46 protein-coding genes (2 of these 46 cut by a window edge) are annotated in these 57,671 nt (G+C 62.1%); 30 read left to right on the top strand and 16 right to left on the bottom strand.

Annotation, left to right across the window (positions count from 1 at the left end; genetic code table 11):
• The 3 genes in view from modA to modC are tightly spaced (each overlapping or abutting the next) and all read left to right on the top strand, a layout consistent with a single transcriptional unit that may run on beyond the window.
• A protein-coding gene (gene modA, locus SR908_RS04065) for a molybdate ABC transporter substrate-binding protein (RefSeq protein WP_246920133.1) crosses the window boundary here: on the top strand, positions 1-460 show its 3' portion. It extends 341 nt beyond the left edge of the window; the window shows 460 of its 801 coding nt (coding positions 342-801); its start codon lies off the left edge, out of view; it ends in the stop codon at positions 458-460.
• A complete protein-coding gene (gene modB, locus SR908_RS04060) occupies positions 460-1,155 on the top strand; it encodes a molybdate ABC transporter permease subunit (RefSeq protein WP_175575829.1) in 696 nt (231 codons plus the stop codon). The genes modA and modB overlap by 1 nt, the downstream gene beginning before the upstream one ends.
• A complete protein-coding gene (modC, locus tag SR908_RS04055; protein ID WP_246920135.1) occupies positions 1,148-2,242 on the top strand; it encodes a molybdenum ABC transporter ATP-binding protein in 1,095 nt (364 codons plus the stop codon). Before modB ends, modC begins: the two co-directional genes overlap by 8 nt.
• A 6-nt stretch (positions 2,243-2,248) precedes the next feature.
• Here modC and SR908_RS04050 read toward each other — a convergent pair whose 3' ends face one another.
• Positions 2,249-3,112 carry a DMT family transporter gene (locus SR908_RS04050; RefSeq protein ID WP_075368085.1) on the bottom strand — a complete coding sequence of 288 codons (864 nt, stop codon included), beginning with the start codon at positions 3,110-3,112 and terminating at the stop codon, positions 2,249-2,251.
• Positions 3,113-3,183: 71 nt separating this feature from the next.
• On the opposite strand from SR908_RS04050, the gene SR908_RS04045 reads away from it, so the two are divergent.
• The 10 genes from SR908_RS04045 (at position 3,184) to lon (ending at position 16,175) form a co-directional block, all read left to right on the top strand.
• Positions 3,184-3,669: a DUF192 domain-containing protein gene (locus SR908_RS04045; protein WP_246920138.1), complete on the top strand. Its 486-nt coding sequence runs from the start codon at positions 3,184-3,186 to the stop codon at positions 3,667-3,669.
• A 62-nt stretch (positions 3,670-3,731) separates the two neighbouring features.
• Positions 3,732-4,538: a sulfite exporter TauE/SafE family protein gene (locus tag SR908_RS04040; protein WP_246920140.1), complete on the top strand. Its 807-nt coding sequence runs from the start codon at positions 3,732-3,734 to the stop codon at positions 4,536-4,538.
• 232 nt (positions 4,539-4,770) lie between these two features.
• Positions 4,771-5,748 (top strand): TAXI family TRAP transporter solute-binding subunit, encoded by a 978-nt coding sequence (locus SR908_RS04035; RefSeq protein WP_075368082.1) that lies wholly within the window; start codon positions 4,771-4,773, stop codon positions 5,746-5,748.
• A gap of 161 nt (positions 5,749-5,909) precedes the next feature.
• Positions 5,910-8,507 carry a TRAP transporter permease gene (locus SR908_RS04030; RefSeq protein WP_246920142.1) on the top strand — a complete coding sequence of 866 codons (2,598 nt, stop codon included), beginning with the start codon at positions 5,910-5,912 and terminating at the stop codon, positions 8,505-8,507.
• Positions 8,508-8,560: 53 nt separating this feature from the next.
• Entirely contained in the window at positions 8,561-9,016 is a 456-nt protein-coding gene (locus tag SR908_RS16740; protein ID WP_378075421.1) for an MOSC N-terminal beta barrel domain-containing protein, read from the top strand.
• Positions 8,907-9,473, top strand: coding sequence for an MOSC domain-containing protein (locus SR908_RS04020; RefSeq protein WP_378075557.1), 567 nt, complete (start codon positions 8,907-8,909; stop codon positions 9,471-9,473). Before SR908_RS16740 ends, SR908_RS04020 begins: the two co-directional genes overlap by 110 nt.
• 251 nt (positions 9,474-9,724) lie before the next feature.
• The gene (locus SR908_RS04015; RefSeq protein ID WP_245798010.1) at positions 9,725-10,135 is read left to right on the top strand and encodes an oxidoreductase; all 411 of its coding nucleotides are present in this window, start codon (positions 9,725-9,727) and stop codon (positions 10,133-10,135) included.
• A 2-nt stretch (positions 10,136-10,137) separates the two neighbouring features.
• Complete coding sequence (locus tag SR908_RS04010) at positions 10,138-12,345, top strand: ATP-binding protein (RefSeq protein ID WP_246920144.1); 2,208 nt, start codon at positions 10,138-10,140, stop codon at positions 12,343-12,345.
• 40 nt (positions 12,346-12,385) lie between these two features.
• Positions 12,386-13,627, top strand: coding sequence for a DUF945 family protein (locus tag SR908_RS04005; RefSeq protein ID WP_246895524.1), 1,242 nt, complete (start codon positions 12,386-12,388; stop codon positions 13,625-13,627).
• A gap of 91 nt (positions 13,628-13,718) precedes the next feature.
• Positions 13,719-16,175, top strand: a complete 2,457-nt coding sequence (lon, locus tag SR908_RS04000) for an endopeptidase La (protein WP_075368077.1) — start codon at positions 13,719-13,721, stop codon at positions 16,173-16,175.
• Positions 16,176-16,495: 320 nt separating this feature from the next.
• Here lon and SR908_RS03995 read toward each other — a convergent pair whose 3' ends face one another.
• The 7 genes from SR908_RS03995 to SR908_RS03965 all read right to left on the bottom strand — a co-directional run bounded on the left by SR908_RS03995 (position 16,496) and on the right by SR908_RS03965 (position 23,467).
• Positions 16,496-17,860, bottom strand: coding sequence for an amidase (locus SR908_RS03995; RefSeq protein WP_246920146.1), 1,365 nt, complete (start codon positions 17,858-17,860; stop codon positions 16,496-16,498).
• Positions 17,857-18,540 carry a DUF2848 domain-containing protein gene (locus tag SR908_RS03990; protein ID WP_246920149.1) on the bottom strand — a complete coding sequence of 228 codons (684 nt, stop codon included), beginning with the start codon at positions 18,538-18,540 and terminating at the stop codon, positions 17,857-17,859. Before SR908_RS03990 ends, SR908_RS03995 begins: the two co-directional genes overlap by 4 nt.
• A 28-nt stretch (positions 18,541-18,568) precedes the next feature.
• On the bottom strand, positions 18,569-19,849 hold the full coding sequence (locus SR908_RS03985) for a TRAP transporter large permease (protein ID WP_246920153.1): 1,281 nt from the start codon (positions 19,847-19,849) through the stop codon (positions 18,569-18,571).
• The gene (locus tag SR908_RS03980; protein WP_246920156.1) at positions 19,849-20,439 is read right to left on the bottom strand and encodes a TRAP transporter small permease subunit; all 591 of its coding nucleotides are present in this window, start codon (positions 20,437-20,439) and stop codon (positions 19,849-19,851) included. The genes SR908_RS03985 and SR908_RS03980 overlap by 1 nt, the downstream gene beginning before the upstream one ends.
• 75 nt (positions 20,440-20,514) lie before the next feature.
• Positions 20,515-21,597, bottom strand: a complete 1,083-nt coding sequence (locus tag SR908_RS03975) for a TRAP transporter substrate-binding protein (RefSeq protein ID WP_246920159.1) — start codon at positions 21,595-21,597, stop codon at positions 20,515-20,517.
• A gap of 47 nt (positions 21,598-21,644) precedes the next feature.
• The gene (locus tag SR908_RS03970; RefSeq protein WP_246920161.1) at positions 21,645-22,445 is read right to left on the bottom strand and encodes a putative hydro-lyase; all 801 of its coding nucleotides are present in this window, start codon (positions 22,443-22,445) and stop codon (positions 21,645-21,647) included.
• Between the two features lie 119 nt (positions 22,446-22,564).
• Positions 22,565-23,467, bottom strand: coding sequence for a LysR family transcriptional regulator (locus SR908_RS03965; protein WP_246920164.1), 903 nt, complete (start codon positions 23,465-23,467; stop codon positions 22,565-22,567).
• Between the two features lie 335 nt (positions 23,468-23,802).
• Between SR908_RS03965 and ilvD the strand changes: the two genes are divergently transcribed.
• Both ilvD and ltrA read left to right on the top strand, forming a co-directional pair.
• Positions 23,803-25,515 (top strand): dihydroxy-acid dehydratase, encoded by a 1,713-nt coding sequence (gene ilvD, locus SR908_RS03960; RefSeq protein WP_075368076.1) that lies wholly within the window; start codon positions 23,803-23,805, stop codon positions 25,513-25,515.
• 515 nt (positions 25,516-26,030) lie between these two features.
• A complete protein-coding gene (gene ltrA, locus SR908_RS03955) occupies positions 26,031-27,419 on the top strand; it encodes a group II intron reverse transcriptase/maturase (protein WP_246920167.1) in 1,389 nt (462 codons plus the stop codon).
• Between the two features lie 81 nt (positions 27,420-27,500).
• Here ltrA and SR908_RS03950 read toward each other — a convergent pair whose 3' ends face one another.
• On the bottom strand, positions 27,501-29,444 hold the full coding sequence (locus tag SR908_RS03950) for an aconitate hydratase (protein ID WP_246920170.1): 1,944 nt from the start codon (positions 29,442-29,444) through the stop codon (positions 27,501-27,503).
• A 444-nt stretch (positions 29,445-29,888) separates the two neighbouring features.
• On the opposite strand from SR908_RS03950, the gene SR908_RS03945 reads away from it, so the two are divergent.
• Together SR908_RS03945 and SR908_RS03940 are read left to right on the top strand one after the other, a co-directional pair.
• Positions 29,889-30,947, top strand: coding sequence for an oxidoreductase (locus SR908_RS03945; RefSeq protein WP_246920173.1), 1,059 nt, complete (start codon positions 29,889-29,891; stop codon positions 30,945-30,947).
• Between the two features lie 151 nt (positions 30,948-31,098).
• Positions 31,099-31,485 carry a hypothetical protein gene (locus SR908_RS03940; RefSeq protein ID WP_075368073.1) on the top strand — a complete coding sequence of 129 codons (387 nt, stop codon included), beginning with the start codon at positions 31,099-31,101 and terminating at the stop codon, positions 31,483-31,485.
• 96 nt (positions 31,486-31,581) lie between these two features.
• Here SR908_RS03940 and nudE read toward each other — a convergent pair whose 3' ends face one another.
• The gene (gene nudE / locus SR908_RS03935; RefSeq protein WP_098060075.1) at positions 31,582-32,184 is read right to left on the bottom strand and encodes an ADP compounds hydrolase NudE; all 603 of its coding nucleotides are present in this window, start codon (positions 32,182-32,184) and stop codon (positions 31,582-31,584) included.
• Between the two features lie 111 nt (positions 32,185-32,295).
• Here nudE and yrfG point away from each other — a divergent pair, with 111 nt between their 5' ends.
• The 9 genes from yrfG (at position 32,296) to rsd (ending at position 42,284) form a co-directional block, all read left to right on the top strand.
• Positions 32,296-32,970, top strand: a complete 675-nt coding sequence (gene yrfG / locus SR908_RS03930) for a GMP/IMP nucleotidase (protein ID WP_075368071.1) — start codon at positions 32,296-32,298, stop codon at positions 32,968-32,970.
• A 102-nt stretch (positions 32,971-33,072) separates the two neighbouring features.
• Positions 33,073-33,465, top strand: a complete 393-nt coding sequence (locus SR908_RS03925) for an RNA-binding S4 domain-containing protein (protein WP_075368070.1) — start codon at positions 33,073-33,075, stop codon at positions 33,463-33,465.
• Positions 33,466-33,516: 51 nt separating this feature from the next.
• Positions 33,517-34,392 carry an Hsp33 family molecular chaperone HslO gene (gene hslO, locus SR908_RS03920; RefSeq protein ID WP_040242603.1) on the top strand — a complete coding sequence of 292 codons (876 nt, stop codon included), beginning with the start codon at positions 33,517-33,519 and terminating at the stop codon, positions 34,390-34,392.
• A gap of 197 nt (positions 34,393-34,589) precedes the next feature.
• Positions 34,590-36,173: a phosphoenolpyruvate carboxykinase gene (locus SR908_RS03915; RefSeq protein ID WP_246920175.1), complete on the top strand. Its 1,584-nt coding sequence runs from the start codon at positions 34,590-34,592 to the stop codon at positions 36,171-36,173.
• Between the two features lie 87 nt (positions 36,174-36,260).
• Positions 36,261-36,767 carry a peptide-methionine (R)-S-oxide reductase MsrB gene (gene msrB, locus SR908_RS03910; protein ID WP_040242599.1) on the top strand — a complete coding sequence of 169 codons (507 nt, stop codon included), beginning with the start codon at positions 36,261-36,263 and terminating at the stop codon, positions 36,765-36,767.
• A 160-nt stretch (positions 36,768-36,927) separates the two neighbouring features.
• On the top strand, positions 36,928-39,255 hold the full coding sequence (locus SR908_RS03905) for a Tex family protein (protein ID WP_246920528.1): 2,328 nt from the start codon (positions 36,928-36,930) through the stop codon (positions 39,253-39,255).
• Between the two features lie 250 nt (positions 39,256-39,505).
• The gene (gshA, locus tag SR908_RS03900; protein WP_075368383.1) at positions 39,506-41,068 is read left to right on the top strand and encodes a glutamate--cysteine ligase; all 1,563 of its coding nucleotides are present in this window, start codon (positions 39,506-39,508) and stop codon (positions 41,066-41,068) included.
• A 107-nt stretch (positions 41,069-41,175) separates the two neighbouring features.
• Entirely contained in the window at positions 41,176-41,694 is a 519-nt protein-coding gene (locus tag SR908_RS03895) for a disulfide bond formation protein B (RefSeq protein WP_075368068.1), read from the top strand.
• An 80-nt stretch (positions 41,695-41,774) separates the two neighbouring features.
• Positions 41,775-42,284 carry a sigma D regulator gene (rsd, locus tag SR908_RS03890; RefSeq protein ID WP_246920177.1) on the top strand — a complete coding sequence of 170 codons (510 nt, stop codon included), beginning with the start codon at positions 41,775-41,777 and terminating at the stop codon, positions 42,282-42,284.
• Between the two features lie 22 nt (positions 42,285-42,306).
• On the opposite strand, the gene SR908_RS03885 is transcribed toward rsd, so the two are convergent.
• Positions 42,307-42,969 (bottom strand): phosphoribosyltransferase, encoded by a 663-nt coding sequence (locus SR908_RS03885; RefSeq protein ID WP_246920180.1) that lies wholly within the window; start codon positions 42,967-42,969, stop codon positions 42,307-42,309.
• Between the two features lie 75 nt (positions 42,970-43,044).
• Positions 43,045-44,058, bottom strand: coding sequence for a catabolite repressor/activator (cra, locus tag SR908_RS03880; RefSeq protein WP_075368065.1), 1,014 nt, complete (start codon positions 44,056-44,058; stop codon positions 43,045-43,047).
• 315 nt (positions 44,059-44,373) lie between these two features.
• Between cra and ptsP the strand changes: the two genes are divergently transcribed.
• Genes ptsP through fruA form a run of 3 tightly spaced genes read left to right on the top strand, consistent with a single transcriptional unit; the run spans position 44,374 to position 49,996 of the window.
• Complete coding sequence (gene ptsP, locus SR908_RS03875; RefSeq protein WP_246920182.1) at positions 44,374-47,250, top strand: phosphoenolpyruvate--protein phosphotransferase; 2,877 nt, start codon at positions 44,374-44,376, stop codon at positions 47,248-47,250.
• Complete coding sequence (gene pfkB / locus SR908_RS03870) at positions 47,250-48,218, top strand: 1-phosphofructokinase (RefSeq protein ID WP_246920185.1); 969 nt, start codon at positions 47,250-47,252, stop codon at positions 48,216-48,218. The genes ptsP and pfkB overlap by 1 nt, the downstream gene beginning before the upstream one ends.
• Positions 48,215-49,996: a PTS fructose transporter subunit IIBC gene (gene fruA, locus SR908_RS03865; RefSeq protein WP_246920187.1), complete on the top strand. Its 1,782-nt coding sequence runs from the start codon at positions 48,215-48,217 to the stop codon at positions 49,994-49,996. Before pfkB ends, fruA begins: the two co-directional genes overlap by 4 nt.
• A 199-nt stretch (positions 49,997-50,195) precedes the next feature.
• On the opposite strand, the gene SR908_RS03860 is transcribed toward fruA, so the two are convergent.
• The 4 genes from SR908_RS03860 to otsB form a co-directional block, all read right to left on the bottom strand.
• Complete coding sequence (locus tag SR908_RS03860) at positions 50,196-52,250, bottom strand: choline transporter (protein ID WP_246920189.1); 2,055 nt, start codon at positions 52,248-52,250, stop codon at positions 50,196-50,198.
• Positions 52,251-52,578: 328 nt separating this feature from the next.
• Complete coding sequence (locus SR908_RS03855) at positions 52,579-53,955, bottom strand: alpha,alpha-trehalose-phosphate synthase (UDP-forming) (protein WP_246920192.1); 1,377 nt, start codon at positions 53,953-53,955, stop codon at positions 52,579-52,581.
• A complete protein-coding gene (locus SR908_RS03850; protein WP_246920195.1) occupies positions 53,952-55,769 on the bottom strand; it encodes a glycoside hydrolase family 15 protein in 1,818 nt (605 codons plus the stop codon). The genes SR908_RS03855 and SR908_RS03850 overlap by 4 nt, the downstream gene beginning before the upstream one ends.
• Positions 55,733-56,485: a trehalose-phosphatase gene (gene otsB, locus SR908_RS03845; protein WP_246920204.1), complete on the bottom strand. Its 753-nt coding sequence runs from the start codon at positions 56,483-56,485 to the stop codon at positions 55,733-55,735. The genes SR908_RS03850 and otsB overlap by 37 nt, the downstream gene beginning before the upstream one ends.
• Before the next feature lie 236 nt (positions 56,486-56,721).
• On the opposite strand from otsB, the gene SR908_RS03840 reads away from it, so the two are divergent.
• On the top strand, positions 56,722-57,671 hold the 5' portion of the coding sequence (locus SR908_RS03840; protein ID WP_246920207.1) for an acyl-CoA dehydrogenase. The gene runs 817 nt beyond the window's last position; 950 of the gene's 1,767 nt are visible here — the first part of the coding sequence; the start codon lies at positions 56,722-56,724; its stop codon lies beyond the right edge, outside the window.

Genomic DNA, 57,671 nt, shown 5'->3' with positions numbered 1-57,671 from the left:
GATTGCGCCTCGGGACAGCGATCTCGAGGACTTCACACCGGATGAGACCGCCTCGATCGCCGAACGGTTGGAAGAGGGGCGCCTGGCACTCGGCAACCCGGAGCATGTCCCCGCGGGGATCTATGCCAAACAGGCGCTGACATCGCTCGGTCAATGGACGTCGCTCGCGCCACGGCTAGCGCGTGCCGACAACGTGCGTAGTGCCTTGGCACTGGTCGAGCGTGGCGAGGCACCGTTGGGTGTCGTCTATGCCAGCGATGCCCAGGCCAGCGACAAGGTCAAGACGCTAGGCCTGTTCCCGGACGCGTCTCATGAGCCGATTATCTATCCGATGGCATTGATCGGCGACGCACCGAGTGATGCGGCCAAGTCTCTGGCGGATTGGCTCGATGGCCGTCAGGCGGCCGCGATCTTTCAACGCTTTGGCTTTGCGACCGTGGCGGCGGAAGACGCGTCATAATGCTGACACCGCTGGAATGGGAAGCGCTGTCCCTGAGTCTGCGGGTTTCCGGTGTCGCGGTGGCTGCGATCCTGCTGCCGGGGCTGGGCATGGCCTATGTGTTGGCGCGTTTCGACTTTCCGGGCAAGACACTTCTCGATGGCATCGTGCATTTGCCGTTGGTGCTGCCGCCGGTAGTAGTGGGGTATCTACTGCTGGTGTCGCTGGGGCGACAAGGCACGCTGGGCCAATGGCTGCACGAAACGCTGGGCGTGAGTCTTCCCTTTACCTGGCAAGGGGCGGCACTTGCTGGGGCGGTGATGGCGTTTCCATTGCTGGTACGTGCCGTGCGCCTGTCGCTGGAGTCGGTCGATCGCAAGCTGGAGGAAGCGGCGCGCACGCTCGGCGCGAGCCGTTGGAAGACCTTTCTGACGGTGACCCTGCCGCTGATATTGCCGGGCATTCTGACCGGCGGCGTGCTGGCGTTCGCACGCTCGCTATCCGAGTTTGGCGCGACGATTACCTTTGCCTCCAACATCCCCGGTGAGACGCGCACTTTGCCGCTGGCGCTTTACAGCCTGGTGCAAACGCCCGGAAAAGAGGCCGCGGCAGCGCGGCTGTGTGTGATCTCGGTGATCGTGGCGTTGATCGCGTTGGTGGCCTCGGAATGGTTGGCGCGGCGTGCGCGCCGGCGTCTGGAGGGACGCCATGCTTGAGGCGAAGGTCTCGCAACGGCTGGGCGATTTCACGCTCGATACCTCGCTGGCGGTGCCGGCGGAAGGCGTCACGGCCTTGTTCGGACGCTCGGGTAGCGGCAAGAGCAGCCTGATTCGGCTGATCGCCGGATTGGGTGTGCCGGATAGTGGCAGTATTCGGTTGGGCGATACATGGCTGGTGGATACCCAGCGTCGCCGTTGGGTGCCGCCCCATCGACGCCAGTTGGGCGTCGTGTTTCAGGAAGCACGGCTGTTTCCGCATTATTCTGTGCGTGGCAATTTGCGCTACGGCATGCCGCGCGCAGCGCGCGCGGATTTTGATGGCCTCGTCGAGCTTTTGGGTATCGGCCATTTGCTATCGCGTACGCCGGGGCTGCTGTCGGGAGGCGAGGCACGGCGCGTGGCTATCGGTCGGGCGTTGCTGTCGCGTCCGCGCATGCTGCTGATGGACGAGCCGCTTACCGGGTTGGATGGGACGCGCAAGCAGGAGCTCCTGCACTATATCCGGCGCTTGGCGCGCGACACTGGCGTGCCGATTCTCTTCGTTAGTCATGACACGCGTGAAATCGGCGCATTGGCCGATCGCGTGGCATTGATAGAAGAGGGCCGTGTCATGGCCAGCGGGCCGGTGGACGAGATGTTTTCACGCCTCGATCTGGGCCCGCGTACGGGGCGCTTCGAGGCGTCTTCGTTGCTCGAAGCGCGTATCGTCGCGCATGACGAGGCACTTTGCCTGACGCGTCTAGCGCTATCGGGCATGGCCGAGGGCGAGACGTTGAGCGTCGCGCGTCTCGAGGGTGCGGTCGGCGCTGTGGTGCGTTTGCGTCTTCGGGCACGCGATGTGGGCGTTGCCTCCACGCGGACGCCATCTCTGCCGGATGTCGCCTGCCTACCGGCGACGCTGCGGGAGATCGGTGACGAAGCCTACAGTCCTTTCGTCGAGGTGATGCTGGACGTCGGTGGACAGGCGCTGCGGGCGCGTCTCACCCGTGAAGCCATCGCTCAAATGGGGCTGCAGGTAGGACAAGCGCTGCAGGCGCGACTGCGTAGCGTGACGATCTCCCGCCATGATGTGATCGTGATGTGAGCGTACTCAAGGCGCGGTGCGGGCACGCCGTCGTCCCGGAAGGTTGATCACCGCCAGCCCGGCGATGACCAGCGCCCCACCGAGCAACTTGTGACTATCCAGGCCATCGCCGAGCAGCCAGACGCCGAGAAAAACGGCGATGACCGGCATCAGCAATGTCAGCGGCACGACCCGGTTGACTGGGTGGCGGCGCAGCAGCGCATACCACAAGCCGTAGGCGATGATCGACGACATCACCGCCGTGTAGAATACCGCGCCCCAGCCGATCCAGCCGGCACGGCGAAGCGCTTCCAGGTGCTGAGTCTCGAAAAGCCAGCTGCCCAATGCGACTTGGGGAATCGCGAACAGCGCGATCCATCCGGCCAGCGTCAGCGGCGAGATGGCCGGCGCACGCTTTATGATCAACGTCGACACCGCCCAGGCCAGGGCGCTGGTCAAGAGCGTCAATGTGGCCGTTACATTGGGCAGCGCCGGCCCTCCGGCGAGTACCACGGCGCCAGCGAAGGCCAGCAACAACCCAAGCAAGCGCCGAAGGTCGAGGCGTTCCTTGAGAAATACGGCGGCGAGCAAGGTGGCAAAGGGCGTCCCCATCTGCACCAGCAAAGCGCCGGTACCGGCCTCGGCCTGCCCCAGGCCCAGAAACAGCAACGGAAAATGCAGCCCCCCGAAGGTGACCGATAGCACCAGCAGCCACGGCAGTTGCCGTCGTGTCACGCGGGTGAAGGGGACGACCAGAACGGCGACCAGCATGAAACGCAGTGTCATCAGCATCAGTGGCGGCATGTCATCCACGCCGACCTTGATGACGATGATGTTGAAGGCCCAGATGACGATGACCAGAAGGCCAAGCAGGAGGTCGCGAAGCGGCACGGGGGCGTCCTTGTAGGCGAGTGACGTCAGGCATCATTCGCGTTGGGTGGTAGAACGCAAGAGGATAGCGCATGAAACGGACATTGTACGTGTCGGGCTGGATGGTGTTGGGCCTGTTGGCGCTGACATTCGTGCCGGCGTTTGGAGAGGAGCGCTCGACGCTCGAACGCGCCACGTTGGAAGTGGCCGGAGAGACGCTATCGGTGGAGGTAGCCAGGCAGGCCGACGAGCGTTCCCGGGGATTGATGGAGCGCGACGCACTGGCGCCGAATGCCGGTATGTTATTCGTCTACGCCAATTCGCAACCCCCCGAAGCGGCGTTCTGGATGTATCGCACGCGTATCCCGCTGGATATTGCCTTTCTAGGCGCGGACGGTGAGGTACGCGCCATCCGGCGCATGCTGCCGTGCCAGGCCGCTTCCAGCGCCGAGTGCCCCAGTTATGCGGCCAAGGTGCCGTTTCGCGCGGCACTGGAAGTCAATGCCGGATACTTCGACCGGCACGATATCGAAGTGGGGGATTGGCTTCCGATCGCGCCATTGCTATCGCCGCGCTAGGCTAGCGGGCCGACTGTCGACGCTGAAGTGGTACCGAATGTTCGATGACAAGGAGTGAGCACGTGGATCCGATATGGTGGTTGGCTTATCTGGCCTTGGGCGGTGTGGTGGGTATCTTCGCTGGCCTGTTGGGGGTCGGCGGTGGCGGCATCATGGTGCCGATACTGACATCGCTGTTCGCTCTGCAGGGGTTCCCGCATGACACCCTGGTACATGTGGCGCTCGGGACGTCGCTGGCCGCCATCGTGCCCACATCGCTGGCCAGCCTGCGAGCGCATCATCGTCGCGGCGGGGTGGTGTGGCCGGTGGTGCGCTCCATCACGCCGGGTATTCTCGTGGGGACGTTTCTGGGCACATTCCTGGCGTCCCACGTACCCACGTCGGGATTGGCCATCTTCTTTGCCTGTTTCATGGCCTTCGTCTCGTTACAGATGCTGATTAATCTCAAGCCCCAGCCGTCGCGCACCTTGCCGGGCGCCTGGGGCGTATCAGGCGTGGGACTGGGCATCGGCGGTATCTCCGCTTTGGTCGCCATCGGTGGCGGTTCGTTGACGGTGCCGTTTCTCACCTGGTGCAACGTCTCCATGCGGCGTGCGATCGGCACGTCCGCAGCGGTAGGCCTGCCGATCGCGCTGGCAGGGGCGGTCGGTTATCTAATCAACGGCTTGGGAGAACCTGGATTGCCCGTGGGGGCGCTGGGGTTCGTCTACTGGCCGGCGGTGATCCTGATGTCGAGCGTGAGCTTCTTCACCGCACCCCTGGGCGCTCGGCTCGCCCATCGTCTACCCGTGTCTGCGCTCAAGCGCATTTTCGCGTTCGTCTTGATGGCGCTATCGGTAAAGATGTTGTTCACCGTGCTGTCGGGTTAGACGTTAGTCGAATACAGGCTCGATATGGAAAACGTCTGTTCCGGTCGGCGCAACGGGCGGTTATCATGCCCGCCGGCTATCGGCTTTGGCACATATTGCCTAAGCTGGTTGCAAGGGAATTGAATGCGCTGGAGCGTACTGCCTTCGCAGTGCTTTTCGGTCGCTCCCGATTGCCGGTCGTGGCCTCGGCCTTGCGATCGGCTCGTCAAAATAATGTTAAAGAGGTGCATGCATGAAACGTTACGCCTTTACCGCTGCGCTATTCTCCGGGGCCCTGCTGGGTGCCGCCGCGCTTTCGACGCCGGCGATGGCTCAGGATCAGGAGCGCTTCGTCACCATCGGGACAGGTGGGCAGACAGGGGTTTACTACGTGGTGGGTCAGTCGATCTGTCGCCTGGTCAACCGTAACTCGGAAGACACCAACATTCGCTGTAACGCACCGTCTACCGGTGGCAGCGTGGCCAATATCAACGGCATCAAGTCCGATGAGCTGAGCATGGGCGTCGCGCAATCCGACGTGCAATATCGTGCTTACAATGGCGAGGGTGATTTCAAGCAGCCGATGGAAGACCTGCGTGCGGTATTTTCCGTGCACGGCGAGCCGTTGACCGTTCTGGCGCGCAAGGATGCTGATATCCACGGGGTCGAAGATCTCAAGGGTAAGCGCGTCAACATCGGCAACCCGGGGTCCGGCCAGCGCGCCACCATGGAAGTGCTGATGGATGCCGAAGGCTGGGACAAAGATGTGTTCTCGCTGGCCTCCGAGTTGGGCGCTTCCGAAATGGCCTCGGCGCTGGCGGATAACAACATCGATGCCATGGCGTATGTGGTCGGCCATCCCAATGGCGCGATTCAGGAAGCAACCACGACCGTAGATGCCAACCTCGTCCCGCTGAACGATGACGCGGTGGATGGCTTGGTCGAGGAATATCCCTACTACGCCAAATCGGTCATTCCCGGTGGCATGTACAAGGGCAACGATGAAGATGTCGAGACGTTCGGCGTCAAGGCGACTTTCGTGACTTCCTCCAAGGTGGATGACGATGTCGTCTACGAAGTGGTCAAGGCAGTGTTCGACAACTTCGATCGTTTCAAGCGTCTGCACCCGGCCTTCTCTAACCTGGAACCGGAAGAAATGATTTCCGACGGTCTCTCCGCGCCGCTGCACGAGGGCGCCAAACGCTATTATAAAGAGCGTGGTTGGTTGTAAGCGTTAGCTTGATGTCGTGCTAGACGATGCGCGGCCGCTTCGGCGCCGCGCATCTCTGGTTCTGGCCACGCGGTGGCGAACGAAACAAGCGACTGTGATGTGTTTTTTGGTCGGTCAGGGCACGCGAAGCACGCCCTGACCGACACCACCGGGACAACAGTATGCAAGACGATAAGTCGACGGCATCCACGCGAGAAGCCGAGCTTGAAGAACTGGCTGCCAACGAGACCGGGGCTCGCAAGCCCGCGGGGCCGGTTGGCAAACTGCTGCTTTGCGTGGCGGCGGTCTGGTCGTTGTTCCAACTCTGGATCGCGTCGCCCTTACCCTTCGTGTTTGGTTTTGGGGTGTTCAGTGCCACGGAGGCACGTTCCATCCATCTGGCTTTTGCCATCTTCCTGGCTTTCATGTCCTATCCGGCCTTTAAGCGCTCACCGCGCGGTAGAGTGCCGATGCTGGACTGGGGGTTGGCTTTGGTAGGCGCCTTTGCGGCGTCCTACATGTATTTCTTTTACGAGCAGCTTGCACAGCGCCCTGGCGCGCCGATCCTGCAGGACGTCATCATCGGTGTGATCGGTCTGTTGTTGCTGTTGGAAGCCACGCGGCGTGCGCTTGGGCCGCCGTTGATGATCGTGGCACTCGTGTTCATCGTCTATTCGCTGGCGGGCCCCTACATGCCAGGAATGCTGGCGCATCGCGGGGTGAGCCTTTATGGCCTGGTCAATCACCAATGGCTCACATCGCAAGGCGTGTTCGGCATCGCCTTGGGCGTGTCGACCAGCTTCGTGTTCCTGTTCGTATTGTTCGGCGCCTTGCTGGATAAGGCAGGGGCCGGCAACTATTTCATCAAGATGGCGTTTTCGATGCTGGGCCACTATCGCGGCGGCCCAGCCAAGGCGGCGGTCGTCGCCTCGGGCATGACCGGTCTTATTTCGGGCTCCTCGATTGCCAATACCGTGACCACCGGTACCTTTACCATTCCCATGATGAAACGTGTCGGCTTTAGTCCCACCAAGGCCGGTGCGGTCGAAGTCTCGTCGTCGGTCAATGGTCAGATCATGCCGCCGGTGATGGGGGCTGCGGCGTTCTTGATGGTCGAGTATGTGGGCATTTCCTATGTTGAAGTCATCAAGCATGCCTTCCTGCCGGCGTTGATCTCCTATATCGCACTGATTTACATCGTTCACCTCGAGGCACTCAAGGCCAATATGCGGGGGCTCGAGAGCAGCAACCCAGTACGCCCATGGCTGCAGAAAATCGTCGGTTTCCTGACCGGGCTGGTGGGTATCATGGCCCTGGCACTGATCGTGTATTACGGGCTGGGATGGCTCAAGCCGGTGTTGGGCGATGCCATGCCGTGGGTAGCCGCCGTTGGGCTGGCAGTGATCTATGTGGCGCTGCTCAAGCTAGGGTCGCGTTACCCCGAGCTCGATAAGGACGATGCCAGTACTGACATTACGGTGTTACCACAAACGCGGCCCACGGTAATGGTGGGGCTCTATTTCCTGCTGCCCGTCGTGGTGCTGGTGTGGTGCCTGATGGTGGAACGCTTGTCGCCAGGGCTCTCGGCATTCTGGGCGACCGTGCTCATGATCGTCATCATTCTGACCCAGCGTCCGCTGGAGGCATTCTTCCGTGGACGCGGCGGGCTAGGCAATGAAGTCAAGCGTGGCGTCGTCGACCTCTGGGAGGGCCTGATCGACGGTGCACGCAACATGATCGGCATCGGCATCGCCACGGCGGCGGCGGGGATTATCGTCGGCGCCGTATCCCAGACCGGGGTAGGGCTGGTACTGGCAGGTTTGGTCGAGACGCTGTCGATGGGCAATCTGTTGCTGATGCTCATGCTGACGGCGGTGTTGAGCCTTATTCTGGGGATGGGGCTGCCAACCACGGCTAACTATATCGTGGTCTCCGCGTTGCTGGCACCGGTCATCGTCCAGTTGGGCGAACAGAATGGCTTGATCGTACCGTTGATCGCGGTGCACTTGTTCGTCTTCTATTTCGGCATCATGGCCGATGTGACGCCTCCGGTGGGACTGGCCTCGTTCGCCGCCGCGGCGATTTCCGGGGGCGACCCCATTCGCACCGGTTTTCAGGCGTTTTATTACAGCTTGCGTACGGCGGCGCTACCTTTCCTGTTCATCTTCAATACCGATCTACTGTTGATCGATGTGAACTGGTGGCACGGCATACTGATCTTCGTGGTGGCGACAGGAGCGATGCTGATCTTTGCCGCCGCCACGCAGGGCTACATGGTGGTGAGAAACCGTTGGTACGAGAGTCTGCTGCTGTTGCTAGTGGCTTTCACGCTGTTTCGCCCCGGCTTCTGGATGGACATGATTCATGATCCTTATCGGGACATCCCTCCTGCGCAGTTCGAGCAAGCGTTGGGCGCCATCGATAACGATAGCAACCTGCGCGTTCGTGTCGACGGTCTCGATGCCTATGGGTCACCCACCAGCTTTGTGATACTGGTGCCGGCGCCGGATGGCGACAGCGGTAGCGAGCGTATGCAGAACCTGGGGCTGACCTTGATGCAGGAGGATGGCAAGACGCTGGTCGACATGACCGATTTCGATAGCCAGGCGGAGGAGCTGGGCTTCGATTTCGACCAAGAGATCGTGTCGATCCGTGCGCCTGTCGAGCGCTGGCCGAAGGAGTGGATGTGGATACCGGGACTGGCGGTATTCGCACTCGTCGTCTGGCTGCAACGTCGCCGGCGGCCGACACCGAGCCGCCACGTCGACGCCACGACGTAAACGGACGCATCGCGTCGACGCTGCGCCCGCCTCGAGAGAGGCGGGCGTTTTTGATGGTGGCTGTCGCCCGGCGCATGGAAGAGGCAATGGCGTGTCACTATCGAGGCGGCAGTCGGTATTTTTTGCGACAATACGCCAAGATACCTTCTCCCCATAAACCCAATGAGGCTGCCATGGCGACACTGTCCACGATTCACCTTTATCCCATCAAATCCACGGCGGGACGCATGCAAGAGTCGGCATGGGTCGGTGTGGAAGGGATCGTAGGCGATCGGCGTTTCATGGTCGCCAAGCCCGATGGCACCCTTTCTAACCGCCCGCACACACCCTCAGTTGCAGCGCGTGACCGCAACATTCGACGGTCAGACGCTGAGCCTGTCGCATCCGCAACTGCCCGCGTTGGAGCTCGCGCTGGAGACCTTCGATCTGGCGACCTTTGCCACCACGGTATGGGCCGACGACTTCGATGCCTGGACCACGCATGCACGCCTCGATGCCTGGTTCAGTGAGGTGGCGGGCGAACCCGCGCGGTTGTTGTGGCTGGGTGAGCAATCCGCCCGTTATCGGCGCTCCATCGAACAGCGCGTCAGCTTTGCCGACGGCTACCCGCTGTTATTGATCTCCGAGGCCTCGTTGGCCGATCTCAACACGCGTACTGCTGAGCCTCATCGCATGGCGCAGTTTCGCCCCAATCTGGTGATCGCGGGTACCTCGGCGTATGCCGAGGACGAGTGGCGACGCATCCGTCTGGGCGAGGTCGTGTTCCGCGTCGACAAGCCGTGCGCACGCTGCGCCATGGTCAGCGTCGATCCCGCCACGGGGACATTCAAGGAGGGGCGCGAACCCTTGCGCACGTTGGCCGGTTACCGGCGCGGCGAGGGCGGCAAGGTGTATTTCGGGCAGAACCTGATTGCCGAAAACGAAGGCTGCATCACGCGTCATGATCGCCTCGAGGTTCTGGAGTGAGGATAGACCGGCCACGACATTCGGCAACCGAGTCTGGCATGCAAGCACCATGTTGCGGTGGTAGGGTCATTGGTAGCGGTATGACGTTTTTGCTCGCACTCGGATGGGAACGGCTAATCATGAGTATCTTGATGACGCTGAGGCAATGCCTGGGACGTCGAGGCATGACGGCCGGATTTGGCCTCTTTTTGCTCATGTCCAACGCCTCGGTGGTACATGCTCACCCATTGCCGGTGCCTGAAGGAAAGGTCATGTTGACCGTGGAGGGAGATGTCTCGCGTACTAACGGTGATGGCGTGGCACGGTTCGATCGCGCGATGCTTCAGGCGTTGCCGCAAGGCACCATCGTCACGCACACCCCCTGGACCGAAGGTGCGTCGCGCTTCGAAGGTCCTTTACTGGGTGCGATTTACGATGCGGTCGGCGCTCACGGCGATTCGCTGCGCGTCGTCGCGTTGAATGATTTCGCCGCTGATGTGCCGCTGCCCGAGGCAAAAGAGTACGGGGTAATTCTGGCCATGCAGCGCGACGGCGAGCCGATGCCGGTGCGTGAGTACGGCCCGCTTTTCGTACTTTATCCTTTCGATGACCACCCCGAACTGCAGACCGAGGAAGTGCGTTTCCGCTCGGTCTGGCAGGTCGCGCGTATCGTCGTGGAATGATGATGGCTTGGCGTTCCCGTATCCATCTCGTGTCGCGTTTGCCGATGCGGCTCAAGCTTGGGGCCTGCGCGGCGATTCTGTTTTTCGTCGCGGCCCTGGTGGTGGTCAGTCTGATCATCTGGCGACAGGAAGTCTTGGCCAAGAGCGTTGCCGGCGACGCCGCTTGGGCAGCCTACAAGCTGGATCGGGAAACCATCCAGATGCGTAATGCCGTCTTGCAGGCCGAACAGAGCCCGGGTGAATTCGATGACGTGCGCATGCGTTTCGAATTGCTGTATAGCCGTATCAATCTGCTACGAGAAGGCGAAATCGCCGAGCTTTTCCAGTCGCTGCCCGAAGCGCGAGCGCTGTTGCCGGAGATCCTGTCGCGCAGCGATGCGCTCGATGCCGCCTTGAAACGGATGTCCTCCGAGTCCCCCGAGCTTGCCTCTCTGGATGAACGCTTGCAGACGTTGAGCGGTCTCAGCGAACGCCTCGTCGTATCGGTCAACGCTTATCTCGCCGAATCCAAGACGCGTGAGCGCGAAATGCAGTTGGCACTCTATGCCGCCTTGCTGGCGCTGATCTTGCTGATGTGTGTCGCCACCGTGCTGGTAATTCGCTTCCTGTTTCAGGAGGCGGGAGAGAACATCGCGGCGCGACGGGCATTGGAGCATCTGAGCCAGGAGCTTCAGGAGACCGCGCGTCATGCCGAGTCCGCCAACCAGGCCAAGTCGGATTTCCTAGCCACCGTCAGCCATGAGATACGCACGCCGCTCAACGGGGTACTGGGTATGACGGAACTACTGCGCGAGCGCACGCTGGATGAAACCTCGCATCAATATGTCGAAACCATCCACGACAGCGGTTCACAGTTGTTGGTGTTGATCAGCGATCTACTGGACTTTTCCAAGATCGAGGCCGGGCATCTGGACATCGAGCGTGAGATGTTTTCTCTCCCCGAGCTTGTCGGGTCCTTGATGCGATTGCTCGAGCCGCGCGCCACATGTGTCGAGTTCGCGAGTGTCGTCTCGCCGGCGTTACCCGAGTATCTGGTCGGCGATGTGGGGCGCTTGCGCCAGGTGTTGCTCAACCTTCTCTCCAACGCGCTCAAGTTTACGCGGCAAGGTAGCGTGACGCTGATCGTCAAACCGATGCGTGGCGATTGGATACATTTCGAGGTAAGCGACACCGGTTGCGGCATCGAGGATGTCGACCGCGAACGTTTGTTTCAGCCTTTTTACCAGGGGGCAGCCACGCAGAATGGGACCGGCTTGGGACTGGCTATCAGCAAGCGTCTGGTGGAAGCCATGCAGGGGCGTATCGGCGTCTCGAGTCTGGCCAATGAGGGCAGTCGCTTCTGGTTCGAGCTGCCATTACCCCGCGACGCCGAACGCGGGGGAAAGCACATTCCGTCAGGAGAAACATGGAGCGCGACGGCAGCATGCACGGCGCCCCTGCTGGTGATTGAGGATAATCCCGTCAATCGCCAGGTGGCGGTTGCCATGCTCGAGCGTCTCGGGCATACGGTGAATGTAGCCGACAGCGGCGAAGCTGCCTTGGCGCTGACCGAGCACACACCGTTCGCCTTGATTTTCCTGGATATTCGCATGCCTACGCTCGATGGGCCGGAGACGGCACGGCGGATTATCGCCCAGGACGGTCCGAATCAGACCACCCCTCTGGTCGCGATGACTGCGAGCGTCACCACCCAAGAACACCAACGGGCCTTGGCCGCCGGTATCGCGGAAGTGTTGACGAAGCCCATACGCCAGCAGGTTCTGGTCGATACCCTAGTGCACTTCGGCGTACGCGATCCGGCAGAGGCGACCACGCCTGACGAGGTCCGGTCATCTGCCATGGTGGAGTCTGCGGATACGATGCCGGCACTCCTCGATCGCCCGGAATTCGACATGCTTGGTGAGGCGCTGGGAGTGGCGCAGCGCAGCGCGCTGGTCGCCGCTTGGCAGTATCAGTCCCGGGTGCTGGAGGAGGCGCTCGATGCGGCAATCGTCGATGCTGACATGACACGTACGGCCGAGCTTGCACATCGCCTCAAGGGCGAATCGTCGTCGCTGGCCTTGATGCGCTTGGTTCACGGCAGTGATTGCCTGGAGCGCGCGGCGCGCCAGGCGGACGTGGACGAGGCCGGCCGACAGTGGAGAATGTTGCGTCCCACCATCACCTCGTCGCGTCAGGCGCTGCGCATGGCCAATGACATGCCCGCCTGAAAAGACGTGAATGCGCCGCGCTTGATCTGGAGACATCATAATGCACAAAAAACGCTGGATCGGCGGGGCTTGCCTGCTTGTGTTGTTAGGCATCGGTTGGTGCGCGGCGCAGGCGTGGTCGAGTCATGTCGGCGAACAGGCGCTGGAGCGTCTGACTGCACGGCTGGATGCTCGCGATGGCTGGCAGGCCTCGCGGCATGAGGTCGAACAAGGGTGGTGGCATTCCTCCGGGGTCCTGCGTCTGGAAACCGTCGCGCCGGAAGGCAGCCCGCTGCGCGTGGCGCTGCCGTACCGCGTTCGCCACGGCGTTCTGAGCAGCCATCTCGATGGCGAAGCGGTCGTCACCCATGCGGGGGAAACGTTGTTGGCGGCGGATGCGGCTCCGACATGGCAGGCGACTTACCGAACGTTGTCGGGCGACATGAAAGGGCAACTGAAATGGCCGGCGTTCACCTCTCGCGGTGTGCTGCCGAAGCCGGCGTCGCTGGAAGTCGGCGCCGGCGAGCTGATGTTGCGTGGGCATGCCGGTGACGTGCGTTACCATCTTCGCTCGGCCCCGTGGCGCGTCTCGCTGGGCGAGGTATCGCTGGATATCGGCGCGCTCGACGTTGAAGGGCGCCATCGCGGCGACGAGCGGACCTTCCATCACACCACACGCCTTTCTCTGGCGACGCTGACCTGGCACGGCGGCGCGCCGTTCTCGCTGAATGCGCTGAATTACGAGGCCGATATGCGCCTTGACGATGAGACCTTCGGCTATCACGGCGAAGGCGACGTGGCGGATATCGCCGTGGCGGGGCAATCGGTGGCCTCGGGACGCATGTCGCTGGGGCTGGAGCGCGTCGATGCCGATGCACTGCGTGCTTTGGTCGAACGCATGCCTGCCGATAGCGTAGGCGCCGACAGCGGCCGTGACGTGACCTCTATCGATGAGACGTCGCGGTGGGCGCGCTTGACCCCTTTGGTGGCGGATGTGCTGCGTGATTCACCGCGACTCACGTTGAAGGCCCTTCAAGTGACCAGCGAGGCCTTCGGCGTCGATAGCCGCGCCTTCGGCGAATTGACGCTCGACGGTGATGATTCGGCCTCGCTGGCGGCCACACCGGTGACGTCCCCCGCTTTTTGGCGCCACCTCCAGCAACGTCTCGATGGCCACGTCACGCTTGTCGATGCGCCGGCGCTTTTGGCCTTGCATCTGGGGCTTGCACCGGAAACGCCGCGTTTGGTGTTTCGCATCGATGACGGTCAGTGGCGCGTCAATGAGCGTGCGCTGCATTGGTAAGCATCACCTCGTGTAGGCTTGAAGTTCGTCGATGACGCCCGCATTCCTTTTGGCAAACGGGCGATTTGCCCGACGACTCTCAAGGTGAATGATGAGCGAACGCGATCAGGATCAATCCAGAGATTTTTACGCCGAACTCGAAGAGGCTCGGCAAGACGCCGAAGAGGAAAATTCCCCGGCGCAGGACGACCAGGAGTCGACCTCCCAAGGACGCGCGGTAGTGCCGACGCAGGACTACCTGCCCGAGCGTCTCTATCTGCTGCCGATTCACAACCGGCCGTTCTTTCCCGCGCAGGTGCAGCCGCTGGTCATCCACCGCGAACGCTGGGAAGACACCATGGAGCGGGTCGGCAATACGCCGCACCAAAGCGTCGGGGTGGCGTTCGTCGGCGATTCCGGCGTCGATGAGTTAGGACCCGGTGACTTTCCGGAGATTGGCACGGCGGTAAAGGTCCATCGCTCGCAGACCGAAGAGCAGCAGATCCAATTCATCGCCCAGGGGGTGCGGCGTTTTCGCATCGTACGTTGGTTGTCGAAGACACCGCCGTACCTGGTCGAGGTCACCTATCCCAAGGAACCCATCGAGGCCAGCGACGAGGAAGCGCGCGCCTACGCCATGGCGATGATCAACGGCATCAAGGAATTGCTGCCGATCAACCCGCTGTATGGCGAGGAACTCAAGCATTATCTCAACCGCTTCAGTCCTCATGAGCCTGGTCCGCTGACCGATTTCGCTGCGGCCATCACCTCGGCCAAAGGGCCTGAGCTTCAGGAAGTGCTCGAGACGCTGCCGGTGATGGCGCGCATGCAGAAGGTGCTGCCGCTGCTGCGCAAGGAAATCGAGGTAGCGCAGCTGCAAAGCGAGATCAGCGAGCAGGTCAACGCGCAGATGCAGGACCGCCAGCGCGAGTTCTTCCTGCGAGAACAGCTCAAGGTCATCCAGCGTGAATTGGGGATCTCCAAGGACGATCGCGAGAACGATGTCGATACCTTCCGCGAACGCCTCGAGAACCTGGAAGTGCCCGAGCGCGTCATGGAACGCATCGAGGACGAGCTGGGCAAGCTCTCGGTACTCGAGACAGGCTCGCCGGAATATGGCACTACTCGCAATTATCTCGATTGGTTGACGTCGCTGCCGTGGGGGATTACCTCCGAGGATCAACTCGACCTGCCGCGTGCCCGCAAGATCCTCGACCGAGACCATGACGGTCTGACGGACGTCAAGGAGCGCATCGTCGAGTTCCTCGCCGAAGGTACCTTCAAGGGCGATGTCGGCGGTTCCATCCTGCTGCTGGTCGGCCCGCCGGGGGTCGGCAAGACCTCGGTGGGACGCTCCATCGCCGAAGCCCTGGGCCGCGAGTTCTATCGCTTCTCGGTGGGCGGCATGCGCGACGAGGCCGAAATCAAGGGGCACCGGCGCACCTATATCGGGGCGATGCCAGGCAAGCTGGTGCAGGCGCTCAAGGAAGTCGAGGTCGAAAACCCGGTGATCATGCTCGATGAGGTCGACAAGATGGGCCAGTCGTTCCAGGGCGATCCGGCCTCGGCGCTGCTCGAAGTGCTCGACCCCGAGCAGAACGTCGATTTCCTCGATCACTACCTTGACGTGCGCATGGACCTTTCCAAGGTACTATTCGTGTGCACCGCCAACACGCTGGATTCGTTGCCGCCGGCGCTGCTCGACCGTATGGAGCAGATCCGTCTGTCGGGCTATATCGCCGAGGAAAAGATGGCCATCGCCAAGCACCATCTGTGGCCCAAGCTGCTCGAGCGCGACCGCATTCCCAAGAAGCGCATCAACCTCACCGATGCCGCGCTCAGGCGTGTGATCGAAGGCTATGCGCGCGAAGCCGGGGTGCGTCAGTTGGAAAAGCAACTGCACCGCATCGTGCGCAAGGCGGCGGTGACGATGCTCGAAAATGAGCAGGACACGGTCAAGATCTCGGTCAACAACCTCGAGGATTTCCTGGGCGCACCGACGTTCCGCAAGGAAAAAGTGCTCAAGGGCGTCGGCGTGGTCACCGGGCTGGCTTGGACCTCGATGGGCGGCGCGACGCTGCCGGTCGAGGCGGCGCGCGTGCACGCGAAATCGCGCGGTCTCAAGCTCACCGGCCAGTTGGGCGACGTGATGCAGGAGTCGGCGAATATCGCCTATAGCTACACGGTGGCGCACCTCAAGGAGTTCGGCGCCGATCCGACCTTCTTCGATGAGGCGCATGTGCATATGCACGTGCCCGAGGGCGCCACGCCCAAGGATGGCCCCTCGGCCGGCGTGACGATGACCACGGCCCTGTTGTCGCTGGCCAAGCAGCAGCCCCTCGATCGGCCCCTGGCGATGACCGGTGAGTTGACGCTGAGCGGCCAGGTGATTCCGGTAGGGGGGATTCGCGAGAAGGTGATCGCCGCGCGGCGCAGCGATATTTTCGAGTTGATTCTGCCCGAGCCCAACCGCCGCGATTATGAGGAGCTGCCCGATTACCTCAAGAAGGGGATGACCGTGCACTTCGCCAATCGCTACCGGGACGTGGCCAAGGTGGTCTTCGCCTAGCTGCGTCGCACACGGCCCGAAGGGTCGTATTCACGTGCTCACTATTGGGCGCGATCGGATGTCCGATCGCGCCCAACGTATTCCTTTTCACTGCAGCTTAAGACAGGGGCGGAGATTTCGCACGGGCGTTTCCCGATCGAGCGCGAATCCTCGGATATCCGGATCCACCGCTTCTAAATGCCGGCCATGCCGCCGCTGTGTATGATCGAGCGGCTCGGCCGTCGGTTCGCGACTGGCACGGCTCCCGGTCCGACAGACGCTGATCAGGAGATGAACTCGATCGTGGATTTGCTCCCACGGCGATCGGCCCCTCGTTCGAATCACCCTCCCAGCATCGCTTCCACCACGCAGGCGTGTTGCAACAGCGCCGCATCGTCACCCTGCGGGCGCGACAGCATCAGGCCGATGGGCAGTTCGGCGCCGGCCGCGGAGTAAGGCAGCGAGATTGAGGCGGCATCGAGATAGTTGAAGATGCTGGTGTTGCGTAGCGCCAACCGGTTCGCACGCTGGAACGCGCCGGTGTCATCCTCGAGTTCGGCGCGGCTGGGCGGAAGTGTTGCCACCGTGGGCAGCAGCACGGCGTCGAATCCCGCCATCTCGTCCGCGAAGCGGCGCTGCCACCCTGCTCTCGGCCACAGGCGTTGGAGATAGTCCGCGGCGGTGATGTCCCAGCCGCCGTTCAGGCGCTCGGCGATCAAGGGATCGTATTCTGCCTGGGCATGAGAGAGCTGGTCGCGATGCAGCGCCGCTGCCTCCGGTACCACCAGGCCGCCTTGCTGATTGACGGCCAGCGCGCCATCGAGGGCTGCCATCGAAAGGTGCTCAATGCGACATCCGTGTGTCTTGAGTGCGGCGACCGCCGCGTCGAAGCCATCACGAACCGCGCCGTCGAGCTCGCTCAACAGATCGCCCTCCGGGACCGCCAGCCGCAGCGGTCGTGGCGTGGCATCCAACGCCGGCATCGGCCGGTCGGCCAGGATCGACCACAGCCGCGTGCAACAGTCGACGCTGGGCGCGATGGGGCCGATGCAATCCAGGCTCGGCGCGAGCGGGTAGGCGCCTTCGCCCGGTACGCTGGATTGACTCGGCTTGAATCCGGTCAGGCCGCAGAACGCCGCCGGGATTCTCAGCGAACCGCCGGTATCACTGCCCAGCGTGGCGGCGGCGAGGCCGAAGGCGACCGAGGCAGCGCCGCCGGAGGTTGAACCGCCGGTGATGCGCTTGGCGTCGAAAGGATTTGGGGGTGTGCCGTAGTGCTGATTGAGACCGAGCCCTGAAAATGCGAACTCGCTCATGGTGGTGCGTCCGGTCAGTAGTGCACCGGCGCGGCGCAGGCGAGCCACCGAAGGCGCGTCCTGTATGGCCGGGGCGCTACCGTGCAATACTCTGGAGCCGGCTTTTGTCACCTCACCGCGGACATCGAACAGATCTTTGATACTGATCGACACGCCGGCCAGTGATTCGGCCGGATCGATCTGCGCCAGTCGAGTGCGCAGCGTGTCGGCATCGAACTCGAGGAAGGCTGTGGCGATGACGTCGACTTGCACCTGTGCACGCTCGATCAGCGCTTCGAGCGCTTCAGAGGATGTGAAGTCGCCGTTGTCGAAGGCGGCTTGCCAGTCCGCCAGCCGACGATGACGCGGAGGCTTAGCCCAGAATGCTGTCGCTGCATCGAGTCCGCTCATTGCGCTACCTCGAGTTCGATGACGGAATAGACGTGGCTGAGGCGACGATTCAGGACCGGGTCGTTGAGCGTCATCGAGAAGCGGGGGCTGGGGCGAATGCCACCGATGGCCGGCACGGTACCGCACAGCAGCAGCGTGTTGGGGACCAGCGATGCTCCCCGTTTGAGTGCGGCGGGCAGCTTGGCGAGCAGCGTATCCACATCGAGCAGCTCGGCCAGCGTACCTTGCTGATAGGTGACGGTGTGGCCGTTCTCCTCGATCTCGCTGGAGAGTTCCAGCGAATCCCAGTGGTCGCGGATCTCTTCCAACGCCCAGGCCTGAGAGGCGACCGGCTTGGCGCATAACTGCTTGGACTCGGCTACGCCCACGGCTTCCAGCTTGCGGTCGGTATGGTCGGACGCCAGCGTTACCCACAGCCGGCCTTCGCTATCGCTGACGAGGCAGACCTCGGCTTCGCCGGAGCCTTCGCCGCCCAGCATCTCGACGTTCTCGTCCTGGGTAAGCAGCTGACCGCTGGCACGGTAGAACAGTGGTACGCTCGACGGCGGCTTGACGCCGAGCTCGGCGAGCTCCTCGATATGATGCTGGACGCCAGCCTGATCACGGCCGGCCCAGCCGGCGATGGCCAGATGTTCTGGCTTCATGATGAGGGCGCCTTGCGGGGTTTCGAAAGTCAGCATGAGATCGTTTCCCTGTTTAGTTAGTGAGTCACAGCAAGCTAGGAAGCCACAGCGCGATACTGGGGAAGATCACCAGCAGCACGGCCATGAGCAGCATGGCGGCGATGAACGGCAGCGTGCCGACGATTACGTCGGAGAACGGCTTGCCGCGTCGTGAGGCCTGAACGATGTAGAGATTGAGACCCACCGGCGGGGTGATCAGCGCCATCTCGACGAACAGGATCATCACCACGCCGAACCACACCTTGTCGAAGCCGGCAGCAGCGATCAGCGGCGTCACGATGGGAATGGTGATCACCATCAGCGATAGCGTCTCGATGAAGAAGCCCAGCACGATGAACAGTGCGATGACGGCCAGCAGCAGGCCGTAGGGCGAGAGGTCGTGGGTGTTCAACAACGTCGTCAACTTCTGGACCAGCCCTGACGAGGTGAGTGCGAAGTTCAGGAACGAGGCTGCCAGAATGATGAACAGCAGCATCGACGTCGTCTTCACTGTGCCGTCGAGCGCGGCCATCAGCATCTGGCGGTCCAGGCGCCGATGGGCGGCGGCCAAGCCCAGCGACACGATGACGCCGACGGCAGCCGCTTCGGTAGGGGTGGCCCAGCCGAGATAGATAGAACCGACGATCACCGCAAACAGGATCAAAAGCGGCGCCAGAAAGGCGAGGCTGCGCAAGCGCGCATTCCAGCTGGCGACGCTACGTGGCCCGCCGAGGCTCGGTTTCCATAAACAGAGCACCAGAGCGACGGCCATGAACAGCAGCGACAGCCCCAGGCCGGGCACGAGCCCTGCCATGAACAGTTTGGGGATCGACGTTTCGGTCAAAAAACCATAGACGATCAGGTTGATCGACGGCGGTATCAGAATCCCCAGCGTACCGCCGGCGGCGATGCTGCCGCAGAAGAGTCGGGGATCGTAATCGAGCTTTTCGCCCTGAGGTAGCGCCACGGTAGAGATCGTCGCGGCGGTAGCGACCGAGGAGCCCGAGGTCGCCGAGAATAGCGCGGCGGTGGTGATGTTGGCGTGGATCAAGCCACCCGGTAGCCACGAAAGCCAGTGGTCCATGGCACGGTAGGCCTTTTCGGCAATGCCGGCACGCACGATGATCTCGCCCATCAGCACGAACAGTGGAATTGCGATCAGCAGGAATGAGTCCGCTGCTGACCACAGGTTCTGTCCCAGCGCCTTGGTCAGCGGAAAGAACGAGAAGAACTGGTCGACACCGAAGGCGAGCAGGAACAGCGTGACGGCCACCGGAATACCGGCAAGCAGCAAAACGAGAATACCTGCCGAGAGAAATCCGAGCATCAGCGTGACTCCTCTGTAATCGTGGCATCGGGAAGCTCACCATTGTCCATGCCGATCAGCGAATCGAGGGCCTTTGCATCCCGCTGGAAGAGCGCGAACAACACTCGCAGACCCATGACGCTGGTGGTGAAGGCGAACCAGCAGTAGCCCGCGGCCCACAGCAACTGCGGAATCCACTGCGGCGTGGCCAACGGCGTGTTGGCCGTCGAATCGTTGGCAAGGGACTTGGCCAGCACGGGGTAGGCGTTCAGGGCGATCATCCAGGCCACCAGATTGAGGGCCAGCAGTGACACGATATTGAGAGCGTGTTGCGAGAATGGCGGCAGTCGTCCGTGGACGACATCGATACGGATATGCGCTCGTTCCAGCAGAGTGTGGGAGATCCCCCAGGCGGAGAGGACTGCGAGCACGTAGCCCGAATATTCATGCACCCCGGCTAGCGAGTGGCCAGCGAGCTTGCGCAGCAGGATCTCGACGCCGATGAAGATGACGACTGCCAGCAGAGCAAAGCCAATCATGCGCGCGGCGAGTCTGGACAGGCCGCGGGTGAAACCCACCAGCCCGTCCAGACCTTGGATCAATGTAGACATGAGAGATTCCTGTCCATCAGCGGTGGTTATCCGCGCGCGCCGTCCCGACGAGGCCGGCGCGCTCGAACGCCGTTATCAGGGGGTCTGTGCCTGGAGGTCGACGATCTTGCCGACGCCGGCGTTCCACTGTTTGAGGATGTCGGCATCGACGCGGCCAGCCCAGGCGGGCAGCACGACGTCTTCGAGGGCCTTATGGGCGCGATCGACATCGGCCTGGGTCGGCTTTACTAGCGTCATGCTAGCCGGCTTGCCGGCCGGACACTCGCCGTTACCCGTCAGGCAGGCGATCCCGCGCTGGGTTTCGGTCTTGGAATTCGTCCACACCGGGGCGGTGAACTGCTTGTCGACCTGGTCCTGAATCAGCTGCTGTTCGTCCGCACTCAGGCTACCCCATTTATCCTGATTGACGGCGGTGATGACATAGTCCCAACCGCCGATGGGCAACGGCAGCATGTGGCTCGAAACGTCGTACCAACCGGCGCTGTAGCCGGACATTGAGCCGGTCACGGCGCAGTCGATCACGCCGCGCTCGAGCGATCCCGGCACTTCGTTGAAGGCGATATTGAGACTCTGTGCGCCGAGGGCTTCAAGAAATTCACCGGTCGAGCGGCCGCTGCCGCGAACCTTCTTGCCCTCGAGATCGGCAAGACCCGAGATAGGGGTGTTGCAGAATAGCACCTGGGCGGGGTAGGGAACGATCGCCAGCACATGGCTGTTGAAGCGCTCGTTCATCGCCTTCTCGGCGATCGGCCGAAAGGCATTCGCCACTGCCCGGGCCTTGTCGGTATCGGTCGTCATCATCGGCAGATCGAGGCCCTCAAGCTCCGGCGCATCGCTGACGGTGTAGTCACCCACCGTCATGCCGACGTCGAACAGCCCGTCGCCGAGATAGCGAAAGACATCGCCGCTGGCGATACCCATTTGATCGAAGCTGGTGACCTGGGTAGTGATATCGCCGTCACTGGCTTGTGGCAGCGTCTCGCTCCAGAACGGCTGTTCGAACTTCTGGTGCAGTTCCAGACTGCCCCAACTACCGACGACATTGAGCGAGGTGTCGGCTGCTGCGGGCCCGGCGAGAGTCGTCACCGATAGAGCCGTCATAGCTATTGTAGCTAGTGAATTGAGCCACGCCGGGCGAGTGTGGGAAGTGAAAGACATGATATGGGTCCTCATTTTGTTGGCATTGTCTGAAGGTGTGGCTGAGGCTAGCCGTATTTCAGGCGTTGGTTGGGAATGTCCGTGATCAGCATGTGCCCCGGGCTATGCGTGATGACCAGCGGGAGTCGCGCGGCCTCGATGGCGACCTGAGGGGTCACGCCGCAGGCCCAGAAAACCGGTAGCTCGTCGTCATTGATGACCGGGGAATCGCCGAAGTCCGGATGGGCCAGGTCGGCGATTCCTAGTGACGCTGGTAGGCCAAGATGCACCGGCGCGCCGTGAACCCGCGGCATGTCAGTGGTGATCTGGATTGCACGGATGGCGTCCGCGGGTCTGAACGGGCGCATCGACACAACTAGGTTACCGCCGAAGGGACCACTGGGATCGAGGGGGATCAGGGTGCGATACATCGGTACATTACGATCGAGGTGGATATGCCGTACTTCGAGCCCGTCGGCGATCAAGGCGTCCTCGAACGAGAATGAACAGCCGATCAAGAACGTAACGAAATCGTCCTGCCACAGATCACCGATATCCGTACGCTCCTCATTCAACGCCCCTTCCCGATAGATACGGTAACGGGGTACGTCGTGGCGCAGATCGATACCGTGACCCAGCGCGCGAGGATGCGGATCGCCGGAATCGGTCACGTCCAGCAGCGGGCAAGCGCGAGGATTGCGCAGACAGAAGCGCAGAAAATCCTCGGCGTAACGAGCAGGAAGAATCACCAGGTTGGCCTGAGCATAGCCTGGGGCAAGTCCACTGGTATGACGTTGCCATTCGCCGCGGTGAATGGCTTGCCGAGCGGCAAGCGGTTGAGACAGATCGGTCGAAGTCGCGTCGGTCATGTCGATGACTCGAGTTTGTGATTATGTCTTCGACCATAAAAAGCGATTAACGATAAGGCAAATCGATTTTTTTGATTTCAGTTGATCGGAATAAGCTTTCATTTGCTACCAGTCAACACTTAGGCATGCGGATTGTGGCGTTGCTGGTCGAATCTCGCGATCTCGATCGCCAGCTCCGTCACGCCCTCAGCCAATGATTTATCCAGGTGCTGAGGCCAGGAAGCGGTGAATTCGAGTTCGGGAAGGGTGAGCGGGAGCTCGATCAGTTTACCTTGTGACAACTCTTCCTGAGCCAGGCGCGGGGGAATGGCACCAATTCCCAATCCATCCAGCGTCATGCGGACAATCGTCCACAGCGAACTCGAGCAGTGGAGTTTGAGATGCTCAAGCTTCTGCTGATGGAGCAGGGAGCCAAGCTCTCGATAGGGCCTACTGTCGCGGGCGAAGGTGATCAGGGGTAAATCGCGCAGACGGTGCAACGAGAAGTTTGCGGGGTCGAGGCCTAGATACGGGCTCGCGATGAGTCCCATGGTGTAGTGACATAGAAATCGGTTGAACACTTCCTGAACGTTGACCGGCCCCATCAGAAATGCCATATCGACATCGCGATTATGTAGCTTAGCTGCAAGTCCCGGGGAACTATCGACCTCAAGCTCCAATGTCATATCCGGAAATCGTTGTGATAGCTCAGCTAGAAATTGGGGTAACCAACTATGTGCGATTGACTCGACGACACCTAGTCGAAGAGTGCCCTGAAAGGGCGTCGCCAATTCCAGCATGGTCATGGCTTCTTGGCGCGCGTCCATCAGGCGCAGTGCATGGCGATGAAACTGACGTCCCTTTGGCGTGGGCTGGATGGGTCGTTGGGTTCTCTCCAGCAAGGGTTCGCCGACTATCGATTCGAGCCGCGCAATGCGATCAGAAACCGACGGTTGTGTCAAGTGTAGATGACGCGCGGCAAGGCGAAACGAACCGAGCTGTACGATCCAGACGAAGGCTTCGATTTCCTTGAAGTCGAACATGGCAGGCTCACTTGGATCTCGGTAGGGAAAAGGTGGAACAAAGCACCCGGACAGTATTGCATAGACAATCGAGCTCACGGCGATAGGCGAATTCCGCCATGGTCGGATGTCCGATCGCGCCCAACGTCGTTACAATGGGCTTACCCCTTTGCTGCGAGGGGCGTGCCTGTCCGTTTCAAAAGCGCCGCTTCACAAGAGCCATCACGCCCACGCAATGTCATGCCACCGTGACACCGACGTTTATGTCGCTTGTCTTTCCCGCTGTATCACCACAGCCGGCATGCGTCGCTCATATAATTCGCCCTCGGGCCTACCAGACGAAACAGGAGCACTTGATGAGCCAGCAGGACTCTCCCGCCAACGCCGATCACCGTCGCCGCCATTCCGCCAATGTCGTCGATGGCCCCGGCAAGGCTGCCAGCCGTGCAATGCTGCGTGCGGTAGGCTTCAACGACGAGGATTTCACGAAGCCGCAGGTGGGCATCGCCTCGACCTGGAGCCGCGTCACACCGTGCAACAGCCACATCAACGTATTGGCCGACGCTGCCAGTGACGGCGCCGATGCTGCCGGTGGCAAGGGTGTGGTGTTCAATACCATCACCATCAGTGATGGCATCGCCAACGGCACCGAAGGCATGAAGTATTCGATGGCCTCGCGCGAGATCATCGCCGATTCCATCGAGGCGGTATCCGGGTGCGAGGGCTTCGATGGCGTGGTCGCCATCGGTGGCTGCGACAAGAATATGCCTGGCTGCATGATCGGCCTGGCGCGTCTCAATCGGCCCAGCATCTTCGTCTACGGCGGCACCATCCAGCCTGGCGCCGGGCATACCGACCTGGTGTCGGTGTTCGAGGCGATGGGCGCCTACTCGCAGGGCAACAAGTCGCTGATCGAAGTCAAGCAGATCGAAGAAGTCGCTATTCCTGGGCCGGGTTCCTGCGGCGGCATGTACACCGCCAACACCATGGCATCGGCGATCGAGGCGATGGGTATGAGCCTGCCCAACTCCTCGGCACAGGATGCGGTGTCCCAGAGCAAGAAAGACGATAGCCGCGCCGCCGGCGAAGCCGTGCTCAAGCTGCTCGAGCTGGACATCAAGCCCTCGGACATCATGACCCGCAAGGCGTTCGAGAACGCCATCACCGTGGTCATTGCCCTGGGCGGCTCCACCAATGCCGTGCTTCACCTGATCGCCATGGCCAACACCATCGGGGTAGAACTCTCGCTCGACGATTTCACCGAGATCGGCAAGCGTGTGCCGGTGCTCGCCGACCTTCGTCCCAGCGGCCATTACCTGATGAGCGAGCTGGTGGCGATCGGCGGCATCCAGCCGATGATGAAGATCCTGCTCGATGCGGGATTGCTCCACGGCGATTGTCTGACCGTGACCGGCAAGACGCTGGCCGAGAACCTGGCCGACGTGACGCCTTATCCGACGGGGCAGGAAATCATCAAGCCGCTGGAGGCACCGATCAAATCGAGCAGCCACCTGCGCATCCTCTACGGCAATCTGGCCCCCGAAGGGGCGGTGGCCAAGATCACCGGCAAGGAAGGTACCCGCTTCACCGGGCGTGCTCGCGTGTTCAACTCCGAAGAGGAGGCACAGGCACGCATCAACGACCTGACCGTGGTCGCCGGCGACGTCGTCGTGATTCGCTATGAAGGGCCCAAGGGTGGCCCGGGCATGCGCGAGATGCTGACGCCGACCTCGGCGATCATGGGCCGCGGGCTGGGCGACAAGGTGGCCTTGATCACCGACGGTCGCTTCTCCGGCGGCAGCCATGGTTTCGTGGTCGGGCACATCACGCCGGAAGCCTTCGTCGGTGGTCCCATCGGCCTGGTCGAAGATGGCGACGAGATCACCATCGACGCCGAGAACGACATCATGACGCTGCATATCGACGACGCCGAGATGGCGCGCCGCCGCGCGGCCTGGAAGCGCCCGGCACCGCGTTACACCCGGGGCACGCTGGCCAAGTACGCCAAGACGGTCAGTTCCGCGTCGAAAGGGGCGGTTACTGACCTGCCCGAGGCGCTGGACGATTGAGACGGCGTAGGCTGTGTCATACAAGCGGCCCTGCGGGGCCGCTTTTTTCGTTGTGCGCCAGGCATGGCGCGCAGCGCCAGACTGGCGCTGTTCCCGGGGGTGGTGCCTCGGGATGACTTGGGGGTGAAAGTCCCCTGTACACCCGGCAAGGGGAAGTACTAGCCGACGGCAAGGGTGTCTTCTGCGAGGGAGAATCCGAAGGAAGCCCGAGGCAAAACGCTGGCCTGACGAACAGGAAGCGGATATGAGGCGTCCTGGCGGGGTGAGGTGGCAACGATCACCAAAGCCCGGTACTTGCACGAAACGCCATGGCGTACATCCGACAGGCATAAGCGGGAAGGTCGCGCGTCTTACCCTGGGAGGTCTGGTGGTCTGCCACAGTGCTACCGGCGTCGAGAGGCGACGGGAAGGACCATCAGACGTCAGCCAAGGCCATAGTAAGTGCCGGTTCACCCCGGCACCAAGGGCCGAACATGAAGAACCGCGAGTAGGCGATGACGTCTCGAGGATTGATCGTGAAGACAGCAATGGGCGCTAACGCCGCCACCCACCCAGAGGGGCCGGGGTGGAACCCCGCGTCCCAGCCGGTGGGCGTCGAGACGGTCCCGGCGTCGTCATCGTGGACGAAAGCGGAGCCCGCCCCGCTCATGGAAGCCGTGGTAGAGAAGGCCAACATGGCGCGGGCTTACCGTAGGGTGGTCACCAACAAAGGGGCGCCGGGTGCCGATGGCATGACGGTGGACCAGTTGACCGACCACCTGAAACAGCACTGGCCGACGCTGCGCGAGCGGCTGCTGGCCGGTGAGTACCACCCCAGCCCGATCCGAGCCGCCAAGATCCCCAAGCCCAAGGGCGGGACCCGACAGCTCGGTATTCCCACGGTCACCGACCGGCTGATCCAGCAGGCGCTGCTGCAGGTGCTGACGCCGACTTTCGACCCAAGCTTCTCGGAGTCGAGTTACGGCTACCGCCCCAAGCGTAGCGCCCAACAGGCCGTCTCGGCGATGAAGGCTCACGTTTCTGCCGGCCACCGCTGGGTGGTCGACCTCGATCTGGAAGCTTTCTTCGACCGAGTGAACCACGACCTGTTGATGGCACGGGTCGCGCGTCGCGTTCACGATAAGCGAGTACTGCGCCTGATCCGTCGCTATCTGGAAGCTGGGATGTTCCAGCACGGCCTGACCACACCAAGAGAGCAGGGTACGCCCCAGGGCGGGCCGCTGAGTCCGCTGCTGGCGAATATCCTGCTGGATGACGTGGACAAGGAGCTGGAACGCCGCGGCCACCGCTTCTGCCGCTACGCCGACGACATGCAAATCTACGTGCGGAGTCAGCGAGCGGGCGAGCGTGTCATGGCCAGCCTGAGTGAGTATCTCGAGAACTCACTTCGGCTCATGGTCAACCACGCCAAAAGCGCGGTGGATCGCCCCTGGCAGCGAGGCTACCTGGGGTACACGCTGACTCGGCACAAGCTGCCACGGCTGACGCTGACCCAGGCCAGCTTGCAGCGCTTGATGCAGCGTGTCCGCGAGATCCTGAAGCGTGGCAGGGGCCACAACATCCGGCGAGTCACTGAGGCGTTGGCCCCCGTCCTACGCGGCTGGGCCAGCTACTTCAGCCTCGTCGATGTGAAGCGTCCCCTGGAAGCGCTGGATCAATGGGTACGCCGACGCTTGCGCTGCGTGATATGGCGGCAGTGGAAACGTCCAGGCACCCGGCGTCGGAAGCTCCTGGCGCTAGGGTTGGACGAGCCCCGTGCCTGGAAGTCAGCGGGGAATGGACGAGGTCCTTGGTGGAATGCGGGAGCCTCGCACATGAATCAGGCCCTGCCACGGAAGTGGTTCGAGCAGCAGGGGCTGATCTCGGTACTCGACACGGCAAGAGGGCTTAGCCGCTCTTCATGAACCGCCGTATACCGAACGGTACGTACGGTGGTGTGAGAGGACGGGGGAGGTGACTCCCCCTCCTACTCGATGGTGGGCTCGTCAGGCTGCCTTCTGGTTGCGCATCCAGGCGATCAGCCCGCCGCTGAACAAGATCTCGACCTGGCGTGGAGTCAAGGCGTGTTCGAGCGTCAGCGTTCTACCGTCAGCCTGGGCCGTCACGGGACCGCCGGCTTCCAGCGCTTCTTGTAGCTTGTCGAAGCCGATGCGGGTATCGACCTCGAGCGCGTCGTAATCGTCGCCGTCGGAGAAAGTCAGCGGCAGCACGCCGAAGTTGACCAGATTCTGGTGGTGAATACGGGCAAAGCTCTTGGCGATGACGACACGCATGCCCAAGTAGCGTGGGGCGATGGCGGCGTGTTCCCTGCTCGAGCCTTGGCCGTAATTCTCGCCACCGATGACGATATGATCGCCTGTCTCGCGGGCACGTTCGGCATAGCCGTCGACGACGCCACGAAAGGAAAACTCGGCGATCCTGGGAATGTTGGAACGGTAGGGCAGCACCTCGCCGCCGGCAGGCATGATCTCGTCAGTGGAGACATCGTCGCCGGCCTTGACCAGAATCGGCAGGTCAAGCTGTGTCTCGAGCGGCTCGAAATCCGGCAGCGACTCGATGTTCGGCCCCTTGATCAGATGCACCTTGCGCGCCTTGGACGCTTCCATTGGGGCGATCAGGGTGCGGGTGTTGATGATCGGATCGTTGGGCTCTCGCACCTGGGGGTAGGCCATGCCCAGCGTCCGGGGGTCGGTGATCACACCCTTGAGTGCCGAGGCTGCGGCGGTTTCCGGGCTGCACAGGAATACACGGTCTTCGCGCGTGCCTGAGCGGCCGGGAAAGTTGCGCGGCACCGTGCGCAGGCTGTTGGTGTCGTTGGCCGGCGCCTGACCCATACCGATGCAGCCATTGCAGCCGGCCTGATGCAGTCGGGCGCCGGCGCCGAGCAGGTTCAACAAATGACCGTCGCGGGTCAGCGTTTCGAGAATCGAGCGCGAGGTAGGGTTGATCTCCAGCGAGACGTTGTCGTCGATGGTCCGTTCCTTGAGCATGGCGGCGACGATGGCGAAGTCTCGATAGCCGGGATTGGCCGAGGAGCCGACGTATGCCTGCGATAGTGGCTCGCCGGCCACTTCCCGCACGGGAACGACATTGCCGGGGCTCGACGGGGTGGCGATCAAGGGCTCGAGCTGCGAAAGATCGATTGTCTCGTGGCGATCATAGCTACAGCCGTCATCCGGCAGTAGCTCGTGCCAGTCTTCGCCGCGCCCCTCGGCGTCGAGGAATGCCTTCACTGCCGCGTCGGATGGGAAGACGCTGGTAGTGGCACCGAGTTCCGCTCCCATGTTGGCGATGACATGGCGGTCCATCGCGGAAAGATGCTCAAGGCCGGGACCATAGTACTCGATGATGCATCCCACACCGCCGCTAACGCCATGGCGGCGGAGCATTTCCAGTATCACATCCTTGGCGCTGACCCAATCGGGCAGGGAGCCCTCCAGGCGCACGCCCCAGACTTCCGGCATACGCGTATGGAAGGGTTCGCCGGCCATCGCCATGGCGACGTCGATGCCCCCGGCGCCGATCGCGAGCATGCCCAGCGAACCGGCGGCCGGCGTATGGCTATCGGACCCCAACAGCGTTTTGCCGGGCTTGCCGAAGCGTTGCTGGTGCGTGGGATGGCTGACGCCGTTGCCTGGACGTGAAAACCAAACTCCCAAGCGTTCCGCCGAAGTCTGCAAGAAGCGGTGATCGTCGGGGTTCTTGTTGTCTTCCTGAATCAGGTTGTGGTCGACGTACTGGGCGGAGACCTCTGTCTTGACCCGGTCGAGCGCCATGGCTTCCAGCTCCAGCATTACCATGGTGCCGGTGGCATCTTGGGTGAGGGTCTGGTCGATGTTCAGGCCGATGGCCGCACCCGGCGTCATGTCGCCGCTGACGAGGTGCGAGGCGATCAGTTTCTGGGTAACGTTACGGGGTGTGTGACGCATGATGATGTCCCCAATGGTGAAATTTGTCCCTTAAGTGTAGGACAGACATCGTCGGCTTCACGGACTGAGCATGTAGCCGCTGCCAGTGACGGGAAAATCATCGCCAGACAAGGCTCGCCACGAAACGTCGGGGTAAGCCTCGAAATAGGTAGTACGCGGCGTCAGGCGGCAAGTTGCCAAGCCTGAGCGGCGTCGTCCATCATTAGCCATTGCTCGATGTCGTACCATAATGTTTCCAGTAGCAGCTCGAGACTCTCTTCCGAGCAACACATAACGTCTCTCCCGGTAACGTGGCAGGGTGAGTGAAGCCCAGCTTTCAGTATGGCGCTCGTAAGCCAAGTCGCCGAGGTTTTTGGTGACGCTTTGTCACTGCGCGTACCGATGGTATCCATCGTGTCTCGGGCATGGCCCATGGTAGCGGCGTAGAAGTACAAGGGGTTGAGTATGACCGATAAGATCAATGTAGGACTGGTAGGTTACGGGTTCGCCAGCAAGACATTCCATGTGCCGCTATTGATGGCGGAGGACGGCATGACCTTGCAGGCGATTTCCAGCAGCGATGCTGCCAAGGTGGCGGCTGATTGGCCCCAGGTCGGAATCGAAGCCAGCGCGGCCGCGCTCTTCGCGCGCGATGATATCGATCTGGTGGTGATCCCCACCCCCAACGATACGCACTACGATCTGGCGAGTGCCGCCTTGGCCGCCGGCAAGCATGTGGTGATCGACAAACCCTTCACGGTTACCCTCGACGAGGCCGAGTCACTAGTCGAACAAGCCTCGCGGGCGGGCAAGCTGCTCTCTGTCTTCCACAATCGGCGCTGGGATGCGGATTTCCTGACCGTGCGAGATCTGCTCGAGCGTGGCGATCTAGGACGCGTCGCGCATTTCGAATCGCACTTCGATCGTTACCGCCCCGAGGTCAAGGCGCGCTGGCGCGAATCGGCCGCCCCGGGTGGCGGTATCTGGTACGACTTGGGCCCGCATCTCATCGACCAGGCGTTAGTATTGTTCGGTATGCCCGAGGAGATATCTCTTGATCAGGCCTGCCAACGCGATGGCGCGCAGGTCGATGATTATTTTCATGCCGTACTCCGCTATGGTCAGCGGCGGGTCATTCTTCACGCGGGCAGCCTGATGGCGGCACCCGCGCCACGCTTCTCCGTGCACGGCACGCATGGCAGCTACGTCAAGCATGGACTCGACCCGCAAGAGGACATGCTCAAGTGTGGCGAGCGCCGGCCCACACCGGAATGGGGCGAAGATCATCAACATGGGCTACATACCGTCCCCAATGTGAATGACGCCGGTGCGCGCCCTGAATTGCGGGAGGTCCCCACACGGGCGGGCAATTATCCGGCTTATTACACGGGCATTCGCAAGGCGATACGGGGCCAGGGGAACAACCCCGTATCGGCGGAGGAATCCCTGGTGGTAATGCAGGTGCTCGAAGCGGGGCGACGCAGTGCACAACATGGGGGCTTCGAGCAACTGACGGCACGTTGAGATTGCCGTTAAGGCGCTAAGTGGTGGGCTGACCTTGCGTCATGTCGATACCTTATCTAAGGTTTGTACAGGGTTAAGCGATGGCCTTTTGCCCACGCAACCCATGCACTTCACCTGAATGTGAAGGCGTAAAGGATTAAGGAGGATTCGCATGAAACAGCAACTTACCGCTCTGACCTTCGCCGCGCTCCTGGCACTCCCCACGGCAGGTGCTTTCGCGCAAGACGATTCGGCGCCGGACGTCAGCAGTGAGAAAGGGTCTGCCAACACCGAGCAAGGCTCGACCAAGGCTGAAGGTGGCACCGCCAGTGGTGAAACCACGGGACATGTCGACGGAGAAGACAGCATTCCCGGTGGTGATCAGGAAGGTCTGAGCACCGAAACCGGGTCGGCCAATACCGAGCAGGGTGATACCGCCGCCCAAGGTGGAACTGCTGCCGATCCCGACGCAGATGATGGCCCGGTTCCGGAAAGTATGGATGATCCGGAAGACAATCACGGTGTCGATTCCGCACAGGATGTCGATCCCGAAGAATGATCATCTGAAAGGCTTATGAAGTGAGCCGCTATCACGCTCGAGAGTGATACGACGAAGCCCCGCTATGACGGGGCTTCGTTGCGTTTGGACGATGGCTCACCACCACTGTTCGTGGGTGCGCTCGCTGCGTAGGCGGTCGCGCGCAATGAACAGGGCGGCGATGGCGCGTCCTTCATGGAAGTCCTCGCGCGCCAACAGGGAGGCGATATCCTCGATAGGGTGACGTTCGACGATCAGCGGTTCCGGCTCATCGCCGGGCAAGCGCTTCTCGTAAAGGTCGGTGGCGAGCATGACATGGATGCGGTGGCTCATGTAGTTGGGTGCCAGGGAGAGCTCCACCAATGGCTCGATGCGTTGCGCGCCCATGCCGCATTCTTCCATTAATTCGCGATTGGCGGCACTGACGATGTCCTCGCCGGGGTCGATGAGCCCCTTGGGCAAGGTCAAGGCATAGTCGTCGAAACCCGCGGCATATTCATGAATCAGCAACACATGCTCCGGGTCCGGCATGGCGACGATCATCACGGCGCCACCGCCATGGCCATTGCCGCTGCCCGTGAGGCGCTCAAAAGTGCGCTCGGCGCCGTTGGCGAAGCGCAACTCGAGTTCTTCGACGGCGAACAAGCGGCTGCGGGCGACTTCACGGCGGCTCAAGAGGTGTGGCTTGGGATGGCCCACGCCGGTGTCGTCGGGCGGCATGCCGCCATCGTGATGGGAAGAAAAGGCCATGGTGTCTCCGTGCGGGTAGCTATCATGCAGCGTACAATAAGGGAGCATTAGGTTCGATATCCACCCTGGCGGGAGCCCATCATGGTTGACTGGAACGCCATCGACACTGTGCTGCTCGACATGGATGGCACACTGTTGGACTTGCATTTCGACAGCCATTTCTGGCTGGAACACTTGCCGCAGCGCTATGTGGAACTGCACAAGCTGGATGCCCATCACGCCGATACGCTACGTTCGCGTATCATCGGCGAGCAGGGCACGCTCAACTGGTACAGCCTGGCCTACTGGAGCCGTGAGCTGGGCGTCGATGTGGTCGCGCTCAAGCGTGAGGTGCAACACTTGATCGGCTTGCGCGGCGATGCGCTGGATTTCCTCAAATGGCTCAAGAAGGCGCATCCGCGTGTCGTGCTGGCGACCAACGCCGACCGTGAAAGTTTGGCGCTCAAGTTGCCGCTGACCGGGCTTGAAGGGTATCTCGATGCCATCGTCTCGTCGGCGGACGTGGGCGTCGCCAAGGAAGCGCCCGAGTTCTGGTTCGCGTTGCAGGACATCGAGCCGTTCGAGCCCGCGCGTACCTTGTTCATCGATGACAACCCCGCGGTATTGGAAAGCGCGCGCGAATACGGCATTCGCTATTTGTTGGGCATCAAGCAGCCCGACAGCCAACGACCCGAGCGCGAGCTGGAAAATTTCATCGCCCTCGAGCGTTTCGCCACGCTCTTGCCGCAGGATATGCCGAGTGCAGCGCGCCGTTGATCGCGCCTCCTCCCGCCTTGAAAAGTCGCCCTGCGGCACCCACGTTACACGTCTCGTTCGTAGGGCGTTCTCGCGTATTGAGGCGGCGATGCAGGGAGAAACATGAGCGACACGATCCGTATCGACAAGTGGCTATGGGCGGCACGCTTCTTCAAGACGCGTGGCCTGGCCAAGAAAGCCATTGAAGGTGGCAAGGTCCACTACAATGGCGGGCGCGTGAAGACCAGTAAGGCGGTCGAGCTCGGCGCCTTGGTCAAAGTGCCGCAAGGCTGGGACACCCTCGAAGTCGAGGTGACGGGGCTCTCCGGTCAGCGCCGCGGCGCCGCCGAGGCCCGCGAGCTCTACCGTGAAACGTCGGCCAGCCTGGCACGGCGTGAGCGCGAAGCCCAAAATCGGCGCCTGGCCAACCAAAGCATGCAAGGGCCACATGGTCGCCCCGACAAGAAGCAGCGCCGCGCGATTCAGGACTTCCAGCGCCATGGCTTCGATGATTGAATGCCGGCATAGCATCCATTCCGGCTTTCCCCAACCTGACGACGAACCATCATGACCGACCAGATCCAACGTTTTCTTTTCGACGCTACCAACGTGCGCGGCGAAATCGTCAACCTGCAGCAGGCCTACGCCGAGGTGCTCGACAAGCATGCCTATCCCCAGGCCGTAAGCCGTCAGCTCGGCGAGTTGCTGAGCGCCGTTGCCCTGCTCACCGAGACGGTCAAACTCGATGGCACCGTAAGCCTTGAGGTACGTGGACAGGGAGCCGTACGTTTGCTGATGGCGGAGTCCAACCCTGGTGGCGACTTGCGTGCCATCGCGCGTCTCGATGACGAAGCGGCGCTTCCCGAGGAAAACGCGTCGCTCACGTCCCTGGTTGGCGAGGCGCAGATCGTGATCACGCTCGACCCTCGCGAGGGTCAGCGCTATCAGGGTATCGTTGCCGTCGAGGCCGATAGCCTGGCTGCCTGCCTGGAGGATTACTTCGCGCGTTCCGAACAGCTGGCCACGCGCCTGTGGTTGGCGGCCGACGGCCGCCGTGCGGCGGGAATGCTGCTGCAGCAACTGCCCGACGACGAGGCCAATAGCGATCCCGATGCCTGGCAGCGCACCGTGCACTTGGCTACCACGCTGAGCGATACGGAATTGCTCGACCTCGAGCAACACAAGCTACTCCATCGCCTCTTTCACGAGGAGCAGACCCGCGTCTTCGATCCCAAAACGCTACGCTTCGGCTGTACCTGTACGCGCGAGCGCATCGCCAATGCCTTGCATGGCTTGGGTGCCGAGGAGTTGCGCAACATCGTGCACGAGCAGGGCGAAGTGGAGACGCAATGCCATTTCTGTCATAGCCATTATCGTTTCAGTGCCGCCGATATCGAGTCCCTGATCGAATCGCCGGGCGCAGGCGCCGCGACCCTGCATTGATCTGACGCGTGTCATGCCCAAGTGCGTGCGGTGTCATCAGCGTGCTGGTGACGTTTTCCGCGCAGAGCCTTTTTGCCATAATGACGGCCCCTCAGTCTCGCCTTGTCCTCACAAGAGGCAATCCATTGTCCGGGTGGCCCTGGCGAGTAAGCATCGGTTAACGAGAGAGAAACGCCCTCCGGGCCCAGGACACGATAATGACCACGACCCCAGCCGCCTCCCCGGCAACCCACGAGGCACGTCCCGTGCAAACCCATACCAATCTGAGCAGCGCCGCGTTGATCGAGCATGCCATCGTGCGCGGTGAAGGCCATCTCGCCGACAACGGTGCCTTCGTGGCGAATACCGGACGGCGGACCGGCCGCTCCCCGAAGGATCGTTTCGTCGTCAAGGAGCCCTCCACGGCGGACTTGATCGACTGGGGGAGCGTCAATCAGCCGTTCGACGCCGACAAGTTCGACGCGCTGTGGGAGCGTGTCGAGGATTACTTGGCCGAGGGTGACAACTTCGTCTCCGAATTGCATGTCGGTGCCGACCCCGAGTATTACCTGCCGATTCGTGTCACCACCGAGACCGCCTGGCACAATCTTTTCGGGCGGAACTTGTTCGTGCGTCCCGAAGGCTACAACCCCAAGGGCAAGAGCGAGTGGACCATCCTCAATGCGCCGCATTTCGAGTGCGTGCCCGAGCGTGACGGCACGAACTCCGACGGCACGGTGATCCTCAACTTCGCCCGGCGCCGCGTGCTTATCGCCGGCATGCGCTACGCCGGCGAGATGAAGAAGGCCATGTTCTCGGTGCAAAACTTCCTGTTGCCCGAGAAAGACGTACTGCCCATGCACTGCAGCGCCAACGTTGGTGAGGATGGCGAAACCACGCTGTTCTTCGGTCTTTCGGGCACCGGCAAGACCACGCTCTCCGCTGATCCTGAACGCTACCTGATCGGCGACGACGAACATGGTTGGGGAGAGGGCACCGTATTCAATCTGGAAGGCGGCTGCTACGCCAAATGCATCGACCTCTCGGAGAAGAATGAGCCTCTTATCTGGAAGGCCATTCGCTTCGGTACGGTGCTCGAGAATGTGGTCCTCGACGAGTGTCGCCATCCCGATTATAGCGATGACGGCCTGACCCAGAATTCCCGCGCCGCCTATCCGCTCGAGCACATCGACAAGCGCGTGCCCGAGAACCTGGCCGGCGAGCCCAATGCGATCATCTTTTTGACCTGCGACATGAGCGGGGTGCTGCCGCCGGTGTCGCTATTGTCCAAGGAAGCTGCCGCCTATCACTTCCTATCCGGCTACACCGCCAAAGTCGGCTCCACCGAAATGGGCGCCTCTGCCGGTCTGGAAGCGACGTTTTCGACCTGCTTCGGTGCGCCGTTCTTCCCGCGTCCGGCGCGCGAGTACGCCGATCTGCTGGTCAAGCGCGTCGAGGCCTTCGAGTCGCGTGTATACCTAGTCAACACCGGTTGGACCGGTGGCGCCTACGGCGAGGGTGGCTCGCGCTTCAGCATTCCCACCACACGGGCGATCATCGCGGCGATCCAGAACGGCGACCTCAAGGACGTCGAGACGCGTCACATCGAGGGATTGAACCTGGACGTGCCGGTGGCCGTGCCGGGCGTCGACTCGACGCTGCTCGACCCGCGTCAGGCGTGGCCGGATAGCGCCGACTACGAACGCCACATGCGCGTATTGGCAGACAAGTTCATCGCCAACTTCGCCAAGTTCGAAGGCGTCGACGAGGATATTGTTGCCGCCGGTCCTGCGCTGACCTGACGAAGCGAACCATTCAGTGGAATTCGCCTCTAACGGGGAGAGTCGGCCATCGGCTCTCCCCGTTATGTATCGCAAGGAGGACACGTCATGCATCGCCGTCGTTTTTTGGGCTGGTTGGGTGTCGCGGGAATCCTGGGTGCAGTGCCGGGTTTCGTCCTGGCACGCCCCAAGTTGTCGCTGGAACGGGGCGCGGATGTCGAGGTGCTCACGCTCGATGACGCCGAGTGGCGCGAGCGACTCAGCAAAGAGCGCTATCGTATTCTGCGTGAGGCCGATACCGAGCCGGCAGGTAGCAGTCCGCTCGACAAGGAGACGCGCGCCGGTGAATATCGCTGTGCCGGTTGTGACTTGCCGCTTTTCTCCTCGCGGACCAAGTATGACTCCGGCACTGGCTGGCCGAGCTTCTTCGACCATATCGAAGGCCATCTGCTGACAGAACTGGACTTCGTGTTGCTGATTCCACGTACCGAGTACCACTGCGCGCGTTGTGGCGGGCATCAGGGCCACGTCTTCGAGGACGGTCCCGAGCCGACCGGCCTGCGCTGGTGCAACAATGGCCTGGCGCTGCGGTTCGTGCCCGACGAGACGGGATAAGGAAGCGCCATCTGCGTCGCGCCGGCGGTTGTGATACCTTGTCGCCACTTCTGTGACAGGTCGTTTTCGACAAACGGCTTTCGACATGCCGGCCCGCGCTATCGCGGGCCGAGGTTTTGCCGAGCGTCTCGCGCCCGGCCCGGAGAACGTCAAGGACATCATGGACGCCAATCTCAAGATCGTTTCTCGGCTCGCCGAAGAACTCGCCGTTCGTTCCCAGCAGATCAGTGCTGCTGTGGCCCTGCTCGACGACGGCGCTACCGTGCCCTTCATCTCTCGTTACCGTAAGGAAGTCACCGGCGGGCTGGATGACATTCAACTACGCACGCTGGAAGAGCGTCTGCGCTATTTGCGTGAGCTGGAGGAGCGCCGTGTCGCGGTGCTTGCCAGCATCGACGAACAGGGCAAATTGACCGACGCTCTGGCGGCATTGATCCAGGCTGCCGATACCAAGCAGCGTCTCGAAGATCTGTACCTGCCCTATAAGAAGAAGCGTCGCACCAAAGCGCAGATCGCCCGAGAGGCAGGGCTCGAACCGCTGGCGGAGGCCCTTTTGGCCGATCCCGATCTCGACCCCGAGACCGAAGCGGCAAAATATGTTCGCGCCGCCGAAGGCGATACGCCCGCCATCGAGGACGCCAAGGCCGCATTGGATGGCGCCAAGCAGATCCTCATGGAACAGTTCAGCGAAGACCCCGACCTGGTGGGGCAACTGCGCGAGCGGCTGTGGAGTGAGGGGCAGCTTGTCTCGCGTGTGATGAGTGGCAAGGAGCAGGAAGGCGCGAAGTTCTCCGATTACTTCGAACACGACGAATCGTTCGCCAAGGCGCCTTCGCATCGTGCGCTGGCCATGTTCCGGGGCCGCAACGAGGGCATGCTGGCGTTGGCGATTCGTCTACCGGGCGAGGAAGACGCCGAGATTCATCCTGCCGAAGTCGCCATTGCCAAGCACGTCGGCGTGGCACTCACCGCCACGCAGCCGGCCTCGCGTTGGCTCAAGGAAGTGGTGCGCTGGACCTGGCGTGTCAAGCTTTACACCCACCTAGAGACCGAGTTGATGAGTCGCCTGCGCGAACGCGCTGAGCGCGAGGCCATCGAGGTTTTCGCCGCCAATCTCAAGGATCTGTTGCTAGCAGCGCCCGCCGGGGCGAAGGCGACTCTGGCTATCGACCCGGGGCTGCGTACCGGCTGCAAGGTCGTGGTCGTCGACGCGACCGGCAAGTATCTGGAAGATACGGTGATTTACCCACATGCGCCACAGAAGCGCTGGGATCAGTCCCTGGCCACGCTGGCGGGGCTGGTCGACAAGCATGACGTGGCCCTGATCGCGGTGGGCAACGGTACCGCCAGCCGCGAGACCGACAAACTCGCCGGCGAGGTGGTCAAGCGGACGTCGCGGTCGCTTGCCAAGGTCATGGTCAGCGAGGCGGGTGCCTCGGTGTATTCGGCTTCAGAGCTCGCTTCGCGCGAATTCCCGCAGCTCGATGTCACCGTGCGCGGCGCGATCTCCATCGCCCGGCGCTTGCAGGACCCGCTCGCCGAGCTGGTCAAGATCGAGCCCAAGTCCATCGGCGTGGGCCAGTACCAGCACGACGTTTCTCAGGTCCAGCTCTCGCGCAGTCTTGAGGCGGTCATCGAGGACTGCGTCAACGCCGTGGGCGTCGAGCTCAACACGGCGTCCGGCGCCTTGCTGTCACGTGTTTCCGGTCTCAATCCGACGCTGGCCGAGAACATCGTTGCCCAGCGCGACGCCAAGGGGCGCTTTACGTCGCGTCGCGAGTTGCTGGATGTCAGCAGACTAGGGCCCAAGACCTTCGAACAGTGCGCGGGGTTCTTGCGTATCGCGGACGGCGACAACCCGCTCGATGCCAGCGCCGTGCACCCCGAGGCTTACACGGTGGTCAATCGCATTGCCCAGCGTCATGAGCGTGACCTAGCCGGCGTGGTCGGCGATAGCAGCTTTCTCAAGTCGCTCAATCCGGCTGATTACGTCGATGATACCTTCGGTGTGCCTACCATCAGCGATATTCTCAAGGAGCTCGACAAGCCCGGTCGCGACCCGCGCCCCGAGTTCAAGGCCGCCGAGTTCCGCGAAGGCGTGGAAACTCTCAAGGATCTCGAGCCAGGGATGATCCTCGAGGGCAGTGTGACCAACGTCACGCACTTCGGGGCGTTCGTGGATATCGGCGTTCATCAGGATGGCCTGGTGCATATCTCGGCACTCTCCGAGAAGTTCGTCGAGGATCCGCGTCAGGTGGTCAAGGCCGGCGACATCGTCAAAGTGAAGGTCATGCAAGTCGATCTCGAACGCGCCCGGATCGGATTGTCCATGCGTATGGGCGATGCGCCGAGTGATGCCTCGAGCGGCGACGAACCGCGTCGCTCACGTGGGCAGCGTGGCGGGGGCGGCAAGCGTGATTCGCAACCGGCGAGCGAAGGTCTCGGGGCACTCGGTGAAGCATTGGCGAAGGCACGTCGCCAATCGTGAAACGCCTCGTGCGCGCGATTTGCCTTGAAAGGTGGCCGGCCGCCTCCATAATGGTTTTTTAATGCGGCGCGCTCAGGGGCCGACGATCCGCCGAGGTTGTCCTCGGCGATGTTTCCGTTAGCCGCACACATGAGATCGTCCGGCGATGCCGGCGAGCCACGATCCACCGGTGACACCAGGGAAAGCTGCGCTTTTCCCAGACGTGAGGGAATTTATCTTGTCCGAAACACTCGCCACCGCCATTCAGCGCATGCACGGGCTGGCTCGCCAAGGGCGATTCGGCCGCTTGCGCCGCGGCATCGAGAAAGAAGGCTTGCGCGTCGATGGCGCCGGGCGCATCGCCCAAACGCCCCATCCCCATGCCCTGGGCTCCAAGCTCGCGCATCCCTATATCACCACCGATTACTCGGAAGCATTGCTCGAGTACATTACGCCGGTCTACTGTCGCCCCGACGACGCCCTGGCGTTTCTCGGTGATCTACTGCGCTACAGCTATCGGCAGCTCGGCGATGAATTGATCTGGCCGGCAAGCATGCCGAGCCGCCTGGATGGCAACGACAGCGTGACCATTGCCGATTACGGCACCTCCAATGTCGGCACCATGAAGCACGTCTACCGCAAGGGGCTCGACGTGCGTTACGGGCGCATCATGCAGTCCATCGCCGGTGTTCACTACAACGTCTCGCTACCCGAGAACCTGTGGCCGATGCTGCGTGAGCTCGAAGGCCGCGACGGTGAGAGCCTGGAGGGCTATCGCTCCAGCCGCTATTTCGATCTGATCCGCAACTTCCGGCGTCACAGCTGGTTGTTGCTGTACCTGTTCGGAGCGTCGCCGGCGTTGGATCGTAGCTTCCTGACCGGTCCGGCACCCGATCATCTCGAAGCGCTGGGCGAGCACACATTGGCAGGACGTTACGCCACAAGCCTGCGTATGTCCGATCTTGGCTATCAGAACAAGGTGCAGGAGCAGCTCAAGATCTGCTTCAACTCGTTGTCCAACTACGTGGGTACGCTACGCCATGCGATCAGCACGCCATGGCCGGACTATCAGCGTTTCGGCGTCAATGTGGACGGCGACTGGCGCCAACTCAACGCCAATATCCTGCAGATCGAAAACGAGTATTACAGCGACATTCGTCCCAAGCGAGTGGCGCGTCACGACGAGACGCCCACCCAGGCGCTAGAGGCGCGTGGTGTCGAATACATCGAGGTGCGCTGTCTGGATCTCGATCCTTTCACGCCCCTGGGTATCGACGAGACGCAGATGCGCTTTTTGGATACCTTCCTGATGTGGTGTCTGCTCTCCGAGAGCCCGTGGATTCCCGACGAGGAGTGCGATCGCCTCGACGACAACCGCCGCCTGGTCGTGGAGCGCGGCCGTGATCCTGAGCTCAAGCTGAGTGTCGGCGATCGCCAGCGCTATTTGCGCGACTGGAGCCACGACATCTTCGCTGAGCTCGACGGTGTCGCCGAGCTGCTCGACACCAATGAAGAGGGCACGCCGCATCGCGACGCCCTCGCGGCGCTCGCGCCGCGCCTCGACGACCCCGAATTGACGCCGTCCGGCCAGCTTTACGCCCAGTTGGTCAACGAAGGCGTCGAATATCTTGATCAAGCGCGTGCCCTGGCCGAGCAACAGGCGGCCGAGTTACGCGAAGCGCCTATGGATCGGGCGCGCGAGGCGTTGTTCGAGCAGCTCGTCGAGACCTCGCATCAGCAGCAAGGCGATATCGAACGCGCCGATCACGAGGATTTCGCGACCTTCCTGGCGCATTATTTCGAGCGTGCAGGTAAACCTCTCAGCGTCGCGTGAGTCGAAACGTTGTCCAAGGCCTGTGCCGCAACTGCGGCACAGGCCTTTTCATGAGCGAAGCGAAGACCCAACACGAAACGAGTCGGATTGCCTGAGGAGACGTGACGATGATTACCCGATTGGCCGCGATGAACGTGCGTCGAGGCTGCTTGCTGGGCCTGGCGATGTGCGTGCTGATGATGGGCGTGGCCTTGGTATTGCAATATGTCTATGGGTTGACGCCTTGTCCGCTGTGCATAGGGCAGCGCATTGCGGTCTTGCTAGCGGCGCTCGTCTTCGCCGTGGGAGCGGTGCACAATCCTGTAGGACGTGTCGGGCGCGGCGTCTATGCCGGCTTGGGCGCCCTGGCTGCGGCACTAGGTGTGGCGGTTGCCGCGCGCCATGTGTGGTTGCAGTCGCTGCCTTCGGAAAGTGTGCCCAGTTGCGGTCCAGGACTGGACTACATGATGGAAGTGCTGCCATTGTGGAGCGTAATCTCGCGAGTGCTTTCAGGCTCGGGGGAGTGCGCCGAGATACACGGCTTGCTGTTGGGCATGTCGATACCGCAATGGACGCTGGTGGGGTTCGCCGTGCTGCTACTGATTCCATTGGGGATGCTGGCCGGTATCGTGATTCGCCGCCGTTGAGGGGCGGGAAGGCGGCAGGAGAGCCGCCTTCCTCAATGTCAGGGAAGTGGCCTGTGCGGCCATGACAGGAGAGACTCATCATGCTGGAAGATACCAAGACGGCCCTTGAGCGTTGGGGCGGGGTGCACACGCTCATCGACCGCTGGCTACAACAACGCTATGACATGCTGGTGACTCTGATGGAGCTGCGCGAGGCCTGCGACGCGGAGCTGGAGTCGGTTTCCAAGGCACGTATCGATGCCTTCAGCGAAGCCCTGATGGACTACATCAGCGGTGGTCATTTCGAAGTCTATCCGAAGCTGCGCGACGAGGCAGTGGCGTTCGATGATCGAGACGCCCTGGCTCTGGCCGACCGTCTGCTCGGAAGACTGGAAATGTCCACGCAGATGGTGCTGGAGTTCGACAACGACTATTCGACGCCGACGCGCTGCCAGCACTACGTGACGCGTCTGCCGGCCTGGCTAGAGCGCCTGAGCAAGGCGCTTACCGAGCGCTTCGCGCTCGAGGATCACCTGATCGCACGGTTGCATGCTGTGCACGCACCGTCTTCCGGCGTTGAAGACTCCTCCACACCGCGTGCCTTATCGTAAGCGTCTTAAAGGCGCTTACGTTTCATGTCGTGCCTGTGTCATTCGAACGGCGCAAGCAGGTGCTCACCTCGGCGTCGCTGGTCTGGTCGAAATGCCGGTACCACTGACCCACCGAGGCAAAGTGTTCCGGCGCTGCCAGACATACGACGTGATCGACCTCGGGGCGCAGGGCCTCGAGGCTCTCGGGAGCTGCCACCGGCACCGCCAGAGTGCAGTGCTCGGCGCCTAGGCGGCGCACCGCGTGAATCGCCGCGCGCATGGTTGCACCGGTGGCTATGCCATCGTCGACCAGTATCACTTGCCGGCCGGTGAGCGAGGGGTAAGCTCGGTCGCCGCGAAACGCGTGTTCGCGACGCTCGAGTTCGTGGCGCTCATGGTCGATGACCGATTCGAGTCTCCGTTCGTCGACGCCCAGCCGCTGGATAAGGGGTTTGTCGAGTACCTGTACGCCACCGCTGGCGATGGCGCCCATGGCGAATTCCTCGTGACCGGGCACCCCCAGCTTGCGGACTACCATCACATCGAGTGTGGCGCCTAGAGCATGCGCGATCTCGGCAGCAACCGGCACCCCGCCACGGGGGAGACCCAGTACGAGAGCCGAAGCGTCAACATGGCCTTGTAATCGCTGGGCGAGGCGCCGGCCGGCGTCTCGACGGTCTTGCAGTGGTAGCTCTTGCTCTTTCATGACGTGCCTCGTCGGATGAATGACAATCCCGAAGAAAGCATGGACAGTTGTGCGAGCTTGGGCCAATGCCGCAGGTCAACCAATCGGTGCATGTGTCCGTTTGAGAGCTCGGCGATCGTGCAGCGAGCGTTCGATGATATCGATGCCGGGACGGTAATCGCCGGATGCCGCCTGCATGGCACGGGTCAGGGCCAGCTCGGCGATGCGGTCGTGATGCTGGGGCAGTGAGTTGACCGCCAAAGGTAGGAAGTCCAGCAGACGGTCGTCACCGAATGTCGCCAGACGCAGCTCTTCGGGTAGCCCCCCTTGTTCGAGCAGAACATCGAAGACGCCATCGAGCAGCACATAGGACGCAGTGACGAGAGCATCGGGAATGCCATGTTCGTCGATCAGTCGCCTCATGAGTGCCGCACCGGTAGCACGATCGTAGCGCGCACCGCTGAGCAATATCGGGTCGTCGAGAGATGCCTCGCGAACCGTCTCCAGAAAGCCTGCCCGCCGTTCCACACTGATCGACAGCTCCGGCACTGCATCCAGCCAAGCGATGCGAGCGACCTCGGCGTCGAGCACCGAGCGCGTCAGAGCGCCGGCAGCCTGATGGTTGTTGCTGACTACACAGACCACGCGTTCGGGGTCTAGGGCGCGGTCGAGCGCAATGATCGGCAGACCACTCGCCATTAGGTCGGGATAGAACGGGTCATCCATGGCCAGGCTGCTGGCGACGATAAGGGCATCGCAGCGCTGGGCGCGCAAGGCACGCGCCAGCTCGCGTTCGGTGTCTGGGTCATCGTCCGAGCCCGCGATCAGCAACTGATAGCCCAGACGGCGCGCGCCATTCTCCAGACGCTTGGCCAGGCGGGCGTAACTGGTGTTTTCCAGGTCCGGCACGATGAAGCCCAGCGTGCGGCTCGCGCCCCGACGCAGCGCCGCCGCCTGGGCATCGATACGGTAGTCATGCTTAGCAACCACGGCCATGACGTGCGCCACCGTCTCGGGGCGGATGCGCCGCTCGGCGGCCTGGCCGTTGATCACGTAACTGGCCGTGGTACGCGAGACGCCCGCCAGTCGAGCGATTTCTGCGAGAGTCATGGATGTCTTCCTTGAATGAGCCGACGATACAAAAGCGCCTATTCTAGAGGCTGACACGCGGTCTTGCTTGTCCGCCCCTGCGAAGGTCTAGTCCCGTGCGGCTTGATAAATCGTGGTGAACGTTTCAGCATTGCCTTCAAGATAGCTGACACGATTCAGCCCGTCATCCGCAACCGCCGGATGGTTGGCATCCAATCGTCGGCATGTCCCGATTCAACGGTGCTTATTCCTCTATGCAGGAACCACGTCGGGCGTGATCGTTGGCCTTACCCGCGGAACGGACGGCTCCGTTCCGGCGGCATTCTGGAGATCTCCATGCTGACACTGACAAGCGAAGACGTTCTACTCGACCGGCACGCCGATGATTGGCGCGATGCCTTGAATCAGGCTGGCGAGGCCTTGGTCGAGGCCGGCCGTGTGGCGCCCGGTTACCGTGACGGCTTGCACGAGCGCGAGGCGCAGTCGTCGACCTACCTGGGCAATGGTATTACCATTCCTCACGGCACTCCCGAGAGTCGCGAACACGTCAAGACCACCGGCGTGCGGGTGCTGCAATTTCCCGATGGTATCGAATGGCATGATGGGCAACGCGTCACCTTGCTGGTGACCATCGCCGCGCAGAGCGACGAGCATCTCGATATTCTGCGCCAGTTGACGCACGTGCTCGATCGCGATGGCGTAGCTGAGCGTCTGGCGGCTGCCGACAGCCGCGAAGAGATCATTACGCTGTTGTCCAAAGCACCGGTCGAGGCGCGTCTGGATGCCGATACGCTGTGCCTGGGGTTCCCCGCGCGCGATCGCTTCGAGCTGGCGCTGGCCGCCGCGGCGCGCTTGCGCCAGGTGGGCAGCGTGGATAGCAGCTTCGTGGCCGAGATCAACACGCTGGAGCCGGTAGCGCTGGGCCAGGGATTATGGCTGGTGAGCAGTGCCCAGGGCGTCATCACGCCGACGCTGGGCGTGGCGACGCCGGAACAGGCCTTCTCGGGCCCCAAGGGGCCGGTCAATGCGGTGTTCTGTCTGGCGGCGCAAGGTGATGCGCATCGCGGTTTGCTCGAACGCCTGGGTAGCCTGCTGGATGCCGGTGACGGCGAGAGCCTCGCCGATGCCGACGCCGCGACACTGCTGGCGCGGCTGTCCGGTGAGTCCGCCGAAGCGGAGACTGCGCGCGCGACGGTACTCAATGCCCACGGGCTGCATGCGCGGCCGGCCAAACAACTGGTGCAGGTTGCCCGACGCCAAACCATGCCGGTCAAGGTGCGTCTGCTCGAGGGCAGTGCTGAGGCGGTCTCGGCGGCGAGTCTGACCAAGGTCATCGGATTGGGTGCGCGACGTGGCCAGACGCTGGTGTTCTCCGCCGAAGGGGATGGCGCCAGCGAGGCACTGGAAGCTCTTGTCGCGGCCGTCAGGGATGGCCTCGGTGAGCACGTGACACCTCTTCAGGAGGCGTCGTTTGAGGCACCTGTCGATGAGGATGAGAGCCTCCCCGCGCCCTTGGAAGACGACGTCGCGCATCCCGCCGTGCCGGCATCGCCGGGGCTTGCCATCGCGCCGGCCTTCGTGATGCGCACGCCGCGCTTCGAGTACCCCGAGCGGGCCGATGGCCTCGACGACACCCGTCGCGGCGACAGCGCCGCGCAACTGGCGCGCCTCGATGCCGCGATCCGAGCAGCTGCCGAGCAGCTTCGTGCCTTGGTTCGGACCGCTCAGGGCGGCGAGGTCGCCGAGATCCTCTCGATGCACGAGGAAATGCTCGACGACCCCGAGCTGCGCGAAGCGGCGCATGAGTCGTTGAGTACTGGAACGAGTGCCGAAGCGGCATGGTGGTCGGCCATCGATACCGCCGCCCGCGCCCAGGAAAACCTCGCCGATCGGCTGCTTGCCGAGCGTGCCGCCGATCTGCGTGACGTCGGCCGGCGTGTGCTGGGCATCCTGTGCGGTGTGCGCCTGCCCACGCCGCCGGAGACGCCTTACATTCTGATCACTGATGACGTCGGCCCCTCGGACGTGGCGCGCCTGGATACCGCTAAGGTGCGCGGTCTGGTCACTGCGCGCGGCGGTGCGACCTCGCACAGCGCGATTCTCGCCCGGGCGCTGGGTATTCCCGCCGTGGTAGGTGGCGGTGAACGCGTGCTGACGCTGGCCAATGACATTGAGGTGATCGTCGATGGCGAGCGAGGCCGCGTGATTCCCGCACCGTCCGACGAGCGTCGCTCACGCACCGAGCTACGCCTGAAAGAGCACGAAATGCGTGAGCGCGAGGCCTATGCCGCGCGCCATGAGGAAGCGCGCACGCAGGACGGGCATCGTGTCGAAGTCGCCGCCAACTTGGGAAACACCGCGCACGCGGCGGATGCCGTCGAGCGCGGCGCCGAGGGCGTGGGGCTGTTGCGTACCGAGTTCGTGTTCATGGCGCACCCCGAAGCACCGGATCTGGACACCCAGATCGCCGAATATCGCCAGGCGATTGACGCCCTCGATGGTCGCCCGTTGGTCGCTCGTACGCTGGATGTCGGCGGCGACAAGCCGCTGCCGTACTGGCCGTTGCCCCAAGAAGACAATCCGTTCCTCGGCTTGCGTGGCATTCGTCTGGCGCTGACGCGTCCCGAGGTGCTCGAGACGCAGCTGCGTGCCCTGCTGACTGCGGCGGGCGACCGCCCGTTGCGAATCATGTTCCCGATGGTCAAGGACATCGCCGAGTTTCGCGCCGCCCGCGAGATCTTCGACCGCGTGCAGGCCGAGGTTCAGGCTAGCGACGTGCAACTGGGCGTGATGATCGAGATTCCCTCGTGCGCGCTGCTGGCACCGAGCCTGGCCGCCGAGGTAGATTTCTTCTCCATCGGCACCAATGACCTGACCCAGTACACCCTGGCCATCGACCGCGGTCACGCAGAGCTCTCGGCCCAGGCCGATGGCCTGCATCCCGCCGTGCTGGCGCTGATCCGCATGACCGTTGAAGCCGCCCATGCTCAGGGCAAATGGGTCGGCGTGTGCGGCGAACTGGCCAGCGACGCCCAGGCGGTACCCGTGTTGGTGGGGCTGGGCGTCGATGAGTTATCGGTCTCGGCGCGGCAGGTACCGATGGTCAAGGCACGGCTGCGCGAGCTGACCCTCGAGATAGCACGCCAGCACGCCGAGCTGGCCCTGAGCCAGTCGACCAGCGATGCCGTACGCGAAGCGTTGGAGGCACTCTGATGGCGCGCGTGCTGACATTGACTCTCAATCCTGCCCTGGATCTGGCGATTCGTTTGCCCTCGCTCGTCCTGGGGGCGGTCAATCGCACCGATGCCACTCATCTCGAGGCGGCGGGCAAGGGCGTCAACGTCGCCCGGGTGCTGGTCGCGCTGGGACACGAGGTGGCGGTGACCGGCTTTCTGGGCGGCGACAACGATGGCGCTTTCGTGCGCGCCTTCGCCGATTGGGGGTTGAAGGATGCTTTCCTACGTCTGGCCGGCGACACGCGCATTAACGCCAAGCTAGCCGAAACCGAGGGCCGGGTCACCGATATCAATGGCCCCGGTCTTGAGGTTGCGCGTGATGATCTGACGGCGCTTTATGCCGCGCTCGAGGTACGAGTGGCGGACGCCGCGACACGCCCCGACGCGGTGGTGATCGCCGGTAGTTTGCCGCCAGGCGTAACGCCCGACGACTTGGCCGCCTTGATCGGCTGGCTGCGCGGGCATGACGTACCGGTTTGGGTGGATACCAGCGGTACGGCGTTGAACGCCGCGATCGCGGCCACGCCCAGCGCCGTCAAACCCAACGAGACGGAATTGGCCGAGTGGGCCGGCGAGCCCTTGGAAGACGCTGCGTCGCGACTGGCCGCCGCCACACGCTTGCATGCGTCAGGCATCGAGCACGCCCTGGTGTCGCTGGGCGACGAAGGCATGCTATGGGTCGGCCCCGCCGGGAGGTGGCAGGCCACGCCGCCGCGCGTCGAGGTCGCAAGTACGGTATGCGCAGGCGATACGTTGCTGGCGGCGATGCTCCACGGACAGTTGGCGGGCTTGCCTGCCGAGGACGCGTTGCGCCTGGCGAGCGGTTTGTCTGCCGAGGCGGTGCGCCATGTCGGGGTGGGTGATACGCATGCCCCGGACCTTGACCAACTCCAACAATGCACGCGCGTGCGTCGGCTCGACGATAACGCGAGGGAGGATTCATGAAAGCGATCCTGATTACGGCCTGCCCGAGTGGTGTGGCGACGACGTTTCTGGCCGCTCGACGCCTTGAGCAGGCCGCCCAGCGTCGTGGTTGGCAGGTCACGGTGGAAATGCATGGCGAGCTCGAACCGCCGCAGCCGGTGTCCGAGGCGGACGTGCGCGATGCCGAACTGGTTATCGTGGCCGCCGACCATGTGCCGGAGGCGTCGCGTTTCGCGGATAAGCGTTTGTTCCAGGCGCCCATCGCCGAGGCGTTGCCCGACCCGGATGCATTCCTCTCACGGGCCGAGCGCGAGGCCGAACTCTTCGCTGGCGGTGACACAGTAGCGCCACAGGCAGCGCCTACGAGCACCGCTGGGGGCGATGATGATCAAAGCCAACGTATCGTCGCGGTGACGGCGTGCCCAACGGGGGTCGCACATACCTTCATGGCGGCCGAGGCGTTGGAAGAGGCCGGGCGCGGCCTGGGACATCATATCCGGGTCGAGACCCAGGGTTCGGTGGGCGCTCAGAATCAGTTGACCGAGGCGGAGATCGCCGACGCCGATGTGGTGCTGTTGGCTTGCGATATCGAAGTCGACGACGAGCGCTTCGCGGGCAAGCGCATCTATCGCACATCGACCGGCAATGCGCTCAAGAAGGCTAGGCAGACCGTGCAGGAAGCCCTCGATGAAGCCGCCGTGGAGAGCCAGGGCAGTGCTGCCGGGGCCGGTGATAAAACCGCGGGCAAGGGCAAAAGCGTCAAGGACAAAGGGGTCTATAAGCACCTGCTCACCGGGGTTTCGTTCATGTTGCCTATGGTGGTTGCCGGTGGCTTGTGCATCGCCTTGTCGTTCGTGTTCGGTATCGAGGCCTTCAAGGAAGAGGGCACACTGGCCGCTGCCCTGATGCAGATCGGTGGTGATGCCGCCTTCGCCTTGATGGTACCGGTCCTCGCTGGGTATATCGCCTATTCCATCGCCGACCGGCCGGGGATCGCGCCCGGCATGATCGGCGGGATGCTGGCCAGCAATATCGGCGCCGGGTTCATCGGCGGCATCCTGGCTGGTTTTCTTGCTGGGTACGCCGCCAAGGCGATTACCCGGTATCTCAAGCTGCCGGCGAGTGTGGAATCTCTCAAACCGATTTTGATCATTCCCTTGCTGGCGAGTCTGTTCACCGGGTTGGTGATGATCTACATCATCGGCACGCCGGTGGCGGGCTTGCTCAATGCCTTGACCTCGTTCCTCGACAGCATGGGCTCGACCAATGCCGTGCTGCTGGGCCTGCTGCTCGGCGGGATGATGTGCGTCGATATGGGCGGGCCGGTCAACAAGGCGGCATATACCTTCGGTGTGGGACTGCTATCGAGCGAGACCTATGCGCCGATGGCGGCCATCATGGCGGCAGGGATGGTGCCGCCGCTGGCAATGGGGATCGCCAGCATGCTGGCCAAACGCAAATTCGATACGACCGAGCGCGAGGGGGGCAAGGCGGCTTTCGTGTTGGGGCTTTGCTTCATTACCGAAGGCGCGATTCCCTTCGCCGCCAAGGACCCGTTGCGTGTGTTGCCCGTATGCATCATTGGCGGAGCCGTGACCGGGGCCTTGTCGATGTATTTCGGTATTCAGTTGATGGCACCGCACGGTGGGCTCTTCGTGTTGCTGATTCCCCACGCAGTCAATCTGGCGCTGCTGTATCTCTTGTCCATCGCGGTGGGCGCGGTGATCGCCGGGGTGACGTATGCCGTCATCAAACCGGGCGCCTCTGCCATGCCGGTCGAAGAGAAAGTGGCATCTTGATATGCCGCTTGCCAGAGCGCCCGCCGCCGAGGGCGCTAACGCAAGGAGCGCCTCGTAGGGCGCTCCTTTTTGTCTGGGGGGGGACAGGGTTGCGTGCCCATGAGCGTTGGCACTGAATCATCACCAATAGGATCGTCGCAATAAAAAGGGGCGCATCTGGCGATGCGCCCCTAATGGCTCGGCGTGGTAGTTGGCTAGATCATTCCGGTGGTTGCTCAGGGCTGTCCGGCATAGTCACGGTCCCCGGCGCTTGCCGGTTCATGTGCAGGAAGTGAAGATGACGTTCGTACTGATCGAGAATGTCTTCGATCACCTGTTCCTTGTTGTATCCCATCAAATCGTAGCCCTGGCTGCCTTCGAGCAGATAGACCTCTAGGCGATAGTAATACGCATTGGTTTGCTGGGCGCGAAGCGCGAACGAGGGGGTAGCGAAGCGGCGCGGCCAGACCTGATAGGTGAAGTTCTGTTCGTCGCCGAGGCTGACATTGAGCGCCAGGTGCGGCTCGTCGCCTTCCTGCTCGTCGACCTCGACCTTGACGCCTTCCTGGCCGATGGCCTGACTGACTTCCTGCATGGCCGGTTTGGCCACATCATCGAGGAAACGTCGCGCCTGCTTGTCGCCCGGGAAACTCATCGCCCGGCTGAGACGCTGGCGCCAACCGCGCGGCGCGCGCTCGCCGCCACCGGTGCGGCTGGAAAGGTGCCCAGCGAGGCTGGTGCGGTGGCTGTCCTCTTTGAGACCTTCCACGCGCAGCGCCTTGAGCAAGCCCGCCATCATGAAGAACAGCACAATGGAGAAGGGCAGGCCGGTGATGACCACCACGCTCTGTAGTGCCGACAAGCCACCGGCCATGAGTAGCGCCAGTGTCAGCAGGCCAATCACGCAAGCCCACAGGATGCGCATCCAGATCGGTGCATCGCTGTTCACGTCCTTGAGCTTGGAGGTGAAGTTGGACAGCACCAATGCCCCGGAGTCGCCCGACGTGACGAAGAAAACGATGGCCAGAACGGTCGTGACCAGCGTGGTAATCCCGGTCAGTGGCAAGGACTCGAGAAACAGATAGATGGACGAAGCCGGCGTGTTCATCGCCGCATCGCCGAAATCCGTGGCCCCGTTCATGACCATATCGATGGCGCTGTTCCCCATGATCGACATCCACGCCATCATGAAGACCAACGGCAGAATGAGCGTGCCGGCCACGAATTCACGGATCGTGCGGCCGCGCGAGATACGTGCCAGGAAAAGCCCAACGAAAGGTCCCCAGGCAATCCACCAGGCCCAGAAAAACAAGGTCCAGCCGTTGAGCCAGGCGGAGGGCGGATCGAAGGCGTAGGTGTTCATCGACAGGCTGATGAAGTCGGAGAAGTAGTCACCGACGTTGAGCACCAGCACGTTGAGCAGGAATAAGGTCTTTCCGCTGAAGAGTACGAACAGCAGCAGCAATAGCGCCAACAGCATGTTGAACTCGGACAAGCGACGAATGCCTTTTTCCACCCCGGTGACGGCGGACACCGTGGCGAAGAACACGATCATGATTACCAGCGCCGCCTGCACCAGAGTGTTCTCGGGGATCGAGAACATATAGTTGAGGCCGAAGTTGAGCTGGATGACCCCGATTCCCAGGCTGGTGGCGATACCGAAGACCGTGCCCAGCACCGCAGCGATATCCACCGTATGCCCAATGGGACCATGGATTTTCTTGCCGAAGATGGGGTAGAGCGCACTGCGGATGGTCAGCGGTAGATTATGCCGATAGCTGAAGAACGCCAGTGACATGCCCACCAAGGTGTAGATGCCCCAGCCGGAAAGCCCCCAGTGCAGGAACGTCAGCTGCATGGCGTGGCGTGCGGCTTCTATCGTGTTGCCTTCACCTTCGGGAGGTGCCAGGAACTGCGTTACCGGTTCGGCGATACAGAAAAACAGCAGGTCGATGCCGATACCCGCCGAGAATAGCATCGCCGCCCAGGAGGCCATGTTGAAGTCGGGTTTGGAATGCTCGGGCCCCAACTTGATCTTGCCAAAGCGTGATAGGCCAATGGCGATCACGAACACCAAGTAGGCAACCACGGCGATGAAGTAATACCAACCGAAGGTGTTGGAAATCCAGCTCAGTATGGCGTTGATGATGCCGCTGGCCGAGTCGGTGAAAAACATCGTCCAGAGTGCGAAGACCACGATGCCGATCACCGAACCGTAGAAGACCACCGGATTGAGGCGGTCGCGACTGACGTCGTCGGTGTGTTGTGGGTGCATGAGCAATCCTCTAGTTGTGTAAGCACGGCGGTAGCGAGACGAGAGGCGCGTTCTTTTACTATGGCCGAGTCATGAAAATGCGATTTGGCCATGCGCCGCCGTCGTGAACACGATTCTCCATGCGAGCTCCTTGGCAGCGGATCCCTGGCCGCTGCCAAGATGTTCGCGGGAGACGCGACCGGCGTCGTTATGTGTCACGTTCCGTTGGAGGTGCGCGTCACGTGGCTACCGATGGAATGAAACCGTATTTTTATTGATTGAATGTTCAATCAAAATACTTGGTTATGTATCGGCTTTCAACCGTCAGGCGGAATCGAGGCGACGCGTTTCAACTCGATACGGCATACCCGAGATCGTCCAGGAAACGCTGCCACCAACGCGTCAGATCATTGCAGCGGACGCTGGCCAGCATGCTGGCATGGCGCCGGCAACGCTCCTCGTGTGGCATCTGCAGTGCTTGATCGAGCGCTTCGGCGATAGCGTGCGGATCGTAGGGATTGACCAGCAAGGCCCCTTCGAGCTCATGCGCGGCACCGGCGAGTTCGCTGAGCACCAGTGCGCCGGGATCCCGACTGTCCTGTGCCGCGACGAATTCCTTGCATACGAGGTTCATGCCATCGCGCAGCGGTGTGACGAGGCCCACTTGGGCGGCGCGAAAGAGCCCCATGAGGGCGGTGCGTGGATACGTCTTGTTGATGTAGTGCACAGGCACCCAATCGAGATCGGAATGCAGGCCGTTGATATGACCGGCTTGGGATTCGAGCTGTTGGCGCAGGTCGTCGTATTCGGTGATAGCGCTTCGAGAGGGGCTTGCGACTTGTGTATAGAGGACGTGGCGCCGGTAGTGGGGGTAGTCGTCGAGTAGATGCTCGAAGGCAAGCATGCGTTCGCCGAGTCCCTTGGAATAGTCGAGCCGGTCGGCGCCGGCGATCAGCGCACAGCCGCCCAACGAGGTGCGTAGTTGACGGACGGCTTGCTTGGTTTCGCTATGCTGTGCCTCGCGTTGAAGCGTGTCGACGTCGATGCCCACGGGGTAGATGCCGAGTTTCAGGCGTCGGTCGCCGTAGCGCAGCACATTGTCGCTGCGCTTGGCCCCGAGGATGCGGATCGCGGCGTGGCAGAAGGTTTCGAGGTCTTGGGGCGTCTGGAATCCCAGCAAGTCGTAAGCGAAGAAGCTCGCCAACAAGTCGCGATGTCCGGGAATACAGCGCAACAGCTCGGCGCTGGGAAAGGGAATATGCAGGAAGAAACCCATCGGGGCGTGGCTACCCTGGCGCCGCAGGGCTTCACCAAGGGGGATCAGGTGATAGTCGTGTACCCAGATGAGCTCGTCGCCGGTGAGCAACGCGCTGAGTTTCTCGGCAAAATGCAGGTTGGTCGCGTAGTAGACTTGGGCATGATGGCGGTGGAACTTCATGGCGCCCAGGTTGAAGTGGAAGATCGGCCACAGCACTTCGTTGGAAAACCCCAGATAATAGTCATTGTGCTGCTCCGCGTTCAGCGGCAAGGTGGCGTAGGTAATGCCATTTCGGCGTGTCTGCGTTGGCTGTGGTGAGGTGTCATGGCAAATCTCGCCATTCCAGCCGAACCACATGCCCCCATGGCGGGCGAGGGCGCTATTGAGCGCCATCGCCAAGCCCCCTGCCTGGGAGCGTCCGGCCTCGGGGATCGACACCCGGTTGGAGACCACGACAAGGTCTTTCATAGCGCTTCCTCCCAGCTCTTGCTGAGGTGCAGCGCCGAGTTGATCAGCCCCACCATGCTGTAGGTTTGCGGGAAGTTGCCCCATAGCTGGTGACTGTCGGGGTCGAGGTCCTCGGAGAGTAGCCCCACCTTGTTGCGACATGCCAGAAGCCCCTCGAACAGGCGCCTGGCTTCGGTGTGATCGCCGATCGCCCAGAGCGCGTCGATATACCAGAAAGTGCAGATGTTGAAGGCATTTTCGGGCGCCCCGAAATCGTCGTCAGCGACGTAGCGAAAGAGGTGATCGCCACGCCGCAGATGTCCGCCAATGGCCTTGACGGTGGCGACGAAGCGCGGGTCGTCGGCGGGCAAAAAGCCCAGCTCGTTGATGAGCAACAGGCTGGCATCCAGGCCCTCGCCGCCGAAGCTCTCGGCGAAGAAGTCTTGCGTCTCGTTCCAGGACTCGGTGCAGATGGTGCGGTGCATGGTGTCTGCGGTGTCGCGCCAGTGCCGTGCGGCGCTGTCCAGATCGAGTTGCGCGGCGATCTTGGCCAGCCGATCGCAGGCCGCCCAGCACATGATGGCCGAGTAGGTATGTACGCGTGCGCGGCCGCGATATTCCCAGATACTGGCATCGGGTTGGTCGTAACATTCAGCGGCCAAGTGGCCCAAGGGCTCGAGGCGACGGAACAGGGTCTCGTTGCCGACCTCCTCGAGGCGCTGATCGAAGAAGACTTGGTTGGCAGCCAGGACGACGGCGCCGTAGACATCATGCTGATTCTGCAGATAGGCCGCGTTGCCAACACGTACCGGCCCCATACCGTGATATCCGGCGAGCGTCTCGAGGCTGTGCTCGTCCAGCACTGTCTCGCCGCCAATGCCATAAAGCGGCTGTAACTGATGGCGATGGGTGCCGACGACGAGGTCGATGATGTAGTGCAGGAAATTTTCCATCGTCCCTGTCGCGCCGAGCCGGTTGAGTGCATGCACCACGAAATATGAATCGCGCAGCCAGCAATAGCGGTAATCCCAATTGCGCTGGGTGTTCGCAGCTTCGGGAATCGAGGTGGTCATGGCCGCGACCACGGCCCCAGTATCGTCGAAGGTGCTGAGTTTCAGCGTGATGGCGGCGCGAATCACGGCGTCCTGCCATTCGAAGGGCACGGCCAGCCGGCTGACCCAGTCGTGCCAATAGCGGCGCGTCTCTTCCCAATAGTGGTTGTAGAGCCGCGCGGGGGTGGTGGTCAGGCTCTCGTCGGGCCCGATGATGAAATGCAACGGGCGATCCAGGGCGTGGGCAGATTCCTGCAGCAAGTGGGTGATCGAGGCATCGGTAGTTAGGCGCACCACCCCGTCTTGGCACAGATAGCGGATGTGGTGGCTACCGTGAGTCGTATCGGGCGACGTACCGTCGTAGCCCTGCACCGGACGCAGACGTGTGCGGATGACCGGAGTGCCGGCGATGCGCTCTACGCGCCGACACAGCCCGGTGGGATGAAATTCTCGCCCGAACTGCAAGAAGCGAGGACAGAAATCGGTGATGCGGACCTTTCCGCCCTCGGCATCCTCGATCTCCGTGCACAGAATGGCGGTGTTACGGACATAGTATTGATGGCTGGCGACACGGTTTTCGACATCGATGGCGAAATAACCGCGATCCTGCGTATCCACCAAGCGGGAAAATACCGGGGCGCTATCCAGGCGCGGAAAACAGAACCAGACGATTCGGGACTGGTCATCGATCAGCGCGCTGACCTGACAGTTGCCGACCAGCCCCAGTTCGAGTGTCGGGTCCTGCGTTAGGGTGACATGCTCCTTGTCTGACGTTCCAACCATGACAAAACCTCCTCGATGCTATCCAGGCGATATGTGGCTTGACTCTGCGCGGCTTCACCGACGCGCACGGAGAAGCCGCCGTGTGCATTGACGACGGGGAAGGCGTCCTCGTCCGTACGGTCGTCGCCAATGAACAGCGGGATGCGCCGCCGAAAGGGTGGCGTGTCGAGCAGTCGCTGCACGGCGCGTCCCTTGTGGCAAGTATGATGACGAAGCTCCAGCAGGCACTTGCCCTCGGTAAGTTGGTAGGTGTCGCGGTAGGCCTGCCAAAGGCGTGTCATCGTGTCGCGACAGGCCCGCTCGTGCTGCGGCGCCTGACGGTAGTGGAGAGCGAAGGCGTACGTTTTGTCCTCGAAGACGGTGCCGGGATGTTGTTGTGAGAATTCGGCCAGGACGGCGCCTAGATACGCCGTGGCTTCGGACTCGAGCCGCTCGGCGTGTCGGGTGCCATCGCTATCGCGCCTCTGTGCGCCATGGCATCCTACGAGAGTTAGCGGCAGGGGCGCCGTCAGGCGCTCCAGGTCGGCCAGGCGACGGCCACTGATGACGGCTAGGGCGCCCTTGAGCTGGGTCTGCAGTTTGCTCAGCAAACGGCGCTGGCGGTGTGGCAGCGTAACGGCATCCGGATGCGATGCAATGGGCACCAATGTGCCATCGAAATCGAGAAACAGTGCGATATTGGAAAAAGCAAGGGCCGACGGTAGTGGCGTCTGCATGCCGATATCGGTCTCAGTATTTACAATCAATGCCTTTAAGCGTTGGTCATGCAAGGAAAAATTGCAAGCGGACCCCAACGCCTGGCTGCTAATGGATGGCCTGAACGGGCATGGTCTTGCGGCTCCTGCACCGTTCGGCTAATGGCCCGTCGCGCCCGGCGCCTCTATGATCACGCCATGCAGTCCAATTAACACATACGTTTGAATGATAGACGTCTGAATGATGAAGGTGAGTCATGTCTTCCTATGCTGCGCCGTTACGTGATCTTCGTTTCGTCCTCGAAGAATTGCTCGAGCACCGTTCGCTCCGCCTGCCTGAGTATCAAGAGCTTTCCGAGGAACTGGTCACTGCCATCATCGAGGAGGCTTCGCGCCTGGCGGGCGAGGTATGGGCGCCGCTCAATCGCCGTGGCGATGAACAAGGATGCCGTCTTGAGAATGGCGAAGTACATACGCCGACGGGCTTCGCCGAGGCTTATCGCGCCTTCGCCGAGGGCGGGTGGAACGGCATCGGTAGCGATCCCGCTCATGGCGGGCAAGGCCTGCCGGAGGTCGTCGCCAGCGCGGTGCAAGAAATGTGGCATTCCGCCAACATGGCGCTGGCACTGTGCCCGCTGTTGACGGCGGGGGCCGTCGAAGCACTGGCTCAGCATGGTAGCGAGGAACTCAAGTCGCGTTACCTGGAGAAGCTGATCAGTGGCGAATGGACGGGCACCATGAACCTCACCGAGCCACAGGCTGGTTCGGACTTGTCGATGGTGCGTACTCGGGCGGTGCCGGAGGACGCGCACTATCGTCTAAGCGGGCAAAAGATCTTTATCACCTGGGGTGAGCATGACTGCGCCGACAATATCATCCACCTGGTCCTCGCCCGTCTGCCGGATGCCGCCGAAGGCAATCGCGGTATATCGCTGTTTCTGGTACCCAAATTCCTGGTCGATGAACAGGGCCGTCTAGGGAAGCGTAATGACGTTAGTTGCGTCTCGCTGGAGCATAAGCTGGGCATCCATGGTTCGCCGACCTGCGTCCTCAGCTTCGGCGAGCATGAGGGCGCCATCGGTTATTTGGTCGGCGAGCCTGGCCGCGGACTTCAACACATGTTCACGATGATGAACGCGGCGCGCCACAAGGTTGGCATTCAAGGCATCGGTGTGGCAGAGCGGGCTTATCAGCAAGCACGTGCGTA

Source organism: Chromohalobacter canadensis (assembly GCF_034479555.1).
GTDB classification, from domain to species: domain Bacteria; phylum Pseudomonadota; class Gammaproteobacteria; order Pseudomonadales; family Halomonadaceae; genus Chromohalobacter; species Chromohalobacter canadensis.
Note: the sequence above shows the minus strand (reverse complement) of the source record. Positions and strands in the feature narration are given on the sequence as shown.

Coding starts and splice junctions, on each gene's coding strand:
- modB (WP_175575829.1), top strand. CDS start 460: ATGCTGACACCGCTGGAATGGGAAGCGCTGTCCCTGAGTCTGCGGGTT.
- modC (WP_246920135.1), top strand. CDS start 1,148: ATGCTTGAGGCGAAGGTCTCGCAACGGCTGGGCGATTTCACGCTCGAT.
- SR908_RS04045 (WP_246920138.1), top strand. CDS start 3,184: ATGAAACGGACATTGTACGTGTCGGGCTGGATGGTGTTGGGCCTGTTG.
- SR908_RS04035 (WP_075368082.1), top strand. CDS start 4,771: ATGAAACGTTACGCCTTTACCGCTGCGCTATTCTCCGGGGCCCTGCTG.
- SR908_RS04030 (WP_246920142.1), top strand. CDS start 5,910: ATGCAAGACGATAAGTCGACGGCATCCACGCGAGAAGCCGAGCTTGAA.
- SR908_RS16740 (WP_378075421.1), top strand. CDS start 8,561: ATGGTGGCTGTCGCCCGGCGCATGGAAGAGGCAATGGCGTGTCACTAT.
- SR908_RS04015 (WP_245798010.1), top strand. CDS start 9,725: ATGTTGACCGTGGAGGGAGATGTCTCGCGTACTAACGGTGATGGCGTG.
- SR908_RS04010 (WP_246920144.1), top strand. CDS start 10,138: ATGGCTTGGCGTTCCCGTATCCATCTCGTGTCGCGTTTGCCGATGCGG.
- SR908_RS04005 (WP_246895524.1), top strand. CDS start 12,386: ATGCACAAAAAACGCTGGATCGGCGGGGCTTGCCTGCTTGTGTTGTTA.
- lon (WP_075368077.1), top strand. CDS start 13,719: ATGAGCGAACGCGATCAGGATCAATCCAGAGATTTTTACGCCGAACTC.
- SR908_RS03995 (WP_246920146.1), bottom strand. CDS start 17,860: ATGAGCGGACTCGATGCAGCGACAGCATTCTGGGCTAAGCCTCCGCGT.
- SR908_RS03990 (WP_246920149.1), bottom strand. CDS start 18,540: ATGCTGACTTTCGAAACCCCGCAAGGCGCCCTCATCATGAAGCCAGAA.
- SR908_RS03985 (WP_246920153.1), bottom strand. CDS start 19,849: ATGCTCGGATTTCTCTCGGCAGGTATTCTCGTTTTGCTGCTTGCCGGT.
- SR908_RS03980 (WP_246920156.1), bottom strand. CDS start 20,439: ATGTCTACATTGATCCAAGGTCTGGACGGGCTGGTGGGTTTCACCCGC.
- SR908_RS03975 (WP_246920159.1), bottom strand. CDS start 21,597: ATGTCTTTCACTTCCCACACTCGCCCGGCGTGGCTCAATTCACTAGCT.
- SR908_RS03970 (WP_246920161.1), bottom strand. CDS start 22,445: ATGACCGACGCGACTTCGACCGATCTGTCTCAACCGCTTGCCGCTCGG.
- SR908_RS03965 (WP_246920164.1), bottom strand. CDS start 23,467: ATGTTCGACTTCAAGGAAATCGAAGCCTTCGTCTGGATCGTACAGCTC.
- ilvD (WP_075368076.1), top strand. CDS start 23,803: ATGAGCCAGCAGGACTCTCCCGCCAACGCCGATCACCGTCGCCGCCAT.
- SR908_RS03950 (WP_246920170.1), bottom strand. CDS start 29,444: ATGCGTCACACACCCCGTAACGTTACCCAGAAACTGATCGCCTCGCAC.
- SR908_RS03945 (WP_246920173.1), top strand. CDS start 29,889: ATGACCGATAAGATCAATGTAGGACTGGTAGGTTACGGGTTCGCCAGC.
- SR908_RS03940 (WP_075368073.1), top strand. CDS start 31,099: ATGAAACAGCAACTTACCGCTCTGACCTTCGCCGCGCTCCTGGCACTC.
- nudE (WP_098060075.1), bottom strand. CDS start 32,184: ATGCCGCCCGACGACACCGGCGTGGGCCATCCCAAGCCACACCTCTTG.
- yrfG (WP_075368071.1), top strand. CDS start 32,296: ATGGTTGACTGGAACGCCATCGACACTGTGCTGCTCGACATGGATGGC.
- SR908_RS03925 (WP_075368070.1), top strand. CDS start 33,073: ATGAGCGACACGATCCGTATCGACAAGTGGCTATGGGCGGCACGCTTC.
- hslO (WP_040242603.1), top strand. CDS start 33,517: ATGACCGACCAGATCCAACGTTTTCTTTTCGACGCTACCAACGTGCGC.
- SR908_RS03915 (WP_246920175.1), top strand. CDS start 34,590: ATGACCACGACCCCAGCCGCCTCCCCGGCAACCCACGAGGCACGTCCC.
- msrB (WP_040242599.1), top strand. CDS start 36,261: ATGCATCGCCGTCGTTTTTTGGGCTGGTTGGGTGTCGCGGGAATCCTG.
- SR908_RS03905 (WP_246920528.1), top strand. CDS start 36,928: ATGGACGCCAATCTCAAGATCGTTTCTCGGCTCGCCGAAGAACTCGCC.
- gshA (WP_075368383.1), top strand. CDS start 39,506: ATGCACGGGCTGGCTCGCCAAGGGCGATTCGGCCGCTTGCGCCGCGGC.
- SR908_RS03895 (WP_075368068.1), top strand. CDS start 41,176: ATGATTACCCGATTGGCCGCGATGAACGTGCGTCGAGGCTGCTTGCTG.
- rsd (WP_246920177.1), top strand. CDS start 41,775: ATGCTGGAAGATACCAAGACGGCCCTTGAGCGTTGGGGCGGGGTGCAC.
- SR908_RS03885 (WP_246920180.1), bottom strand. CDS start 42,969: ATGAAAGAGCAAGAGCTACCACTGCAAGACCGTCGAGACGCCGGCCGG.
- cra (WP_075368065.1), bottom strand. CDS start 44,058: ATGACTCTCGCAGAAATCGCTCGACTGGCGGGCGTCTCGCGTACCACG.
- ptsP (WP_246920182.1), top strand. CDS start 44,374: ATGCTGACACTGACAAGCGAAGACGTTCTACTCGACCGGCACGCCGAT.
- pfkB (WP_246920185.1), top strand. CDS start 47,250: ATGGCGCGCGTGCTGACATTGACTCTCAATCCTGCCCTGGATCTGGCG.
- fruA (WP_246920187.1), top strand. CDS start 48,215: ATGAAAGCGATCCTGATTACGGCCTGCCCGAGTGGTGTGGCGACGACG.
- SR908_RS03860 (WP_246920189.1), bottom strand. CDS start 52,250: ATGCACCCACAACACACCGACGACGTCAGTCGCGACCGCCTCAATCCG.
- SR908_RS03855 (WP_246920192.1), bottom strand. CDS start 53,955: ATGAAAGACCTTGTCGTGGTCTCCAACCGGGTGTCGATCCCCGAGGCC.
- SR908_RS03850 (WP_246920195.1), bottom strand. CDS start 55,769: ATGGTTGGAACGTCAGACAAGGAGCATGTCACCCTAACGCAGGACCCG.
- otsB (WP_246920204.1), bottom strand. CDS start 56,485: ATGCAGACGCCACTACCGTCGGCCCTTGCTTTTTCCAATATCGCACTG.